This window comes from Pseudoalteromonas sp. Z1A8 (assembly GCF_011378855.1).
Lineage (GTDB): Bacteria > Pseudomonadota > Gammaproteobacteria > Enterobacterales > Alteromonadaceae > Pseudoalteromonas.
In genome coordinates this window covers 1-57671 of record NZ_WTLB01000006.1, presented here as the reverse complement: position 1 = coordinate 57671, position 57671 = coordinate 1, and the positions used below count along the sequence as shown (strand labels likewise).

The following is a 57671-nucleotide window of genomic DNA, read 5'->3' as shown; positions in this document are numbered from 1 at the left end:
TTTGGTTACGTCAACAAAGTCATTAAATGTATTCTTTTTAGTGAGTAGCTTGCCGTCTTCGTACCAAGGACGACCTAGCATTTGCGAGCCACGTACATGGGCAATTGCAAATACAAAACCACGGTCTAATAAGCTCAAGCGTGAGCTTGAGAACGTTGGATCCATGGTTGCACCGTACGACCCATAACCATATTGCAGTAGCGGGTTAGTGCCATCTTTTTTAAACGCATCTTTACGGTAAACTAAGCTTACCGGTACTTTTATGCCATCGCGTGCTGTTACAAAAATACGCTCTGAAGCGTAATTGTCAGCATCAAAATCACCTAACACAACCTGTTGCTTAAGAAGCGCTTTATCGCCAGTCGCTAAATCTACATCGTACGACGAGCTTGGTGTAGTCATGCTTGTGTAGTAAACACGTAACGTGCTGCTATCTATATCGTTATTGCCATAAGTACCAATTGTATAAGCGCTATCGTTAAAGCTCAGTGGTAACTCTTTACCTGTTTTTAAATCACGCGCAATCAACTTTGATTGGCCCATTTCACGTTCTTGATAAACTAAGTAGTCATTAAATAAATCAATGCCTTCGAGTTTAATATCATCGCGCGCTGGGATCACACTTTGCCAATTAGCTTTGTCGCCTGCTTTATCAATATCAACTTTCATCAGCTGAAAATTTACAGCATCTAAGTTAGTGACAATGTAGTAAGTATTCCCTAGTTTAGAAATTTCATATTCAAGCCCTGCTTCGCGCTCAATTAAACGCTTAGGCATTGCTTTAGCATCATCAGCACTTAATACCGATACGCCTGATGCGGCCGTGCTGCTGTGCCAAATATAAATCTCTGACTCGTCTTTGCTTTTACTCATACCCATGTAGTAACTGGTATCAGTTTCTTCGTAAATTAGCTCATCATCAGCTTGCGGTGTACCTAGCGTATGACGATACACTTGGTAGCCTAACAAGGTTTGTAAATCTTTTTTAATGTAGTAAACCGTTTTATTATCGTTTGCCCACACAATGCCACCGTTGGTGCCTTCAAGTGTGTCTTCGAGTAATTTACCGGTAGTTAAATCTTTTATTTTTACGCTATAAATACGACGACTAACGGTGTCTTCACCATAAGCCATTAAATTGCCATTCGGGCTTACATCTAAACCGCTTACTGCATAATAATCGTGATCTTTAGCAAGCTCATTTACATCTAAAATAACTTGCTGATCGGTACCTGCAAAATCGCTACTGCGTAAGTAAGTAGTGTATTCGTTATCGCCACGTGTTTGCGTTGAGTAAAAATAATCACCGCTTTTAACTGGGACTGAATCATCGTCTTTTTGAATGCGCCCTTTTAGCTCTTCAAACAACTCACTTTGCAGCGTTTTAGTGTGTGCAAGCATGGCATCAGTGTATGTATTTTCAGCTTCTAAATAGTTAATTACCGCTGGCGCTTTACGTTCGTCATCACGTAGCCAATAGTAATCATCTATACGTGTATCACCATGAATAGTCATTTCGTGCGGCACTTTTTTAGCAACCGGTGCAATAGCTTGTGCAACTTGAGTTGTTTTAACTTGCGTATTATTTTTTTGAGTTTCTTCAGGGGCTTGATTACAGCCACTTAAAATAGCGAGCGATAGTGCAGCAAGTGAAAATGGGGTACGTTTCATCAGTCAAAGTCCTTGTTGTATTTTTATTTTTTATTAAGTAGTTAAATATACCTATAAATGGCCTTTATTGTGATTTAGTTTGTGAAGCTATGTAAAATAAATCAACGTAATTCCTCTTTTCTTAACAAGCCTACATCAGGTACTCTGTAAATATATAAATCACTTTTAAGCTCAACTGATTAAGGGTAGTAATGAATAGCGAAGTAATTAACATTTTAACTATGGCAAAAGTAATTCAAACGGCCGTTGCCCCCGTATTTTTAATCACAGGTATAGCAGCAACTTTAGGTGTTTTATCTAATCGCTTAGCACGAATTACCGACAGAGCGCGCTTATTGGAGCGAAGATTAAAAGTAAATACAGATGACGATTTTAATAAGTCGCTAGCAACAGAACTCCGCGCTTTATTAAAACGATCTCGATGTATACATATTGCTTTTAGTTTAAGTGTATTAAGTGCCTTACTTGTATGTGCTGTGGTTATGTTTTTATTCTTGTCGCACATTCAATCAATTAACTTAAGCGTGACCATTGCTTGTTGTTTTGTAGCTGCAATGGCACTGCTCATTTGTGCATTTATTTCGTTATTAGGTGAAGTGTTTTTAGCAACCCGCAGCATGCGACGAGGCATGATATTTGCCGATATAGGCATTAATGATTAACTTTTCATTAAATCCATCGTATTCGCTTGAATAAAAATGACGTTACATACAAGATATTAAATTAGGAATAATATTCAACAGGGGCAAACTATGAAATTTAAAAAAATATTAGCAGGTATAGCATTAGCTACATGTGCACTTAGCGTATCGGCAAATTCTGCATTTAAAGAACCAAGTGATGCAATTGAATACCGCCAAGCAGCGTTTTCAATGATCTCAGTGCAAATTGGTGACATGGGCGCAATGCTAAAAGGTAAAGTACCTTTTGATGCAGAACAATTTAAAATGCGTGCTAACAACGCTGCTGCACTTTCAAAAATGCCATGGGAAGCGTTTTACGAAGGAACAGATAAAGGCGACACAGCTGCACTTGCTGCTGTTTGGGCCGAAAATGCAACCTTCGTTGAAAAAGCAAATGCTTTTGCAGCAAATGCAGATAAGCTAGCGTTAGCTGCTCAATCGGGCGATAAAGCCGTAATTGGTAAAGCTTTTGGCGCATGGGCTAAAGGCTGTAAAGATTGCCATAAGCAATTTAAAGATTAATTATTGCTGTAGCTAACCTAGCAACAATAAATAGATAATAAAAAGCACTGAGCGTTAATAACGGTCAGTGCTTTTTTTATACTTTATATTTTTATATTTTTATCTACGAGACTTTAGCAGCTCGACCTTTAAATGGGCGCTTAAACACCGCACCAATATCACCTAAAATAATATATAAACACGGTACTAATATAAGCGTTATTAACGTTGCAAACATAACTGCAAAGCCAAGCGCTACTGCCATTGGTATTACAAACTTAGCCTGCAGGCTTGTTTCAAACATAATAGGTAATACACCAGCAAAGGTTGTTATCGACGTTAATAGTATTGCTCTAAAACGGGCACAACCAGCTTCTATTACTGCATTTTTAACGCTAACACCTTCGCGGCGAACTTGGTTAACGTAATCGGTCATTACAAGTGAGTCATTTATAACAACACCTGCTGCGGCAATTAAGCCAAATCCCGACATTAAGCTCATATCTAAATCAAACCAGTAATGACCCCAAATAGCCCCGGTTAAACTAAACGGAATAACCGACATTACAATAAGCGGTTGCGAATAACTTTTAAGCGGTACAGCTAGCAGTATGTATACTAAAATCATCCCGCCAATAAAAAACATTATTTGCTCATTAGCTTGAGCTTGCTGCTCTTCTATTGCACCACCAAGTTCTGATTTAACACTTGGGAATTCTTCTATTAACTGTGGCAGTAAGTTTTCTTTTACTTGCTTAACTACTTCACCTGGCTCAATTTGCTCTTCATCAATATTGCCATAAACATACACGGTACGATAACCGCCTTCGCGACGTATATAGCTAATTCCTGGCGTTTCTGTTAATTCTACTACATCGCCAAGTAATACTTCTCGACCTTGCGGTGTAGTAACAACGGTGTGTTTAAGCGATGAAAATGCTTCTCGAGTCAGTTTAGGGTAACGTACCATTACACGTACTTCTTCACCGTTTCGGATGACGCGCTGTGCTTCGCCACCATAAAAACTAGCACCCACTTGGTTTGCAATATCTGCCAAATCTAAGCCTAAATCGTATGCAACTGGTTTAAGACTCATTTGTACTTCTTTGCTTGCAGGGTCGATAGTTGAACTAATATCAAACAACCCCGTTTGCTGCTGAAGTAATTGAATAAAACGACGACCTGCTTGATTTAAAGTATCGATGTCTGAGCCATACAGTAAATAGCCAAACTCGCCGCCGCCATTACCGCCGCCGCCACCAACATCGTCTTGAATAGTTAACGACTTAATACCAGCAATAGTCGGCATAGCTTCACGCCAGCGACGCGAAAGTTCAAATGCATTGTATGGACGTGAATCTTCGTCAACCAATGGCGCAAGTAATTGCGACTCAGTTCTGCCTTGGTTAAATACCAATACATCACGAATAATTTTTTGACCAAACTCACGCTCAGTTTCTTCATCCACTCTAAGTACCATGGCTTCTATTTCACGAATAGCCGCAATAGTTTGTAAATCAGAAACGTTATCGTTCATTTCAACTTGTATTTGCGGAAAGTCGTGCGGTACTTTAGGAGTAGGTACGGTGCGCACTTTATTTGAGGTAATAAGCGAAATGCTTATTATAAACATAGCAATAAAGGCAAACAAAACGGTCCAGCGCCAATCTACACATTTCGCAATAAAACGTTTATACGGGCCATTTACGAAACCAAAAAAGCGCGTATTGAAGCGATCGCGCCAGCCACCTTTTTTAATTGGCGAAAAGTTTGTATGCGCAATATGTGCAGGTAAAATTAGTTTTGACTCAACGAGACTAAACGCCAAGCACAGCATAACCACAACGGCTATACCATAAAAGAAGGCGCTTTCTGGTCCACTCGACATTGTGAATGGGGCAAACACAGCAATTGTTGTTAATACACCAAAGGTTGCAGGGGTTGCGACGCGGTTTGCTCCGCGCACCACGTTTTCAACGCCACCACCGCTTTTTTCAACTTCGGTATAGGCGGCTTCCCCTATCACTATGGCATCATCCACCACTATGCCGAGCACCATAATAAACGCAAATAACGAAATAATATTAATACTAATGCCAAATAACGGCATCATCATCATGGCCCCTAAAAAACAAACCGGTAAGCCAATCATTACCCAAAGCGCGAGTTTAAAGCGCAAGAACAACGACAACATAATTGCTACTAAAATTGCACCTTGAAACAAGTTAGCCTTCATCATATCAAGGCGAGCATTTAGGTAGTAGGTCATGTCCATTAATGGCTCTAACCTAATACCTGGCGGTAGCTGCTTATTTTTTTGATCAATAAATGCTTTCACCGAATCCGCAACTGGGATCATGTTTTGCTCTTGCGTTGCTTTAACCGATAAGTACACCGCGTTTTCGCCATTAAACTTAAAGTAGCGCTCACCTTCAGTAAACTGATCTTTAATTACGGCAATATCTTGCAGTAATACTTTAGCGCCATACTCACCAATTTTTACCGGAATTTGTCTAAATTCATCACCTGAGTAAAACTGATTTTCTATTCGAACAGAAATAACGCCTGCGTCTGTTTTTAGCTGCCCCGCCGAAAAGTTAGCTGAGTAACGGCGTACCGCATCCATAACATCACTAAGGGTTAAATTATATTGGCGAAGCGTATCGGGCTCTATTTCAATAGCAATTTCATCTAGCGGTACATCGTTTACAACCAAAGATACATTCGATAGCTGCAGCAACTCATCCTCTATTTGGTTTGCTATCGGCTTAAGCTCCGTAAGCGGCAAATCAGCAACCAGTGTCATGCCTATTACATCTTGTCTAAACTCAACCTGACTTATGGTGACCGGCTCCATACCCGCTGGAAAAGTCGCAATGCCATCTATACGTAACTTTACTTTATCAAGTACGTCGGTAAGTTCTGCATCGGTATTTATTTCGAGGCTTGCCGTACCGCCATTTCTAAATGCGCGATACACGCCTTTTTTAATTTCTGTTATATCTTTAAGTGACTCTTCAACTTTTATAAGAATACTTTCTTCTATTTCCTGAGGAGAGGCTCCTGGGTAATTAGCCTCAATATTAATGTAGTTAATCTCTATATTAGGAAACATTTGGCGCTGAATCGTAAAGTAGCTTATAGCCCCCATAATCATGATAAAAAACATCATTAAATTAGCGGCTACTGAATTATTAGCAAAATAGGCAATTAACCCTGTTTGTTTTTGTTGTATTGATTCGCTCATAACTATTACACCCTACAGCTGTTGCGTGTTTGAAGTGCTCGTTTCTGAGCTTTCTGGTTTTGCAGCTACACCTGCAATTTTAACCTGCATTCCTTTTTGCGGGTATTCAGGTAGAGTAATAACGAGTTTGTCATCGGCATTTAAACCGCTGCTAATGTAAAAATACTCACCTTCTTCGCGAATAACAGTTACTTTGCGAGGCTCTAGTTCTTGATTTTCGTTTACTACCCACACAGTTTGGTTATTTACTAAAGCTTGCGGTAAACGGTAAATATTATTAAGCATTGCACCTGCAAAATTTACCTGTACATAACTGCCAAACTTAATAGCAGGCTGTTTTGCTTTTAAGCCGTATGGGTCTTCAATACGTACCACTAAACTACTCATACGCGTAGCGTTATCAACAATCCCTAGGTCGCGGTCAATTACGCCTTCACGGGTAAAGCTGTTTAGCCCTTTTTGAATAATTGTTGCCGTAATGCCTTTAATACGCTCTGGTAAAAAGACGCTGTCGAATCCTGCGATAGGAATAATCACTTCAGCAGTTTCAATATTATTTAGTTCAGCCACTTGCGAACCCATAGTGACAAATTGGCCAACACCTACGTTACGGCTAATCACTAATGCATCGTAAGGGGCGGTTACTTCACAATTATCTAAGTCACGCTGTGCACGTTTTAATGCTGCTTGCGCCGATTTAACAGATGCCTGCGCGCTTAGCACTTGAGGTTTACGTAAAAATAAGTCTGTACGCGCTTTATCAGGAAAACGCTTTGCTTCATCTTCTGCTACTTGGGCTTGGGCTTGTTCTTCAATTAAGCCAGCTTGTGCGCGAGCTATTTCGGCCTCAGCAACAAGTACTGCAGCTTCATAGTTATCTTTTTCGATAGTAAATAACGTCTCACCGCGAGCAACGATGCCACCGGCTACAAAATTAGGATGCCAACTTAATACTTCACCCGACACCTGCGCCGAAAGCTGTGTATTTTCAAGTGGCTTTACTTCACCGTAGCTATTAATAATAACTTGATGATCGTTCGCAGCCACAGGCTCAACTTGCACTGTTGGACGAGTATCAATAACTTCTTTTTTTTCTGGTTCTTGTGCAATGGCATTTATTCCCATAAAGCCAATAATACCAACAGCTAGCGCTACAAATGGAAAAACCCATCTAAGTGAATTTGTTTGCATATTCTATTATCCCCAAAACTCTATTAGCATCATAATACCAGAGCCTTATGAAACATTAAGGTGACATTTGTAAGCAACTGTTGCAAAAACTTATAAGCCAATACCTTTTGGGGGTTATAAAAAGTAAGTTTCCTGTAATTCATCTCATTCGTTATATTTTGTTACAAACTTTTACTTATAAATATCAACTAGGTAGGATTAAACCATCATATTTCATCGCGAAGATGTGCGAAATAAAATTAATTTACGTACAGTCCAATTAAATTAACAAATATTAAAAGTCTCAAAATGAAATTAACGACCATCACCCTTGCACTAAGCTTAGCGTTTGGCGGCCATGCATTTGCAGCCGATAAAAAAGACGAAAAGAGCCAAAAACACTTAGCGAGATGATTAAAGGACAAACCGAATTTGCCGGTATATTTAGCCTTTATCAAGATGAAAAAACCGGTGACCATTTAATGGTGATTAACGAGTCCCAACTTAATACGCCGTTTGTATATTTTGCGCACACTGTCGATGGCGTTACAGATGCAGGCCATTATCGTGGTTCGTACCGTGAAACTAAGTTAATTGAATTTAGAAAATACTTTGATCGTATTGATATCATCAGCAAAACACCTCGCTACAAATTTGACGAAAACAGTGCAATTTCAAAAGCGAGTGATGCCAATATTAGTGAAGCGGTACTTGCGAGTATTAAAATAGAAAAAGAAGAAGACGGTAAAATAGCATTCAATGTAAATAAGCTATTTTTAAGCGAAGCGCTTCATAAAGTATCGCCTACACCAAACCCTGCAGATAAAAATGCTAAAAAACGCTTTAAAGTCGGTAAGTTAGACGATAAAAAATCACGCATTATTAAACAGCGTCCATATCCTAATAACTTAGATGTGGTTGTTGATTATGTATTTACTAACCCAAGCCCAACTGTACGCGGCTCAAATGCAGTAAGCGACCCGCGTAGTGTATCGGTAAAAGTACAGCACTCGTTTGTTGCACTCCCAGACAATAACTACGTGCCACGCATGGATGATGCGCGCATTGGTTATTTTACAAATCAATTTGATCAAATGACATCTGCCGATTGGGCACCTTATGAAGACATTATAAAGCGCTGGGATCTGCAAAAGAAGGACCCGAGTGCAGCACTTTCAGAGCCAGTAAAACCAATTACTTGGTGGATAGAAAACACCACACCAATTGAGTGGCGCGATACTATTCGTGATGCTGTTTTAACGTGGAATGCTTCTTTTGAAAAAGCCGGTTTTAAAAATTCGTTAGAAGTTAAAGTACAACCAGACGATGCAGATTGGGATGCAGGCGATATTAATTACAACGTGCTACGTTGGACTTCGTCGCCTAAACCTCCATTTGGCGGATACGGACCTGCACTTGCTAACCCATTAACTGGCGAAATACTGGGCTCAGACATTATGCTTGAGTTTGTATTTATGAAAAATCGTTGGATTTACGACACACTTTTCACGCAAGGAACAATGAGCCACGGTGAAACAACAAATACCGGCGAGTTAAATTGCTCACTAGGGCATGAAATTCAACAAAACCTAATGCTTGCCAAAGGCCTCGCTAGCGGCGACAAAATTGAAGATAAAGAAATGCTTCGCCAAGGCTTAACCCAATTAGTACTACACGAAGTTGGCCATACTTTAGGTCTTAACCACAATATGAAATCATCAATTTTGTGGGATGAAAAAGAAGTACACGATAAAAACAAAACCCAAGGCATAGTAACGGGTTCGGTTATGGATTATGCACCGGCTAATATTGCCCCAATTGGTATGCAGCAAGGTGATATTTTTCAAACAAAACCAGGTCCTTACGATGATTGGGCAATTAACTATGGCTACAGCGTAGCACTTACCGATGAAGCCGCTGAGCAAATGCGACTTGAAAAAATACTTGCTCGTTCAAGTGAACATGCCCTTGCCTTTGGTAACGATGCAGACGATATGCGTGCACCCGGTCGCCATATTGATCCACGTGTCATGATTGGTGATTTGTCGTCAAATCCTGCGGCCTATGGCGCAGATCGTATGGCGCTAATTAATAAACTATTTACTGAACTAAAAGATAAAGCAACGGTTAAAGGTGAGTCTTACCAACAGCTTGTTACCTCTGCTAATAGCTTATTTGGTCAATACCGAGCGCAAGCAGGTATTGTTTCTCGTCAAATTGGTGGTGTGTACGTTGAGCGCGCTGTAGTGGGTGATACAAACGCAGATAAACCATTTACACCGGTATCGCTTGAGCGTCAAACACAAGCAATGGATATACTCGCAAAATTTGTATTTGCACCAGACGTACTACAAAACATGCAGCCTCTATACAGCTACTTACAACTGCAGCGCCGAGGCTTTAATCACTTTGGTAAAAATGAAGACCCTAAAGCACACCAAATGATTTTAGGTATGCAAAAGTCTGTACTTGCACAGCTATTACACCCTGCTGTGTTACTGCGTATTTCTGACACCGCTTTGTACGGCAATGAATATAGCCTAACTCAGTTTATGGAAGATTTAACCGCCAACATTTTTGTAAAAAGCAAAGATGCCAACTCTATTAGTCACAACTTACAAATTGAGTATGTTAATCAGCTAATCGCGATTGCAGGCCTTCGCAAAGCAAGTAAATACGATAACTTAGCTAAAACAGCGGCGTTATATCAGCTAACTCAAATAGCCGATAGCAGTGTTGCATGGGGATCTGATACAGCAACTAAAGCGCATAAAAAATACATTGATCGCCTAATCACAAAAGCACTAGAAGCGTAAAAAATTAAGCCGTACTTTTAATATTTAACCTAATTAATAAAAGTACGGCCTTTTTCATAACACTACGTTACTGGTATTTACTGTAAATAAAACTAAGGGCAGTTTACTCTTTGTTTTCTACATGGATGCAGTTAGGAGTCATAAGCTTTGCTCAGCGTTTGCTTTACCTATCTCAGGAAAAGCGTACAGGCGATAACTTTATCGCAAAATATGCTATCAGTTTTAACTCTATTTCACCGAAACACTGACCTCAAATCAATTTAACCTGAGTCTTGGTTATTTATTGAACTTAGATCCACAACCGTTATTCAAAACCGAACACCGACTTGTTCGATATCGAACATCTATTTATTTTAAAGCACTATAAAAACAAGCAAAACTTTGAAATATAAGAAAATTTAAATTTGGCATTAAACTTTCATTAACAACTACATCAATCAAAATGATGAGTAGATAATGAATATTAATATTGACCAAAAAACAAAACCGAACAAATTAAAAATGATGCTGACTATTGCAACTCTTTTAGTTGTCATATGTATCGGTTATTTCACAATAAAACCCACCATACCCAAGCTCAGTGCTAGCACGCTCAATACAGTTACTGTGCAACAAGGTGATATTGATATTATGACACCAGTGTATGGTCAATATGCATCACGCTATGAACGCCTGATCAGCGCGCCAGCAGCAGGCCAAGTGGGTGAAATTTATTTACGGGCAGGTGCTGATGTAAAAGCAAGTACTGTTATCGCAAAGTTAGTTAATCCTGATTTGCATCAGCAACTGTTTGAATCACAAGCAAAACTTGAACGGATGAACTCTGAATTTGCAGCATTTAAGTTTCAAAAACAAAATGAACAACTCACTTTTCAAGCCGAACTCGCTGATATTGATAGTCAGATACAAGGCGCTAAATTAGATGTAGATGTTAACCAGCGCCTATCAGACCAGGGCATTGCTGCAAAAATCGATTTAGAGCGCGCTATTCTTAAATACAACCAGCTCAAAAAGCGCCTAGAGTTTGCAAAATATCGTTTTGAAAAGCAAAAAGAAATGCACAAGCTAGAACTTGAGCAACAGAAAATTTTATTAACTCAACAACAAAAACAAGTCGCTTTAGTCAACAATAAAGTGGCAGCATTAACTATCACAGCAGGAATAACAGGCACGCTACAGCGTTTAGATATTGAGCTTGGCCAACGAGTAAACCAAGGGCAACCAATGGCGCGCATTGGTTCAAAAACACAGTTGATGGCAAAACTAAATATCCCACAACGTATTGCTGAGCGTATACAACTTGGCTCGGCAGTTGAGTTAAAACACCCAACAGGCAAGCTAAAAGGGCATGTTAAACAATTAGCGTCGGTGGTTGAAAACGGCTTTATCGTCGCAGAAGTGCACCTAAGCGAGCCTCTACCTGCAAACTTACGTCCAGCACAACCTGTCAATGCATTCGTATTTGTCGAACGCAAGAAAAATGTACTTTATGTGAACCAACAGCCCGGATTAAAACCACTTGGCGCGCAACAACTCTATAAACACATTCCTAACCAAGCACAATTACAACAACAGCAAATAACCTTTGGTGAACTATCAGGCACGAACTTACTCATCACCAACGGCGCCATTGCAGGTGAAAAAATTATCACAAATGATTTAAGCCAATGGCATACTTACAGCCACTTGGCCCTAGATACAACTAACCTTTAAGGAAAACCCCCATGACCACACTAGTAACAATTAATAATATCAATAAAGTGTACAGCAAAGGCCAAGTGAAAACGCATGCCCTACAAGATGTATCTTTAACTATAAATAAAGGTGAATTCATCGCTATTTCAGGCGCATCGGGTTGCGGTAAATCGACCTTACTCAGTATTTTAGGCCTATTAGACACCCCAACGGATGGTCATTATCAATTAGCTAATATTGATACCCATAGCCTTAAAGTTGATCAACGTTCTAGCGTACGCAACAAGCACATTGGCTATGTATTTCAGTCCTTTAACTTAATTGATAACCTCACTGTATTTGAAAACGTCGCATTACCCCTTGAGCACCGCGGCGTCTCGAGTAGTGAAATAAAAATCGCTGTTGAAAAACAGCTAGCTGCAGTAAACATGAGCGCACGATTAGACCATAAACCAAGCCAACTCTCTGGTGGACAACAGCAACGCGTTGCGATTGCTCGCGCATTAGTTGGCAACCCTGATTTACTGCTCGTAGATGAACCAACAGGTAACTTAGATAGCCAAAATGGCGATGCCGTTATGCAACTATTGCTTGATTTAAACAAACAAGGCGCCACCGTTATTATGGTGACGCATGACGAACGCTACAGTCAGATGGCGCAGCGTCAAATTCGCTTATTTGATGGCAGAATATTAGTTGAACATCAGGAGGCTATAGTATGAGTTTTTATCTACGCGCATTACGCCACGGTGTTTTACGACTCTTTACATTGCCACGTTTATCACTGCCAATTTTACTTACATTAAGCTTAACATTGGCTGCGGTGCTTGCTGTTGTCGCCATGAGTAGCCATCTTATTTTTAAACCTTTACCTGATATAAAAGACGAAGATAGCCTGTATACAATTAATCGCACTATGTCGGTTTCAAAAGACATGCGTGTTTCAATGTTTACCACCAAGCGTCTTGCTCTATTAGCTGAGCAATACAAAGGCTATGGTCAGTTTGCTGCATATCAAGCGGGTAAAAGTACAGTCAAGGTGCATGAAACGAGTTATCCCGTGTCGCATTTTGATGCCAGTAATAATTTTATGTCTATGGCCGGAGGAAGTCTGCTATTAGGAGAGCAACCAAGCAAAGTAAATACTCAAAATGCGGCGTGGATCTCTGAAAGTTTATGGCAAAGCGCATTTCAAAAAAGTGTAAACGCAATTGGCCAAACATTAAAAATAGACGACCAAGCTTTGCAAATTCGCGGAGTGGTCAGCGACTTCTCGTCGTTTAATTCCGATAACGATGAAAAATATGCCCAACAGGTTTGGCGCTATTATGATTTAGCCGAAAAAGCTGCAATGCCAACACAAATGACCATTGATGGCAGTCTACAACCCCTATTTCGCCAAACAGAACGTGCATTTACGACCGATGACATGGAGAGCTTTTGGCAACAGTATTACCTTAACCAAAGCGAACAACTTGGCCCTATGAAGCAAATGTTTGAGAGCATGAACCCTGAAAGTTCAGCAACCTTATATCGCGATAATTTGATGGAAGATCAGCAAACCATGCTGTTGTTTTTATTAGCCACGGTGGTCATCTTGCTCGTTATGGCAAGCCTCAACTTACTAAATCTATTTATTGCCCATTACCAACAACGCGAACAAGAATTTGCCACACAGTTATGTATGGGCGCATCACGTAACAAATTATTAGTAATGAGCTTTTTAGAAAACCTGAGCACTTTTTTACTTGCCGCAGTATTAGGGTTGTTAGGTGCTGCTTGGCTTATTAGGCTATTACCTATCATTAGTGGTGGTAATATCGCGATGCTTGAACTCGTGCAAATTGATGCGATAACCATTGCTGTTGCGGTTGCAATTGTGCTGATGATCAATTTGTTTTTTGCGTTTTTATCAACCCGTCAGTTTGATCAAACACAATTAATTAGTAATCTTAATAACGGTAATAAAGGTGTCAATGCAAGTAAAGTGACCCGCCTTAGCCACGTATTATTTATTGCACAATTAAGTTCTGCTGCGGTCATTTTAACCGGTACCGCTATGCTGGCAAATACCGCCTACGATAAGCTAAATATTAACTTAGGTTTTGAGCCAGGCAACACACTTATTGCCAGTGTACGTCTTCAAAGTAATGAAAAAGCAATTTTAAACAACGCAGAAATGCAGGAAAAATTAGCGCAAGCAGCACAAGATCCTGAAGCCGCAGAACAAAAAACCAAGCAACATTTTCAAGGTGCATTGGAAATAAAAAATCAACTTGAGCAAGCAATAATTCAAGTCCAACCTAATATTACCCCGCTACAAAGCGAAGGAGAACCCTTTAGTTTTAGTACCGTCATAAATATGACTGAGGATGAGCAAACACAAGAGCGCTTTACCTATATGACGATTAATATTGCACCTGATTATTTACAAACCTATAAACTCAATTTGCTAGCAGGACAAAATATGAGTCAAACGCAATATCAAAATTTAGAGCCTGTTGCATTGATCAACGAAACCTTTGCAAAGCAATTGTCCACAGATGGCACGATTGAATCAGTAATAGGTAAAGAAGTATCTAATAAACAAGTTATTGGCGTAATCGCAGACAATTATACCATGATGGCTAAAGATCAGGGCTATCCGATTCTGCTTTACAGTTATTCGCACGATGATACTGATTTTGTGATTAAGATTGCTATGCAGCTACCACCTGGGCAAAGCTTTGATAAAAATGCCATTATGCAAGCGATTCAATATGCTCACCCACAAGTAATTGAAGTAAATGCGCGTACATTAGACGAACGCTGGACAGAGCAAACAATGCCACAACGCGTACAGTTTTATTTTATTAGTGCGTTATCGCTATTAACTTTGCTACTTGCAGCGGTTGGTAGTAATGGTATGGCAATGAGCTTTACAGAATTAAAACGCTTTGAACTTGCGATACGCATGGCAACTGGCGCAAGCCGTATAAATCTAATGAAACACACATTAAAGAGCTTTAATGGCTTACTTCTCAGTGCGCTGGAGATTGCAATCACACTAGCTTGCAGTATTTATTTAGCGCTACAAAATGCAATTCCTATGCTGCCTGCATTTTCATGGCCAGCATTAACAATTTTCACTAGTTTATTGATTGCTATCGTCTTTATTGCCATTGTTTTGGTAGTATGGCGTATTATTAATGCAGACCCTATGCGCGCGCTTAGAGAGCAGTAAACTTTTAAGGAGGTGGCAGTTAATACTGCCATTACAACCAGTATGAGCCAACCTACTATTTTAGTTGTTGATGACGACGATGATATTCGCTTTGCCCTATCGCTACTTTTAGAACAAGCAGGTTATCGTGTGATTGAAGCTGATGGAGCAGCGCAATGTATGCAATTACTCTCACGGGTAACGCCTGCGTTGGTGTTACTGGACATGAACTTCACCCGCGATACCACCTCTGGTAAGGAAGGACTTGCACTGTTAGAGCAAATCACCCCATTGGGTATTCCTGTAATTTTAATGACTGCATGGGCAAATATTGAACTGGCGGTTACTGGGTTACAACGTGGTGCTAAAAACTTTATTGAAAAACCATGGCGAAAAGAAAAACTACTTACCCAAATAGCAAATCATATTGAGCCTATTTTACCTCAGATTGAGCAAAGTGATTGGATAGCATGCTCAAGCGCGATGAAATCCCTCGATAAGCTCATTACACAACTTGCACCAACCGATGCAAATTTATTAATTTTAGGTGAAAACGGCACCGGTAAATCACAACTAGCGAAACGTATCCACCAATTAAGTGCGCGTAATGAAGCACCGCTTGTGAGCCTAAATATGGGGGCTATTGCAGAATCTTTATTTGAAAGTGAACTATTCGGTCATCATAAAGGTGCGTTTACCGATGCAAAGCAAGACCGAACAGGCGCGTTCAGTCGTGCTAAAAATGGCACTTTATTTATGGATGAAATAGGCACATTACCCTTTCATTTACAGCCTAAATTATTACAAGTACTCGAAATGGGTGAGTTTACACCGCTTGGTGCAAATGCAAGTGAACTCGTTAATGTACGCTTAATTGCAGCCACTAATCAAAACTTGAGCGCTGCCATCTCTGACGGGCAGTTTCGTCAAGATTTATATTATCGCTTAAATACCTTTGTAATTAGGCTCCCCGCTCTGCATGAGCGCACAGAAGATATATTGCCACTTGCCGCACACTTTATTAACCTGTTTGCTGGCAAATATAACAAACCGATTTGCACATTATCTAAAAGCGCTGAAGAATTGCTATGCAATCATAACTGGCCGGGTAATATTCGCGAGCTAAGTCATGTGATAGAACGCGCAATGCTAATTAGCACCGGCAGCGTCATCGAGCTACCTAATATCATGCTCGATAGTCAAGTAAACCAAGGTCAATCAATTCCAAAACTCACACTAGAAGAGCTTGAAAAACAAAGAATCACTGATGTACTACAACAACACAATCAACAAATAACAGCGGCGGCAAAAAGCTTAGGTATTTCACGTAATGCGCTGTACCGACGGATGGAAAAGTACCAACTAGAGGGATTTGATGAGTAATATCAAAGTGCGCTATAAAACCAAAATAATTAGCATATTAGTTGCTGTATTTTGCGCAATTATTGGCCCGAGTACAGGGTGGGTTTATCAATTAAGCCAAGATATATTACTAACGACAACAGTCGCTATTTTTTTAAGTTACCTACTTATTATTTCTCTTTATAAGCTATTTAATAGTTACTTCTTACCTATTACTCAATTACAAGCCTATATTGATGCCAAACAACAGGGACAAAGTAATCTCAGTTTAGGTTACAACGATCCCAACTCACCATGGACAGCGCTAGGTATACAAATTGAAACGTTATTTACAAAATCAACACCTGCATCAACGCAGTTAATCGATGGATTATTTCAACATTGGCCTCACCCTATCGCTTTATTTAACGCTCAAGAGAAGCTTACTTTCTTTAATCACCCTATGTATAAGCAACTGAAAACACCACTTCTGCGTGGCATGACCATAGCTGAATGCGGTTTTACAGTGAATAATAAACAATGTAGTCATGCTAAGTTAAACCAAGATTGGCAAGTGCAACGCATTGTACTTAGTGATGCAAAGCAAATACTTATTAGCGCCAGCTATATTGGTCATCAATTACAAGATGCAAAGCGTCAGTCTCAAGCTGATTTAATTCGTATCTTATCTCATGAGTTAAATAACTCACTCACGCCTATGGCTTCCATGACAGATACATTACTAACCACAGAAACACTAAATGAAAAACAAACAAGGCAAGTATTAACAAGAATCAAATCGCGTAGTGAGTCTTTACTACGATTTATAAAGTCCTACTCAGAATTGAGCCGATTACCAGCAGCACAACCGCAATATTTTGATTTAAAAAACTTAGCAGATCTTAATGCCGCAGAGCAAAATATTCAGTTTAGTTTTGCTGGCGAATCACAATGCTTTGCTGATAAGTTACTTATTGAACAGCTGTTAATTAACCTATTTAAAAATACATTCGAAGCCAATAAAGACCAACCACACGTAACACTTAACAGCTTTGCACAAGCTAATATGCATATATTGCAGCTAACCGACAATGGTCCGGGATTTGCTAATCTGGAGTATGCAATACAGCCTTTGTATACAACTAAAAAAACCGGTTTCGGGCTTGGTTTAGCACTATGTAATGATATTGCCCAAAAACACAACGGTCAGCTTCTTTTAGCAAATACTGACAATGGCGCACAAATAACCATTAAACTACCGCAAGGCGGCACTTTAAAATAACGCATTTACAAATAAATTATACCTTGCAAATAGCGCACAGCATGACCTGTTAAAGTGACTGTTGTATCACCCACTTCACATAGCAAATGCCCGCCTCTGCTTGAAGCCTGATAAGCACTTAGCGTAGTTTTACCCAATTGCTGCGCCCAGTAAGGTGCCAAGCCTGTATGAATAGAACCCGTTACATAATCTTCGTCGCCACCGCTTGCAGGCCAAAAATAACGAGATATAAAATCATATTCATCGCTAGGAGCTGTAACCACTACATCAAGTGGATAAAGCGTTTTTAAAAGTTCAGAGTTAGTCGTTAATTCAAGTATTTGATCAGCGCTTTCATAAATAGCAAAGTAGGCTTGTCGATTTTTAAGCACCTTACTTGGTTGTAAAGACAAGCCATCAAGCAGCTGCGGCGGCGTATTTTGTACTTCAACCGGTGCTTGTTTAGGAAAGGTCATTGCAAAGCTGCCATCGTCGTTTTTATTAACGATTAGCTCACCCACCGCATCAGCAATAAAGCGAATTTGCGATACGTTATGCTCTTCACATAAAACATACGCTGCAGCAAGTGTGGCATGACCACAAAAATCGATTTCCATTAGTGGCGAGAACCAGCGAATAACAAAACTTCCATCGTCTTGCAGGCAGGTAAAAGCAGTTTCAGATACGTTATTCTCAGCGCCAATTTTTAGCATTAAATCGTCACTTAACCACGCTTTAAGTGGGATCACTGCAGCATAGTTACCTTTAAATAACTCACTCGTAAACGCATCAATTTGATGAATAGTTAATTGCACTTTAATCCCCTACTTACTTTTATATACATGCTGAAGGTAGAATTTCTTTTGGTATTGTTGTTCTGTTATCGCCAACCGCTTGCATACCCGTTACCGGCTCGTCAAACCCACATAACCAGGCAATTGGGCTTGTAGGACTTCCCGTTACAACTGCCGGCCTGAAAGTTAAAACTGTATTTTGCAAAGGCTGTGAAGCTTTATTACCTAAGCTAATATGAATAGCGCCGTTATCTACTGTGATGCCCGTTACTCTATTACCAATTAGAAATTTACTTGCTGGTACACCCGCTTGTTCGTTACTTGTTGGAAAACGCCTGTTTTCAAGATAATAAACCGTAACGTCTTCTCTAATGGCAGCTGCCATTGCAAGTGGGTCAACAAGTTCTGCTCGTTGTATATACTTACTGTATTGAGGTAGCGCAACCGCAGCTAAAATACCAATAATGGACACCACCACCATCAACTCTATTAACGTAAATCCTTTTGTTCTCATAGCACTTCTCCTAGCATAAATAGTGGTTGATAAGCCGCTTTCACAAATAAGCAAATAGACACAACAATGACCAAACCATAAACAATAACGAGCTTATTTATAAAGCTTTTAATATGTGTATTAAGTAACTTTAGCTGCTGCTTTAATAACGCTTTAAATTCTTCTTGGGTTTCTAAACCTAGCAGCTCGCATTGAGCTAAGTGCTGGGTTTGAGGTGTAGAGGCTTTAACACCCTTTTTATGATTACTTGGAAATAATAGCGTGGTAATTAAAGAGTTATGCTCATTAATTAATTGACGAGGAATAAGAAATTTAAATAAACCCGAAAAAGGCTTTAGCTCTGTGAGAGCACTTACATTTTTTAGCTTTAAAATAACGGTAAAAATAACACTCAGCAATAAAACGAGTAAAATAATTGGCACATACCAGTACGTAAAATAATCATCAAATACATGATTTAAAGAAACAGTATGCTTGCTATATATCTCAACAAAAGTAGGCACAACAAAAGACTGATATAACAAAGAGGATAAAACATAAATAACAAATACAATGGTTAAGTAACTAAGCCAGCCCTTGTGCTCAAACTTAAATTCGTTAACTAATTCCGGTAAACATTGATAATACGTAGCTTGCTTTTGCGATGTTGCCTCATCTTGAGATGCAATTTGCGTCACCAGATTATGCGCTAATTTACTATGCGACCCGCTATTGGCATACATATTTAAATGGGGCTGTGTACTCAGCTCATCTTTTTGCTCTGTACTTAGTGTTTTAGAGCTATTAACACGGCAAATATAGCCAAACTGATTCCAATTCATACTTTATCCTTTTATTAGATAAAGTAATTTGCCATAAATTAGGCTAAATAGGAACTTAAGTAGCTTGTTTTTAAGCCATTACAGGCCGCATTCTATAATATTGCATACAACCAAATTGCACAGCATTGGTAAGCAACAGCATAATAAACATAAGTAAGTGCGCTGTGCTTGGAGCCGCTGTTGTAAGCTCAACAACTAAGCCGCAAATACCAGCAATAAACTGCAAGCTAAAGTAGCGCGCGCTTAAATTACTTACATTACCCGTACGCAATGTTTTATAAGTTTGCGGCATAACACGTACCGAACTCATCACAAGGCCAACATACGTTAAAGCGCTTAATACCGTTGCAGTATCGAGGCTTGAATTCAAAAGTAGTGAAAAAGGCAGTAACGAAAAACCTAGCATAGTAAACAACTGTACCCGTTCTCGTTTAGCTGCGTTATAACGTGCAAAAAAATACAAAATAAGTCCGCTTAACGCACCGGTTACAATAAATGGTAACGCAATATAAAAACGCTCAAAATAAATATTGTAGGTTATAAAATATAGGCTTTGTGCTAACCCAAACGTCATCATCAATAGTGATAAACCTGAGACACTACGATTTTTTCGAATTTTGTTTAGTAATGGTAAAAAACTAAAAACCAAAATAAATGAAGACAATATAGGCAAATAATGCGCCAAAGCAACCTCGCTCGTTACATAAATGTTAATTAAACACGGAAATAAAAACATTTAATAAACATTTGTTTTAAAAGGCTTTTACTATGAGCGCGGCATTGTAGAGCCGCGTAAATTTAACTCAACTAAATAAGACATTCTTGTTTTAGGTACTGGCAAGCTAGGTATACAAAAACCGTAGAATTAAGTTCACGGTTTACCGGTTTAATAGAAAGCCTCACCGCCAAACTATTAAATAAAAATGATAGTTGTTATCATGCGCAGGTCATTAGTTGCTGTATATAAAACTACCTATGAGAAAAACTCTTTTTAAAATTCACAGTTGGATCGCTCTAATAGCTATCATTCCATTGATTGTTATTAGTATTACAGGGAGCGTATTAGTTTTTAAAAGTGAAATAGATGGCTTGCTTATGCCAAGCAGCCACTTTGTTGTAAATGCACTGCCAGAGCGCATGCCAATCGACACGTTAATTGCCAAAACAGAGCATGCTTACCCTGAATATGTAGTAGGTAGTTGGGAAATATTTAACGATGATACAGCTGATCGGGTTTACTTAGTCAAACGCGGCACAGAGCAATGGTATAAGTTTCATTTAAACCAGTATACGGGTGACATTTTGTCTGAACCTGTTGGTACCAGCCATTATTTTACCGATTGGTTTTTAGAACTACATTACACTTTTTTACTGAACGACTTTAAAAACCTGCCAGGGCAAACAGGCACTGTACTAGGCTTCTTTTTTGCTCTGTTTTTATTGGTATTAGGTATTACTGGGCTTATTATTTATCGTAAATTTTGGCAGCGTCTATTTAGTGTGCGCTGGCGTGCAACACTGCAAATTGTACTTAGCGACATTCATAAAATGACGGGGGTTATAGGATCTCCCATCATTATTATTTTAGCTATCACAGGTGGCTACTTTAACTGGGCGGTGTGGTATCACGAAGTTATTGAACACGCAGATGAAGAGCACTTTGTACTAACCAAAAACCTACACAGTAGCGATATTTCGTTTCAACGCATACTTGATGACAGTAAAAAGCAAATCTCCACTTTTAACGGTACGTTTTTAGTTATGCCACTCGAGCCTGACGAAAACATTACCTTATTCGGCGAAGTCGATACCGCCAACCCACTTGCTAGTGAGTATGCCAATACGGTTAGCTATAACAAGCTAACAGGCGAGCACATAGCTAACTGGGATATTCGCGAAGTAGGCGTTGGCTGGCAGGTAATTGATAGCTTTAGAAAGCTTCACTTTGGCTACTTTGCAGGGCTAATAAGTAAAATACTGTGGTGCGTAATTGGTTTGAGTCCGGTGTGGCTAGCAGGTACTGGTTTTTACTTATGGTTTACTCGCCGTAGACGTAAAAAACAATCACAAAAAAACCGTTTTAATAAACGCAGCACAGCAAGTGCTTGTTTATAAAAAGTTAAGAATTTCAGGTTAAGTTACAGCCCTTACAGAATAGCAAGTAACTTAGCCTGAATCCCCATACATTTAATAGCTTTATAACGAATAATAAAAGCTCAGCCAAGCACGCATTTCATCTTCAAAACTGTCGCCTTCTACTCGCGATAGCCCCATATTAAATGTTAAATCGTTTACACCCGCAGGACCCATTCCAAAACTAAAATCACCTTGGTATTTTAAGCCGTAGCTTTGTGCATATACGGTGTCGTCGAGTTGATGTTGCTTATAATAAAGCCACGGCATGCCTTCTTTAAAGCTAAAGCCGCCACCGTAACCTTGATAGCGCTTTGCAGTTGCGCTGTAAAAAGGTAACTCCGATGAAAGTACATATTCACTATTTTGCTGCTGATTAATAAGATTTGAGCTAAAGCCCCCTAATGCAAGGCTGCTGTCGTCACGTTGTTTTTGATCAAAGTTTGCATAAAGAGGAATACCAAACGCTTTACCAAAAATTTTGGCGGCTAAATCGTAACCTTGCCAACTATTGTTCTTACTACTGCCATCGTACCAACTGGCATAAATACTTTGGCCTATTGCAAAGTCTTGACGATCATATTGCCAATTCTGAGCAACGCCTAAACGCGTCCAATTTTTATGGCTTTGCTTGTAATCAGTGTAATTGTAGGCAAGCTCTGGCGTTAAATTTAACTGCCCAAATTTAACGGGGTAACTTATTGCGGCAAAACCACCACGGGCATTCATGCCTGCACTTAGACTTTGCTGATACTGGCGCGATGTATCTAAATCATAGTCAAACAGTGCAAGTTTTAGTTTTATATCAAGCGCATTATATTTTGCCTGCACATAACCACCATGCAGTGCCCCATCGTGTAAATCAGTGCTATATCCCGCCTGCAAGTCGAGCTGCTTTAATAAGTCGCTACTTTTAATGCTTAAATCTAACAAACTGGTTGAAGCCGAATAATACTGAGAGCCAAGCGCAAAGGTAGCGTGCTGGTCGAGCACGTTGTAATTTGTTTGCTGCGTTGTTTGGTGCGTATATATTTCAGCTTTTGGAAGCGTATGTTCGTTTACTATTAGCAGCGGTGCTTTTTTGTTGGCCGCAAACTCAGTAACTACAGTGCTTTTTATAGCTTTTGGCAGTGTTTTTACATTTGGCCCATCTGCGGTTATCGAAAAATAGAGTAACGAGCCATCAGCCATTTCAATTGGGTGGGCAACGGCCTCTTGCCCTTGGGTTAACTTGGTGAGTGTTTTACTCTCTATGTTGTAGTTATAAATATCGGTGGCGCTATTTAAACCTGCAACAAAGTAAAGTGACTCGCCATTAAGACTAAAGCTCGGCTGACTTAAATATTGATACCCGTTTGGCATAGGTATTAATTGCTGCTGATTGCCACCTACATTTTGTATATACAATTGCCAATTTTCATTTAATGACGTTGATAAATAAGCTAATTTAGTTTCGTCAGGACTGAGTATTGGGTAATCGTAGGTTGTCTCAAGGCTTTTTGTAAATAATGGTGTGATGGTTTGCGTATTTAGATCAACCTTTACTAATTCAGAGTAACCATCTCTTATTTGCTCGCCATACAAAGTTTCGCCGTTACTGGTTACGTTAAAACGACGTATACCAGCAAGTTCGGTAAGTTGTTCGATATTGCCTGTCTCAATGTTATAGCTAAATATGTCAGACACTTTGTTATAAATACCCGACTCTTCATTGCTGTACGCATTGAAATATAACGTTGTGCTATTTACCCATTGAGGATTTGCAATACCGGCTCGGTTAATTTGATTAAGCACTTGTTTTTGTTCGCGCTGAAACACACTGGGCGTTGTATCGGGAATATCTTGTGCATCGTTTTCGAGTAGCTCTTTTTGCGCTTTAGTAAACTCTTCTTGCGCTTTAATGTTGTCATCCGTGCTATAAATTATAAGCTTGGTATTACTCTCTTTATCTCGCTCAACAATCGCAATTTTACTACCATCTTTTGAAAGTACTGGGTTACTTGCATATAAGTTAAGCTCAAGCCAAAGTTCACTATTAAGTAACGGCTCCCCTTGCTCTATTTGAATTGCTTTATAGGTATATTCAGCTATAAATCGGCGATATAGCTTGGCTGCACTTTGCCCAAACACACCGCTAAATGCCTCATCAAAATTACGCGTTTTTACACCTTGCATTCGCGTCCATACGCTATCGAGCGTTTGTTCTGAATAGTTTTTCTCTAACCAATTTAAAAAGCGGCTACCCATTAAATAAGCCATTGAGCCGCCCATAAAGCCCTGCTCGCCATTTAATTGCCCATACGTTGGCAGTGCGCCCTGTTGAGCAAATTCAATCAACATCGACTCAGAATAGTTATCAAATAACCGCCCTCGCCCTGTCATTTTAGACTCAATCAATGTGGCATAACCTTCGGCTACCCAGCGCGGCGTATCACTGTAGGTTAAGTCGTATAAATCCCATATACCACGCATTTTTTGCTGCCAGTCATTGCGTGTAGGCTGTGCTAAGTGCACTAAGTGAATATATTCATGCAACACAAGTAACTGCTGCCAGCCAGTACTGTTTGATATAACCGTATCCGATTGCGGTGGGGTTGTAAAAAGTGCCATTACAGGGTTATTTGAGGTAGGTAAAGCAAAGCCATTAGCTGCATTTAGGGGATCAAACACCACTACATCAACTGTTTTATCAAGTGCTCGGTTTTGCTGCTCAAGCACTTTGGTGCGTACTATTTCAAGCTCTGTTGCAGTTGATTTAGCAAAATCAGCATGCTCAACACTGTAGTGAATATTAAAATGTTCGGTATGAATAGTTTGCCAATCGGCTGCAAAGCTCGGTGCTGCTAGTAATAAAGCCGATGCGATAAGTGTTTTTTTCATGAGTGTCCCTAAAAGAATTCCTTAATACCATCTAGGGTATTATTAAATGTCTTTCAGGGGCAGTAAGAAAGTGTAATAAAGCATGTGCAAATGTGTATTTACACATGATTTATTAGGGGAGTTTACATCCAGCTGCGAGTATCTGACTCAATCTGCTTAATTGTAAAATCGATAATAAAGTCAGCGTCTTGCTGCTTTATGTAGGGCATAAATGCAAAGCCTGAAGCAAGTTGTATATACAGGCTTTTCAAGCCTGATTTGCGCATTAAGTACGTACTTATACTGCGTGCACTTTGCGCTTTATAAAGCTCAAAAACACGGTAATGAACGCCAATCATGCCTTTGCGTACAACCATGTAAAATCGACCATTATCCTCATGCATGTAATAACCATAACGCTGATACGATAAGGTTACCAAGCCAGAAAACACCACCAAAACGCCAAGGCCAATCAAAGTGTTAATATCGGCAATAAAACAAAAACCAAGCACTAATGCACTGGGTAATAACGCATAAAAGCCTAAGTTTTTATACAAAAGCGCTCGCTCTGCGCGCTTAAAAGCGAGTTTTTTACTATTAAACCACGGATAAATCCATTGGCATACGCTATCAACTTGTTCGCTATTTAATACAGGTAACACTAAGGTTTGTTTATTTTGTTTAGCCGCAACACCTGCAACTAAACCACCGCTACTTGCTTGCAAACACTCCACAGTAAATCGCTTTAGTAATCGGCCCATTAAGTTTTGCTTTATAACAATAGATTGCACTTTATCCATGCTCATCGAAAGCTGATGGCGCTCTAACAAGCCTGCAATACGTTTAAATTTTTGACCTTTAAAGTAAAGCTCAAAATTATAAAAACGAATAAGCGACATAATCACCGATAGCATCACAGCTGCCAAAACTAGCAAAACAATTAAGGTGATCATCGCAAAGGTAGCAGCACTTGCCAACATGCCAAGCTCTTGCTCATAAAAGCCTTCTACTTTAGCAATAATTTGCTTCTCTAAAAAATCAACAATCAGGTTTATAAATGGTGCAAAAGCAGCGATTGCTAAAATAGCCATATTCGACATTAAACCAAATTTGGCGATTTCTTTATTGCTAATGCTTAGCCTATTTTCAGTGGTCTCTGCTTCGCTTTGTTCAGTGCTTTGTATTTCTTCTTGTTGCTGCGCTTTAAAAGCAAAGATCTGTTTACGCATTTGCTGCGCGTAGTCTTTAGTGACACCAGGTAAAACAACTTCTTGCGACACACTGCCTGCAGCATCAAAAATACAATTAACTAAGTTTACGGGAGTAAAATAAAATGGCTCGGCAATATTAACGTTTTGTACGCGGCCAAATTTAAGCGTAAGTCGCTCTTTTTTAAATACGCCTTTGTTAAGCAATATTTCGTTATCGCTACTAATACAAAACTTAAAATTTAAATAATATAAAAATGAGTAAACAAGCAACGAAATCAGCGCAATACCACCTGCAACTTGCGCCCAAAATAATTTATTTTCTACTTGAGTAACAAACACTACAAACATAGGCAGCAAGTTTAAAAGGCCATCTTTTACAAAGCGCACACTAAAATGCACAACAAAATATAAAAGCGCCCAAGATGATACTTTTTGCCAATCATTTGAGCTAGTTTGCTCCTCAATAATACTATTACTCATCGACTAAAACCGCCTGAGGAGCCGTATCGTCTTGACGGTAGTTTTGTACAAATTGACGCATATTTTTACAATCATCATGGGTTAACCCACTAATTTGTAAATCGGCACTTACGCCGCCTGCGCTAAATAATTTGATGCTCGCAAGGCTAAGCTTTCGCTCTATTGGCCCCTGGTGTATTTCCATATGCTGCACTCGCGCTAAAGGCAATACCGTTACTTGTTGCCAAATAACGCCTTTTTTAAAAGCAATATCGTGGTTTCGTACCGCAAAACCTTGCAGCCTTATGCTAACCATGTTGTACAACATGGAAACAGCTACTAAAACGGGCATACCAATTAGCAAGTAAGTTTGCGCACTCTCAGCAAAAGCTTCGTTAAAATAACAAACCGCAATAAGCACTCCAATTAACGGAATATAAAATGTAAGCCAGTTAAGCTGAGTATGTAATAAGGCCTTGTCAGATAAAGACTTAAAACTAATGGCGCTATGCGCTGGTAAATCCATTATTTGTTGATTGTTAAACACAATTGCATCCTATCGGGATTATTAATTAGCCCAGCTAATCGTGGTTACTAATGTATGATTTTGCTTTGGCTCAAGCGTTACTTTATCTGTCAGTACATTAGCAGCCTCTAGGCAGAGCATTGTTTTATATTCATCATCAGCAAAATTAGATAAGCGTTTTGATTTTTCTATCCATGGGTTCCACAGTACACACGAGTTTGAATTTTCACGGCTCACATTAATAACACCTTCTGGCGTATTAATAATTTGTACTGCACTTGCTTGTGTATAAACCATGTCGGTTTCGCGCTCAAAACTTACAACGTCATTTTGCACAAATGGCCCTTCACTAAACTCAATATATTGCGCGCCTTGCAAACCATCAACATGGGTATTTGTAATGTCTGATGTAGGAAAATAGGTATGCAGCGCTTGAGTAAAGCTAAATGGCGTATTTCCTAAGTTAGTCGTAGTTAAGCGAACCTGTAACTTATCACTTAATATAAACTCCACTTTTAATGCTGACTGATGCGGCCAATACGTTGTATTAACTAGCTTCATAGGTAACTTTAAACTAACCGTAATTTGCTCATCAGATTCGTGTACTTCATCGGCTTGCCACACGCTTGTGCGCGCAAAACCATGAGCAGGCCACCCATCGTTAGCGTGTGTACCAAACCACGGCCAACAAACAGGAATACCACCTCGAATACTTGCCCCTTCTTGATAGGTTTCGTCTTGCGATACCCAAATAAGCGGCTCATTATTTTTAGGGGTAAATTGGGTAATTTGCCCACCTTGCAAGAATATTTTTGCATCGCACTTTGCACTAGCTACTTTAATAAACTCAAGACCGGTTTCGCTTTGTTCAATGCTAACTGATGGCGATAATTTCATACCCTTCCCTATAATACTGATACTAAAGATTTTTAATGTTTACATATAAACAATAATGCATGCTTAAAGTATACGCTATTGATATTAAGTATTGATTGCTGAATTTGTTCATTGCCGATTAATATATATACAGTAAACTCACAAACAATTACTTTGTACTAACAGCTGTAAATGAATAATACTAAAGTCTATACAATAAGACTTGCCAATTATTCACAACATACGTACTGTGCGCAACTTAATGCACACAAGATGCTAAGAAAATTTACTAAAATTTAAACAATATAATTTTACATTAGTTACTGCTCTAACTATTAAAAACCAATAAAAGCGGCCTAAAGTGCAATATATTGTTTGAATTCAATTTATTTGATGTGTAACATTTCGCGATTACGGCAAACTACCGCCCCATCGATGAGATAAGCAAATGCAAAAATATGACGAGTTATTGGTTTCTTTACGTAAAGTAATCCGCGCGATTGACTTACATTCTAAGCAGCTAAATAAAACTTCAGGTTTAACTGGGCCACAACTGCTTATAATGCAAGAAGTTAGAAAAACTGATGGAATAACGGCGAGCCGTATTGCTCAAAATGTAAATTTAAGCCCGGCAACAGTCACCAATATTCTCGACAGAATAGAAAGCAGAAACTTAGTAACACGCGTACGCAGTCAAATGGATAAACGCAGAGTGAGCTTATACCTCACCGAGAAAGGAAAAGAGTTACTTGATAAAGCACCTCAGCCATTGCAAGAACACTTTATTGAAAAGTTTTCTGCGCTTGCTGAGTGGGAACAGAGCCTTTTACTCTCATCAATGCAGCGTGTAGCAGCAATGATGGATGCAGATAAATTAGATGCATCGCCCCTTCTAGAAGTTGGTGCACTTACTCAAGCTCCTAAAGAATAAACAATAAAAAAAATACATAGTTTTTGTACTTACTCTAAACGTAAGGCGTTTTTCGACGTCTTGAATTTTTTATTTTTTAATCAAAATCTGAGCGGCAATTATGACTAAACTCTCAAAATTAACACTAGCACTAGTATTAGGTGGTGTTACAAGTACTTCTTATGCGTCTGATGATCTAGACACATTACAAAGCCAACTTAAACAGCTTAAACAACAAATGCAGTTGCTTGAGAATAAGTTAGCTGATGAAAAAACAAAACAGCAAAAAATAAACAAGCAACACGAACAACAAGTTGCAAACATCAGTAAAAAATCTGATCAAAAAGTGGTTGAAGTTGCCGCAGCTACACCAGAGAAAAAAGATGAAGGCATTAAAGTAGGTGGAGCAATACGCTTTAACTACAGCACCAATACATACGATGAAGATACCCAAGATCGCGGTGGCGATTTTGATTTTGATATTTTCCGTATAAATGTGTCTGGCGAAATTAATGATATTTCACTAAACGGTGAAGTACGTTTTTACGATTATATGACCGTTGTTAAGTACGCTTACTTAGGTTACGAGTTTGCAGATGGCTGGGAAGGACAAGCAGGTATAGCGCCAGTTCCTTTTGGTAATGGCCCATACAACTCACACAGCTACTTTTTCAGTACTAACTATTACGTAGGCCTAGAAGACGACTTTGATTTAGGTGTAGTAGTAAAACGTAAACTTAAAGATAACTGGAAACTAGACCTAGGCTTTTTCAAAAATGATGAACTAGGCGGCATAGACGGCAGCTCTTCAGATATTAACCACCGTTACTCTTACGATATTATTGGTAGCCGCTCAGCAGATGAAGGTACATACGATGCACCCGGTTCTCGCATAGGTGAATACAATACCTTTGCTGGACGTGCAACGTATCAAATTGAACACAGCAAAAACGTAACTACCGATGTGGGCGTATCGCTATTAAGTGGTGGCTTACATGATGGTAACGATCGTGCAGGTAACTACGGCGCATGGGCATTTCATGTTGATAGCACAATTAACAACTGGAATATCCAATTTCAACACGGTGAATACGACTACGACCTAGACGACAGCAGCGACCGCTTTGTTGTTGGTGCGTATGCGTATTACGACACTGTTTCTAGCGAAGCAACTATGACTAACTTTAACGTTGCTTATAATTACTCGCTTGATTGGGGCCCAGTTACCGACATTCAATTTTACAACGATTACGGCATTATTTATGACAAGTCTGACGATAGCGCAGATACATGGATGAACGTAACGGGTATGAGTGTTGCTGCTGGTGGCTTCTTTAGTTACTTCGACTTTATTCAGGCACGTAACCAGCCGTTTATTGGCGGAACAGTTATTGGTGATGGCGATACAGAACGTCGCTTCAACATAAACATCGGTTACTACTTCTAAACTGCTAACCACATTTATCTTTTGAAAGGGCAAACTTAGTTTGCCCTTTTTTATTGATTTTAAGCTTCGAATTAATAGTTATTTAGCCTACAATTACAGATACCTGAGCACGCTAAAAAGAGCCTAAGTGAATATAAAAACAGCCTTTATTTGTTATAAAAACTTATGGTTTAAAGCGCTTGGTTTGTTACTTGTTGCGCTTGGTATCATAGGTATTGTGCTGCCCGTTATGCCTACCACTATATTTTTTATTTTGGCGCTTACCTGCTTTACTCGCTCATCCCCCGAGCTTGAAAAGTGGCTGTTAAACCACCCGCGTTACGGTGCAACTCTGCAGCAATGGCAAGCCCACAAAGTAGTTCCCGTTAAAGCCAAATGCTACGCCGCTATTGGCATGCTAATAGGGTTTATATTTTTACTTTATTCAGCCGCCCCTATTTGGGTTATTTACCTTGTTGCAGCAATAGAAATATCGGTAATGATTTACCTTATATTAAGACCTTCCAGCCCTCCTAAGCATTAAATATTCATTTTTTACCTGCATACCACCTTATATTTCAAAGTTTTTATGTAAAGATAAGTAAGTAAATTTGTAATAGCTAATGCAAATCATTATCATGTTGTAAATTTAATTTATTAACTGTTTTTATGTCGTTTATTAATAAGCGGGCTTTGTATAGTACAAGCCGTGCTCTACATATTTATATTTCTACAGCTTTGTTTTTTTTGCTTATTTTATTTTGCGTTAGCGGCATTGTGCTTAATCACGTCGATTGGCTTAAAAACGATAAAAATAACGGTCAAGTAACCGCAACGATTCCTGCAGAGCTAGTTACTAAAGCAAATGCACAGCTAAATACGCTGCCAACGCTTTACCCAGAAATAGAAGCTTACTTAGCTAAGCAGTATTCACTTACAAAAGTAAAAAGTATTGAGTGGGAAAAAGAAGACGCACTTGTCATGCTCGACTACCCACTACCAGCGGGATTTGCCTACGCAGAGCTTGATTTTACAACTGGCGAGCTAAGCCTTGATTACCAAACAGGGGGCTTTTTAAGCCTTATTGGCGACTTACATAAAGGTCGCTACACCGGTGAAGTATGGAGCTGGGTAATTGATATATCGGCCGTATTAATGATTTTATTTGCCATTACCGGCATGATTATTTTATTTCAAAATAGAAAAAAACGCTTAGCAGGAATATGGATAACCTTACTAGGAGTCGCCACTCCACTGGTTATTTATTTATGTTGGGTTCCACAAATAAAAGGAGTGTCTTAATGGTTAAATTTAAATTATTTATAAGCGCCACGTTACTACTTGTAGCTGCGTTTTTTCAAACATCAGCGTATGCGCAAACACCACAGCTAGAAGTTGAATTAACGCTTCCCGACTTAGATGTACAACCGTATCACCGCCCATACGTTGCAGTTTGGCTTGAAACACCCGAGCGCAAACACGTTACAACGCTGGCACTTTGGGTGCAAAAAGCAGAGTGGTTTAAAGATTTACGCCAATGGTGGCGTAAAGCCGGTAAAAGCGATGCCAACTTTGACGGCATTAGCGGCGCAACCAAACGCGCCGGTACTTACACTATAAATTGGCAAGGTAATGATTTAGACGGTAACCCCGTAAAACCAGGCAAATACTTACTAAATATTGAAGTTGTACGCGAAGAAGGCGGCAGAGATTACACCCGTGTTGAGCTTGATTTAACTAAATCAGGCAAGCTAACAATTGATGGTAAAAACGAGTTTTCTAAAAGCTTCGTCACTGTAAGCACTAAGTAGCTGCTACTTAATCATTTAAATTTAAGGAAATACAATGAAAATTAATTTATTAAAAACTGCATTAATCGGCGCATTGAGTTTATCTGCTTTAGTGTCAACTTCAGCAAATGCACACGGACGCTGGTTACTACCTTCGCACACGTCGCTTTCTGGCGATAAAGCTCACTACGTAATGATTGACGCAAGTATTTCAAACGAAATGTTTGCACCTGATAAAGCCTTTAAGCCAAAAGAAAAAGGCGCAGAGTACGACGACACATTATTAATGGCACTTGCGCCAAACGGTGAGAAAGTATCTGAGACTATCCGTGCTTATTACCTAAAGCGTAAAAGCTCAGCAGCGGTAAGCTTAACAGAGCAAGGTACTTACCATATTGCCATGACGCAAAAGCCAATGTATATGACCTTCTACAAAAACGAAGAAGGTAAGCGCAAGCGCGTATTTGGTAAAAAAACAGAAGCCGAGTTACCTAGCAATGCAAAAGATGTAACTACAACGAAGGTTGTTTCAACAGTAGATACATTTGTAAGCCGAAATGGCACCTCAAAGCCTGCACAGTTAGGTTTAGGCTTAGAGCTTAGCGGTCCAACGCATCCAAATGATTTATTTGTAGGTGAGCAAGCACGTTTTCAATTACTACAAGATGGTAAATCTGCCGGTGAAGGCATTGAAGTAAGTATTTTAAAAGGCGACACACGCTACCGTAACGAGCGTGGCGAAGTAAAAGTAACAACCGATAAAGATGGTATGTTTACAATTACATGGAAAGAACCAGGCCTATACCTAATCGAAACCTCTAATAAAGTTAAAGTAAACGAAGAAGGCGTAGATGCAGGACGTTATGCATTATTTACAACGCTTGAAGTTGCCCCTGAATAATTTAAATCACTAAATTTAAAAAATTGAAAGGCCAAGCATTTGCTTGGCCTTTTTACGTCTTACTAACTTTTATCTAAAATTCCCTTGAATTCGCAACCATTCGACACAAGATTGCAACTACAACGATCCAAACGTCTCTATCGTGCGTAAACAGTGGCTTCACTTGTTAACAACTTAGAATATCTTAGATAGTTTTTATCTTTGCACTAGGGTAGCCGCTTCTATATGATGCGCTCCTTTTCGACTAGCAGCTCTTGGGGAACAATTAATGACTTTTAAGCGTTTATCTGCAAATAAACTCGCACTTAGCTTGGCCGTTACCACTGCACTTAGCACACCTTACTCTATGGCCGTTGCCGCAGAGCAAGATAATCAAGCAGAAAAAAATATCGAAGTAATTTCGGTTACCGGTACTCGCAGAAGCCTACGCAGTATTGCCGAAAGTACGGTACCTGTAGATATTATTACCAGCGGTGATATGCAAAGTACCGGTCAGCTAGAAATAAGCCAAATACTAGCAAACCAAGTACCTAGCTTTAACTACCCAAGCGCGACTATGGGTGATGGTACTGACCATGCAAAACCTGCTGTTTTACGTGGTTTAGCGCCCGATCACACATTAGTGCTTATTAATGGTAAGCGCCGCCATGCCGGTGCGTTATTAAACTTAGCGGGTGTTGTTGGCCGAGGCTCTACAGCTGTTGATTTAAACATGATTCCAACTTCAGCCATTAAACGTGTTGAAGTACTACGCGATGGTGCGGCCGCACAGTACGGCTCTGACGCAATTGCTGGCGTAATTAACATTGTACTTAAAGATGCCTCAGAAGGCAGTAGCGTAAGCGTAACGTACGGTAAATACGACACTCAAATGGCTGGCGTATCTCAGCTAGAAAGCACCTACGCAGATGCAAACGGTAACCTTGCGTTTAATACCGGCGGCGACAGAGAAGTAAACGACGGCGCAACGCGCACTGTTAGTGCAAACTCTGGCTTTTCGTTATCTGATAACGGCTTTGTAAATGTATCTATTGAGTACCGCGATAACGACTCAACTCAACGCTCTGGCTTTGACCCACGCGAACAATACAGCCGCCTTGATGATGGCAGCCTAGACCCACGCGAGTTTACTATTGATCGTTACAATCACCGTTTTGGTAAAGCAGACCTTGAAGACTACGCTTTGTTTTACAACATGGGTTACGATTTAGATAACGGCTATAACCTTTACTCGTTTGGTAGCTACTCAAAACGCGAAGGTAATTCAGGTGGTTTTTACCGCCGTGCAAAAGACGACCGCAACGTTTTAGAAGTGTACCCAGATGGCTTTTTACCGCAAATTGAAACCGATGTACAAGACTACTCGTTTGCACTGGGCTTACAAGGCGAAACTAACGACTGGACATGGGATGTAAGTACCAACTACGGCCGTAACGACTTTGGTTTTGGCGTTGTAAACAGTATTAATACATCATTAGGTGCAGACAGCCCAACCGAATTTGACAACGGTGCATTGGTTTACGATCAGTTTTTAGTAAACGCAACGGCCAATACCACGCTTGATTTTGGCTTGCCAGATGACGTATTTTTTACCGTAGGTACTGAATACCGCCACGAAAGCTATAAAATAGAAGAAGGCGAAGAAGCGTCTTACATCACTGCTCTTGATAGCGACGGCAATCCAATTGCAGCCGGTGGCGCGCAAGTACTTGCTGGTTTTGGACCAGAAAGTGCGACTGACGAAAGCCGCCATAACGTAGCAGTATTTGTTGAGTTTGATACCTACTTAACAGAAAACTGGAACGTCGTTTTAGCGGGTCGTTATGAAGATTACAGCGACTTTGGTGACACGTTTACCTCTAAGCTTGCTTCGCGTTACAGCATTACTGAAAACCTATCGCTGCGCGGTGCAATTAGCACAGGTTTCCGTGCGCCATCTTTAGCGCAAAGCTCGTACCGCCAAATATCAACCGTACTTGAAAACAACCAACCATTTGAAGTTGGTTTATTCCCTACCGATTCAGCAGCAGCGCAAGCACTAGGTGCTCAGCCGTTAGATGCTGAAGAGTCAGTAAACGTTACAGCAGGCTTTATTTACACTCAAGGCAGCTTTAGCTTAACGGTTGATGCATACCGTATTGATATTGATGACCGTATTGTTTTGTCTGAAAACTTAGAAGGCGATGCAGTAGTAGAAATACTACAAAATGCCGGTGAGCTAAATACAGAAAGCGTACGTTACTTTACCAACGCTATCGACTCGCGCACGCAAGGTGTAGATATAGTTGCTACTTACAACTTAGATTTAGACAACTTAGGTGATTTACGTTTAAACGTAGCCGCTAACTTTAACGACACCGAAGTAACGCACGTAAACGACAACCCAAGCGAGCTTAATTCACTAGGTGAAGACTACGTTGTTTTTGCGCGTCGTGAAGTAGGTCGTTTTGAAGAAGGCACACCAGATAGCAAATGGAACCTATCGGCAGTGTGGAACTTTAACGAATGGCAAACTACGCTTCGTGCAACGCGCTACGGTGAAGTCGCTGATATTTCAACAACAGCCGATCGCGATGAATACCTAGACCCTAAATGGATCACCGACCTAGAAGTGGCATACCGCCCAGACGAATATTGGAAATTTGCCGTTGGTGCAAACAACTTATTCGATCAGTACCCACAAGCAACCGTGGATAACATTGGTTACTCTGACTTTGGCCAAATATTCCCGTACACACCGTATGCGCCTTACGGATTAGACGGGCGCTTTTTATACGGTAATATTACTTATAGCTTTTAATTAGTTCCCTAATAAAAGCTGAGCAATTATAAAAGGATGCATCGCGCATCCTTTTCATTAATAGTTGGTTATTTTAACCACTTATTAGTATTTCAACTTTCATAAAAAACCATCACCCCATATAAAACAACAACTTACATTCCGGCCTCATTTTTGCTCTATATTGTTTATATAAATACAAACAATAAATACCAAAGGACTAAACATGAGCTCATCAACTGTATCTAGCATTACAAAACCACTTTCACTTATTGGCGGTATTTTATTATTAAGTGGCTGTGTATTTCATATATCGCCAAGCGTTGCGTCAGTTAAGCAAACCAAACAGCTTTCACTGCCAAACAATAATCTAGAATACTTAAATGTATTAAGCGGTGCAGGTAGCCTTGAAATAAAAGGCTCAAAAACGGCCACCAGCATTAGTGTTAATGCCACTATTTACACAGCCGACATTGAAGACGAATACGAGCTAACGCTCGAGCAAGACGGTAAACAGGCAAAGCTTGTTGCCCAAAATAAAAGCCGTAATGGTATTAGTTTTTACAATGGCCAATCTCCACATATTGATTTAGTGGTTACTGTGCCAAGTAATCTCAATTTAGATATTGATGATGGCTCTGGCGATATGGTTATAAGTGCTATGCAGAGCAATATTGATGTAAAAGACGGCTCGGGTGATTTAACAATTAACGGTGCTAAAAACCTAACAATCGATGATGGCTCAGGTGAAGTAAACCTTGAAAACATCGCGGGTAATTTAGAGCTTACCGACGGCTCTGGCAGCATTCATATAAACAACGTAAGTGGTAATGCCATTATTGAAGATGGGTCGGGCGAAATGCACGTAAGTAACGTGAGCGGCACACTAAACGTTGAAGATGGCTCGGGTGAAATAGTAATTAAAAATATAAGCGGCGCTGTTAATGTAGATGATAATTCTGGCGACATGCTTATTGAGCATATTGGCTCAAGCGTTACTATTGAAGACGGTTCGGGCGACATTCGTGTTAATCATGCCAAAGGACTCACTATTACCGAATCAGGCTCGGGAGATGTAAGTATCGATAATATTAGCGGCTCTGTAAGAGTAGCTGATTAGGGCGTGTTGATCTTTGTGGATTGAAATTTGTTCAATCTAGGGGCGATTAAATCGCGGCGCGAGGTTTGTAACCTAGTGGGCTAAGTAAAAACCGAGCAACAAAGAGTTAATCGTCCCTAGAAAGAACCCAAAGGGCAGCGCATGTTTGGTATTTATGCTGCGTTATCGCCTATTCATGGGGAATAACCAAACTACATAGGCTCCGCCTTGCCTAAAAACCAAACATACTGCTGCAAATTCACCCACCAAAGATCAACACGCCCTAACAGTATGAGCTAAAAATAACGTATTTTCAGCCACATGAATTATTGTATTTTATAAGAACCTAAGTCATTCTATTTATGCTCAAATACCTTGAGCATAAATAGAATGACTTAGGATAAACGCGTGTTAGAAATAGCTTTAATTTACTTAGCAGCAGCCATTGTCGCTGTCCCTATTGCAAAAAGAGTCGGCCTTGGCTCAGTGTTAGGCTATTTAATTGCCGGCATACTTATTGGCCCTTATGCCTTAGGTGTGGTGGGCGATCAAACCGATGTAATGCACTTCGCTGAATTTGGCGTAGTAATGATGCTGTTTTTAGTGGGCCTTGAGCTACAACCTTCGCGTTTATGGAAGCTTCGCCACTCTATTTTAGGGCTCGGTGGCTTACAGGTTGTGCTTACTGCCGCCGCTATTTTTGCATTTTGTTATTGGTTTTTTGCCATGCACTGGCAAACTGCACTCGCCATTGGTTTAATGCTCGCGCTCTCCTCTACCGCTATTGTGCTGCAAAGCCTTGAAGAAAAAGGCTGGCTAAAGCAAGAAGCCGGACAAAACGCGTTTTCTGTATTGCTGTTTCAAGACATCGCCATTATTCCTATTTTAGCGCTATTGCCACTGCTTGCATTTGCCCCGCAAACTAGCTCAAAAGACATTAGCGATTCGATTATTGCAAGCTGGCCTGTATGGCAACAAGTATGTGTATCAGTCGCGGTTATTGCCGCTATTATTGCCGGCGGTAAATATGTATCGGCACCGTTATTTAGATATATAGCGCAAACCCACATGCGTGAAATATTTACTATTTTTGCACTGTTTTTAGTGGTCGCTATTGCACTGGTTATGCAAAGTATTGGTTTATCGCCTGCGCTGGGGACTTTTTTAGCCGGCGTTGTACTTGCCGAGAGCGAATTTAGACACGAATTAGAAGCCGATATAGAACCCTTTAAAGGCTTACTTTTAGGATTGTTTTTTATAACTGTTGGCGCATCAATTAACTTTGAACTGCTATTTAACGAGTTTAGTACCGTTATAGGCTTAGTGGTTTTACTCATTGTAGTTAAAGCCTGCATTTTATTTGCCCTTGCCGTTACCTTTAAAATTAACAGTAAACAGCAGTTATTATTTGCCTTAGCGCTTGCCCAAGGGGGTGAGTTTGCCTTTGTACTTTTAAGCGTAACCACCACCTTAAGCATTTTAACGCCCGAGCAAACCAGTCTTGTTACCTTAGTTGTTGCAGTATCAATGCTGATTGCCCCACTGTTATTAATGCTTTACGAACAACTGCAAAAACGCAGCAGCAGTGCTTTACCTGAGTTTGATAAGCCAGAGCAAATTAGCACCGCTAAGCACGTAATTATTGCGGGCTACGGACGTTTTGGGCAAATTATGGGTCGCTTACTGCACGCGCAAGGCTACGAAATTACCGTGCTTGATCACAGCCCTAGTCAAATAGAATTACTGCGCCGTTTTGGCAATACCGTATTTTATGGCGATGCCGCACGCCAAGAACTCCTTGAAGCCGCAGGCGCGCACACAGCACAAATGCTAGTGGTGGCAATAGACGACCCCGATAAAACCATTGAGATAATTAAGCTCGCCCATAAAAACTACCCGCAGCTTAAAATTGTTGCTCGCGCAATCGACCGCCGCCATGCGTATCAATTACTTAATTTAAAAGTAGATGCGTTTAACCGCGAAACAGTCGACTCAGCAATTAACTTAGCGGTAGAGGCACTCGAGTTACTAGGTAACACTAAGCAAGATGCAGAGCGTGCAGGTAAACTGTTTAGAGACCACGACCGCGCTGCAGTAGTACAACTTGCTGCGTTATGGGGCGACGACGCCACCTACGGCGTAGCAGTGCGCCAACGCATGGAAGATTTAAAACACGTACTACAACAAGATAAACAAGCGCAAAGCGATTTAAACACCTGCGACAGCGGCGATTGCGAAGACGGCTTAACAGAAGTAGCGAGTAAACCTAAAAAGCCTGATGATGCTCATCTTGAGTAGTGTTAGGCGGTTGAGTTTGAGTTCTTAGTAGTAAGATCCAAATAATAGGCGGCTACGAGGTAGCCGTCTGTGATTTGTTAGACTTAGTTTTCTTGAATGACTTTACCCTACTCGGAATAAAACCGTTATACGCATGTACTCTTAATTAATGAATTTTGTTTATGAATTTCTTTAGAGTCTTCATTAGTTTTTGCGATAGCCAGATCAATTTTAGCTTTTTTGCATTTATCAGATAATTCTTTACTCATAAGGTGACTTTGGTCTTTTTGATACTGAGCCATACCTTCCACACCGCTATATTGATCTCTACTTTCAGGTGCTCTGTCTTTTTGGTATGAGGGTGGGTGAGTTGCACCACATGCTGATAATAAAACGATTAGTGAAATTGGAATTAATTTATTAAACAATGCTAATACTCCTTGTGCATATAACAGCTCTACCAAAGGACATTTCCTTATTTTCACTAAAACGTCCCTATAGTGTGAACTTCTATTAATAACAAATAGTGTAAGTTATTACCAACTATAAATATGTTGAAAATATTGAGTTACTTTGGAAATAAGAGGAAGGCAGCCTAATAGCATTACTTGATGCTTGTGACTTAAATTAACTCCTTCTTTAAACGTTTATTTATAGGGCATAGCCGCCTCAGCAGCTTTTAGCTAAATGGGATTAAAGAATTGCTTGAAATTGCTTCAGTTTAGAAACAAAGCTTGGTAACTTTTGTTTTTGTAAACAAGCTAAAAACTCTTCTGCGCTCATTTGGGGATTCTTTAAACTATTTCTTTGTTGCTGGGCAGCAGTTATACATGCACTAGCATTCAATTCGAACATATCACATAGAAATTCATCTGGATGAATAGCTGACAACTCTAATGGATCCAACTCTTCTTTAGGGAAATCCTTTAAATTGAAAGTAATAATTGATTCCGCTTGACCTTTAATTGCAGCAGCAACGACATGCCTATCATCAATATCAGGTAAAGTAAGACCATTAATTAATGGCTCATAGCCTTCAATCAGACAACCCGGAACACTTTTGTCCATAAGTTCTCTAGTACGCTTAAGTTTTTCAGGGTCTAGCTCTGGGTTATTTTTTATTAAATTTCTAATCCATTCATCATGAATTTGATTAGTCCACCTTGCTCTGTAAAGCCCAGTACAAGCTAAATACATCAGGTAGCTACGAAGCGGTGCCGGATACATAACACATGCATCAAGAATTACAGTATATGAAGACATTAATATCCCATACCCATTTCCTGATCCAATGCAGATAAATCAGCAAGAGTAGCGAGACTTTCCTCTTCAAGGTGTTTTTTATGCGCCATAACGTCCGCAAAAGCCACCTTTCTGCGATTCCCAGAACGAGTAAAAGGAATAATTCCAGAATCAAGAAGTTTAATAAAAGTTGGGCGAGATACGTTTAGAAGATCTGCTCCTTCTTGCGTGGTTAGCTCTGCATGAATTGGTGTGATGCTAACAGAGTTTCCTTGCCCCAGCTGAGTTAATACTTCAATCATTAAGTTTAACGCATTTGCAGGGATAGTTACTTCATGCGACTTGCCACTTTTTTTATCAATAACATTAATAGTTTGGGCTTCACCGTTTGTTTCCATTACAGCGGATAGCTCTTGACTACCAAGTCTAGCCAATGCAATTTCTTCAGCACTTGGCAATTTTGTAGCTATGCTCATTTTGTTTCTCTCTATTTATAAATACGTAGCTCAAATTTCACTACCTCTTTATTATCCGAAACATTCGAAAAAATGTCAATATTCGCAGCATTCGAAAAAACATCAATGCTCGAAAAAGAAAGTTTCCTCATCTATTATTTTCGTGGTGGTAACTTTATTAACTCGTTCATTAAATATTTGCTCGTAGCTCATATTCTTCTACCTGCTGAAGTATAAACTTAACCTCAAAACAGCAAACAAACGATGAGCTACAACATTTAAAAACTAGTGGTGATGCCCGCCTTGAATAGCTTCGCCTTGCTGGTTATAAAAGCCTGTTGCACTGTGTTCTATAAACCCAAGGTTTATCATTTTAGCTAAAAACGGGTCGTTTTCGTTATCGCCAATATCGGCGTAATCGGTGGTTTGAAAGCGATCCCATTTGGCAAACTGCTCAGTTATTTCTGCTTTATTGCTGTTTACATTATTAAGGCTAAGCACAGTGTTTGTTTGGGCTTTTTTATTAGTTACGCTAAAGGTTTTAACTAAGTTTGATTGCGTAAATAAAGCGAGTTTAAATTGGTTATCGTCCTCGGTAAGTGCGTAGTTTTTTACTTCATCGCAGCCTGTGCCTTGGGTGTTTAAAAGCGCCATTTTTTCAATTAAATGTGCATCCACCAGCTGGTTTTAGCACTCCAATTTTGCACACCGCGCACCTCAGATGGCTGATATTCAATACCGCGTTGTTGGGCATTAAAATAACGAATAGGGCGAATTTGCTTATTAGCTAAGTGCTGCCAAAGCTCGGTAATTACTTGGCGTTGATGCGCTACTTGCTGATCGTTTCGCCAAAGGGTAAGTGACTCATTACTTTGCTGCGCTTTATGGCTGTTGGTAATTTTATAATCGGCTTTTAAATATTCGGCATTAATATCGCACTGCGCTGCTAATGTGCTGGTGCTTGCTAAGGTTGCCATTAAAAACAATGCTACTTTCATCGGTTAATCTCTTATTTAAACGTCACTGTAATAGCCATACAATAACGACTTACAATGGCATTTTTATGACATAAAAAAACAACTCGCACAGGGTACGAGTTGTTTTTAAACATACAAGTTAGCGGCTTACTGCGTTACTTTTTCGTCGGCTGTTTTAACTAAATCAGCCGCAAAGTCCATTACATGGAATAAAAAGCTTTGCTCGTTTGTGCCTGTTACTAAGTGAGCGCCAGGGCCCATTGCGTATACACCTACATCTTCACCGGCATGAGTTTCTGAGCCTAGCGGAACGAGCGCTTCTTGATGAAAGCCCGGTGTGGTTGTATCAACATCGCTTAAATCAACACGCCCTGTAACCGGTGCGGCTAAGTAAGATGCATCGGCATTGGTTTCATCGCCTAAATCTCTGTAGCCTAAACCATTGGTGTAGCCAACAGTTGTGTATGGCATATCGTCGGCAGCAAGGCTTGGCTCAGTTGCACCAACCGCGACTACTTTACCTAGTATTGGGTTGCCACGTTTAGGGTAACCGGCAATGGTAAATACATGGCTATGATCGGCTGTTACAACTATTAATGTTTCTTCTGGGTTGGTGTTTTCCATTGCCACTTTTACGGCTTTAGCCAGCTCTACGGTATCGTTTAGTGCGTTGTATGCGTTACCCGCATGGTGCGCGTGGTCAATACGCCCTGCTTCTACCGATAAGAAAAACCCGTTTGCGTTGTTATCAAGCACGTTAATTGCTTTTGCGGTCATTTGCGAAAGCGAAGGCTCGCCCGCTACGTCGTTTGCGCGGTCGGCTTCGTATTGCATGTGAGATTCGTTAAACAAGCCAAATACTTTAGTAGCATCGTCGCTTATTGCATCAAAACCGGTTTGATCCATTACGTATGTGCCGCTTGGGTAAGTTGTTTGCCACTCAGTCACTAGGTTACGGCCATCAGTACGATCGCCTTCTACTGCGCTTACTGCATCGCTTGAATTTGCCGCTGCATCTTTTGGTAAAAAGTGACGACGACCGCCCCCCATTACTACGTCAATGCCATCTACATCAATGCCTGCAAAACGCGCTTCTAGGTTGGCTTCAAAGTTAACTAGTTGCGATGCGATGTCTTCACATGCCTCAGAACCTGCTGGCATATCTGAAATATCTTCCCAGTTACGATCAGCCGATTTAGCATAGGTTGCAGCTGGTGTTGCATGAGTAATTCGCGCGGTTGAAATAAGGCCCGTTGATTTACCGGCTATTTCAGCAAGTTCTAGCGAGGTAACCAGCTCATTACCTTGGGCGGTTGAACACACGCCGCGTTCAATGTCTTCATCTACCCCAATTACGCCAACGTCGGTTTTAACACCCGATACCATTGCCGTCATAGTGCCTGCCGAGTCTGGCGTTTGTGCATCTACGTTGTAGGTTTTAACAAAGCCTGAATAAGGCATGGTTTCAAAGCTAAGCTGGTAGTCTTCACCTAAGCCGCCTTCAAGCTGGCCCGCTAAAATACGTGCAGCCGTTACGGTTGAAATACCCATACCGTCGCCTACAAATAAAATAACGTTTTTAGCTTTGCCTGATTCGGTAACAACACTTGCGTTAGCTTGTTGTGTTTTTGCAAGCTGAGCCTGCGCGCCGCTATACCATTCGTTGCTTGTTAAGGATGCTAGCTGCTCGCTAGTAAGTGATGTAGCGGGTGCGTTACACACTAAATTAGTAGACGTTACTTCACTGCTATCAAGCTCGTCATTTTCGTTTGTATCTGCGCCTGTTTGGGTTTCTACGCCGCCATTTATACATTGCTCAGAGCCTATTGCTATGGCGTTGTCTACTGCAATAATATTGTTTTCGCTTTTATCGTTATCACTTGAGCAACCCGCTAGCGCGACCATTACTGCCAAAGAAAGTACTTTTAATTTGTTCATGTTAGCCGCCATTATTGCTGAGTTAGTTCAAGAGCTTGATTAATTAAATGAAACACTACATTTTGCTCAATTACGCCTTGGGCAAGTTGTGCACCGGGGCCTTTTGCGTGTAGTGAAATGTCTTCACCGGCATGTGTTTCTGAACCGAGTGGCACGGTTGTTTCTTGGTGAAAACCGGGTGTTGTTGTATCAACTCCATTAAGCTCAACACGTCCGGCTACTGGGCCAGTTGCATAAGCAGCATCGGCATCTGTTTCATCAACTAAATTTCTAAAACCTAAACCATTTGCATAGCCTACTGTGGTGTATGGCATATCGTCGGCGGCTAGGCTTGGTGTAGTTGCACCCACTGCAACTACTTGACCTAAAATTGGGTTACCGCGTTTAGGGTAGCCTGCAATAGTAAATACGTGGCTGTGATCGGCGGTTACTAAAATAAGGGTTTCTTCTGGGTTGGTGTTATCTACCGCTGCTTGCACGGCTTTAGCAAACTCAATGGTATCGTTAAGCGCATTGTATGCATTACCCGCGTGGTGCGCGTGGTCAATACGACCCGACTCAACGGTTAAGAAAAAGCCTTTTTCGTTTTTACCCAATACATCAATAGCTTTAGTGGTCATATCGGTAAGCGAAGGCTCGCCCGCTACATCGTTTGCGCGGTCAGCTTCGTATTGCATGTGGGATTCGTTAAATAAACCAAATACTTTAGTGGCGTCGTCGCTTATTGCATCAAAGCCTGTTTGATCCATTACGTACGTAGCATCTGGGTATTGTGTTTGCCACTCAGTCACTAAGTTACGCTCGTCAGTACGATCGCCCTCTACCGCGCTTACTGCGTCAGTTGAGTTAGCGGCTGCATCTTTTGGTAAAAAGTGACGACGACCGCCCCCCATCACAAAATCAAGGCCGTCTACATCGGTACCTAAATAACGGGCTTCTAAGTTTTTTTCAAAGTTTACAAGTTGCGATGCAATATCTTCACATGCTTCTGAACCGGCTGGCATATCTGAAATATCTTCCCAGTTACGGTCGGCCGATTTAGCATACGTTGCCGCTGGCGTTGCATGAGTAATACGCGCTGTTGAAATAATACCCGTTGCTAGGCCTTTAATTTCAGCAAGTTCTGTGGCTGTTAAAAGCTCGTTACCTGCAGCGCTTGAACATACGCCACGTTCTATATCTTCATCTACGCCAATAACACCTACATCGGTTTTAACGCCTGAGATCATCGCGGTCATTGTGCCTGCAGAATCAGGCGTTTGTGCATCTACGTTATATGTTTTTACTTGCGCTGAGTATGGGAACTCTTCAAAGCTTAAATAACCTTCTTCACCTAGCTCACCCGCGCGCTGGCCTTGTAAAATACGTGCAGCGGTTAGAGTAGAAATACCCATACCGTCACCTACAAATAAAATAACGTTTTTAGCTTTTGTTGTTTGCTCACTTTTCGCTTGAGTTGTTTTTGCAGCTAACGTGGTTTGGGCATTTGTATACCAGCTACTTTGTGCTTGGCTTTGTGGTAATACATTGGCATAGCTTGGTGCACTTAACATAAACGTTAAGCCAACTGCCGCAGCAACTTTTTTTATTTTCATCCTTTATTATTCCCATTGTGTAGTGGTTATTTTTTGTTGAAGCGTAAACCTCAAATAAGTAACCGCTGCACTATAAAAAATAGATATGACTACCAAAGGACTTTTTGATGAAGAAACAATGACTAAATTATTACAAAGATAAGTCACAAAAATAAAACACAAAAAAGCGCAACGTGTAAAACGTTGCGCTTATTTTAAGGGAAATTATTAAATGTAATTATTTAAATATTAAAAACGTGCTTTAAACGATACGCCAAAGTAGCGCTCTGCATCACGCGGTATTTGGTAACGGAAGTTATCGCCGCTGTAGGTAGTTACGTAACTTTCGTCGGTTAAGTTTTTAGCAATAAGCGATACTCTAAACGCATCATCTTTAAACGACAAACCCACACTTGCATTTAAAATACCGTAATCTGGTAATAAAGCAGCTGGATTAAACTCGCCTACGTTATCTGGCAGGTCTGAGTATTGCTCGTCGGTGTAAATGTATGAGCTGTTTATGTGTACGTTAAAGCCATGGTCGGTTTCAATAAAGTAATCAGCTGTTAGTGAGTATTTTAAATCTGGCGAAAATGGAACATCTAAACCAGAGCGGTCAGTACACGAACCTGCAGCTACTTCTGCCGGACAATTAAACTCGTCAATTTCAGCTTTAATATAAGCGACACCACCGGTAAGCGTTAGTGACTCTGTTGCAGCCCACATAAAGTCGACTTCAACACCTTGCGTGCTTACGTCGCCTGCATTTGTTAAGCGGGTAATACAGGTGCCGTCTGAACAATCAAAGTTGTTAGCTTGAAAACCTTCAATTTCTGTTCTAAAAAGCGCCATGTTAAACACAAATTCGCGGCTTGCGTATTTGTAGCCAATTTCGTAAGCGTCTGACTCTTCTGGCGATATTTCGCGGCTATCGTTGTCTGGGTTAAAGTTATAATAAATATTAAAACCAGGCCCTTTGTAACCTTGCGAGTAGGTACCGTATACCATTTGGCCATCGCCTAAATCGTATTGCATACCTAAACGACCCGATACGTTGGTTTCTTCTGCTTTACCTTCATCATCTGTATTAAGTGTTGCTGGGCGCACGCCTACACCGGTGCGGCCATATACATCGTTACTTACACGGCGATGCGTGTACGACACTTCGTCGTCGGTGTAACGAATACCAAATAAAACGCGTAAATCTTCAGATAAATCGTAAGTACCATCGGCAAAGGCTGCCCAGTTATTAAATTCGGTGCTCATAAAAGCAGTGGCCGATACAATATCGTTTGCGTTACAGCTAACGCCTAGACCTTGCGTGTAACCATCTAAGTCGTTAAGTGCAGCATCAAGCTCTGCGCCCGATAAGTTATTTTGCGCGTAAAAAGCCATTGCGCTATCAAGCTGGCCACCATTGTTTTGACAACTTGCATCACGAGTAAAGTTACGTTGTGAATCCATGTTCCAATAAAATAAACCGGCAACATAATTAAATGGCCCAGCTAGGTTTGATGTAACTCTAAACTCTTGCGAAAACTGATCCCATTGCTGTGCACCAATATCATGTAACTGAAACGGCGCGCCAAATACCGGCTCACTGCTGTCGCCAGCAATAGAGGTAAAGTCGCCTTCGCGGTATTCTGTGTTATCCCATGAACGCTGCGCTGTAATTGACGTGTACGTATAGTCGCCAATTGTTTTATCTACTTGCACCGAAAACGCGCTATGTTCGTCAATTGTGCGCGACTCGTAATCATGGTCTACTTTGCGTTGGTCTAGGTCAATATCGGCTACGCCATCAACAATGCCGTTACTGTTTGGCGCTGCTTTTGAATCTGGATTACGACCACTTGGTAGTGCTTCTAAGTCGGCACAACAATCGTCATCTGCGTTATAAAATTCAGCTATAAATTTTACGCTTAAGTCGTCCTCTGGCTCGTATTTAAATACGGCGCGTGCACCTTCGCGGTCATAACCGTTTACTTTTTCGTTGTTGTAAACGTTATCAATGTAACCGTCAAACTTGCCTTTAAATACCGTTAAGCTTGCTGCTAGGTCGTCGGTTAAACCGCCGCTTATAACGCCTTTAAAACGGTATTCGTTATCTTGATAAAACGAGGTTTCTACGCTGCCTGTTGTGTCGTACGAGGGATCTTTTGTTGTTATGTTTACCACACCTGCTGAGGCGTTTTTACCAAATAACGTACCTTGTGGGCCGCGCAGTACTTCTATGCGGTCTACGTCGTATAAATCGGCAAAAGCTTGACCAGAGCGGCCAAGTACCACGCCATCAACCACGGTTGCCACACTTGGCTCGGCAGCAATACTAAATGAAATAGTACCAATACCACGTACTGTTAGCGCTGAGTTACGTGTTGTTGTGCCTTTTCTAAAGCTCACCGAAGGGACAAGTGACTGTAAGCCTTCCATGTTATTAGCAAAAGCTGAATTAATTTGATCGCTATTAAGTACCGATACCGCAACAGGTACTTCGTTTAAGCTTTGCGTTCGCTTTTGCGAGGTAACGACTATTTTTTCAAACGTATCGTTTTTAGCTTCTTCTACTTTTTGTTGTTCTTGCTCGGCTTGCTCTTGCTGCGCATGTACTTGCGTGCTTAATGCTAAACCGGTTGTCATTGCTAACGTGACTGCCAAGCTTAAGACGGACTTTTTAGCTCTCATGTCATTCTCCATATTGTGCGTGTGTGCTGTGTGGTACCGCGCTAGCAATTGTGTGGGTTGCTAATAAAGCGGTGCAGTGTGTTGTTATACTTTCCTTAAAGCTCTTATATCTTATATAAGAGCTTTAAATTTAAACAAACTATCTTCTTAATGCAATCATTATGTGAATAAAATGTAATTTTAAATTAAGTAATGAGGAGTCAGCCGCATGTTATGCGGCCTTTGGAATCCCAATATGCGCCAAGCTATTTTCGTAGCGTGTATGCCAACGACGAACGCTCCACCAGCTAAGCACAAAGGCTGTAGCCCAAACGGCAACTAAGCTTGGTACAAAGTACACACTGGTTCCACCAACAAGTCCAAGCGGAGAAAACAATATATATAAACTAACAATTAGGCCTACTAATACGATGGCGCAAGGCAGTGCATATTTCCAAGGATTAAGGTCTACCTCGGCTTTGCGTGTAAATTGCCATGGTGTTTTAAGTGGTTTGTAGTAACCAATACCCAGCATAATTGCCAATTCAATAAAGAATAAAATGGCGTAAATATGGATAAAGTTTATGTCTACATCCCATACAAATTTAAGCAAAGTGTAAGCAATAATATGGAATATAATTGCGACTTTAGCACCCAGTGCGGGCACTTTTCGGGTAAACAAACCTACCAATACAATTGTGATGACCGGAATGTTGTAAAAACCTGTAAACACACGAATTATGTGCCATAAGCCTTCGGGTGCAAACATCAATAATGGCGCGGTTATAAACGATAATACGGCAATAATAATACTGGTAATTTTAGCCACTTTTATAAGTTGGCTGTCTGTTACTTTGTCTTTTTTCATTGGCTTGTAAACGTCTAAGCAAAATAAGGTTGCTGCGCTGTTGAGCAGTGAATTAAACGAGCTAAATACAGCACCTAGCAATACGGCCAAAAAGAAGCCTGATAAATACTGTGGAAGTACTTCTTTTACTAAATGTGGATAAGCTAAATCGATAGTGGGCAGGCTTTCGTGTTTATAAAGATGGTAAGCAATAACGCCTGGGATCATCATCATAAACGGCACTAGCACTTTAAAGTACCCTGAAAACAACACCCCTTTTTGGCCTTCAACTAAGTTTTTAGCGCCCAGTGTACGCTGGATCACATACTGATTGGTGCCCCAATAAAACAAATTAGCTAAGATCATCCCTGTAAAAATAGTCCCAAATGGCACGGGATCGTCGCTGCTACCAATAGCGTTAAGCTTTTCTGTATCGGTGTTTACAAGGGTGCTTAATCCTTCTGAAAAACTCCCGTCGCCCAATGCAATTAAACCCAGTGTTGGCACTAAAATACCAATAATAAGTAGCCCAACTCCGTTTATAGTATCCGACACTGCAACGGCCTTTAAGCCGCCAAAAACAGCATAGATAGCACCAACAGAACCCACTGTAATAATAGTGACAATCAAGCTTGCTTCGTAACTCATATTTAATAGGGTGGGTACATCAAACAGTCTAAGTACGGCTATTGATCCTGAGTATAAAACCGAAGGGATCGTTATAAAACAATACCCTACCATAAATAAGATCACCGTCATGCGGCGTACGGTATCGTCAAAACGATCCCGTAAAAATTCAGGCAAGGTAGAAAACGCACCCGCTAAATAACGCGGCAAAAAGATCAACGCCATAATGATGGTTGAGATCCCCGCGGTTACTTCCCACGCCATTGAGCTTAGGTTGTAACCATAGGCTGAGCCATTAAGACCAATAAGTTGCTCTGCCGATAAGTTAGTGAGGATCATCGACCCTGCTATAAACGTACCCGTTAACCCACGACCCGCTAAAAAGTAGCCGTCTTGGGTATTAACTTCCCCTTTGGTTTTTTGGTACGAGATATATCCCACCAGCGCCATAAACGCCAAGCACGATAGCAGTGTCATGGTAATGTTCATACCTTCCATCTTGCGCCCCTTTTAGCTTACTTTACTCGGTAAAAAGTAAGCTAATATCTTTATTATTGTGTGTGTTGTATGTGTGTTGTGTTTTTTTTATTAAGCCGAGTTTTATTTAGGCCATGGCGTTAATTGGCTCATGTCTTGTTCTGTGTGTTGAACGTCTGGGCCAAGCATTAGGCTGTCGCCTTCGCGCATAAATACTGCCATTTCTTCAAGTGCGAGTGTGTGCTCGTAGTACTTACCACCTTCGTAAGCTTGTTTATCAGGAAAACGAATCCAGCTGCCTTGTGGTAAATAAAATTTCACTTTACCGTTTGGTACTACACATGGCACAACCAGTAATTTTTCACCGCACATAAATTGCTGATCAAAACTATGTGCTAGCACATCATCAGGAAATGCCAGTGCCATTGCACGCTGAATCGGCAAACCGGTTTGCTGCGCTTGCTCTGCACTTAGTTCTAAATAAGGAATAAGTTGGTAGCGTAGTTTAAGTGCTGCAAATACCGCGTCACTTGCTTGTTCAGTATAAGACCACGGTTCGCGAGGGCCAATACCATGCAAGCGCATGTGTGCGCTAAATACTGAGGCTTGCGCCCAGCGCACGTAAAGCTCTGCGTCGCGAGTGTCTTTATAAAAACCGCCAATGTCGGTTGCAAAAAACGGCCCGCCCGACATGCCCCATGCTAAGCTGCCGCGAATGCTCGCCGCTAAACCTTGCCAATCGGCTTGTGGGTCGCCGCCCCATTGAGCAGGGAATCGTTGGCTGCCAGTCCATGCTGAGCGGCTAAACAAAAATGGCCCTGTTTTACAGTATTTTTCGGCGGCTTCATAAACACAGCGGTTGTACAACATGCTATAAACGTTGTGCAATCTAATACCGCTGTCGCCACTGTGCGATACCATATTTTCGTCTTCTAACTGTTCGCCAAAATCTGCTTTTATCATATCTACGCCAAGCTCAAACAAAGGCTTATGCGACTCAAGCCAGTATTCGTAAGCGTCGGGATGAGTAAAATCTAAAATACCCGATTCTGGCAGCGGCGTAAGTACTTCGCCAAATGGACTTAAATCCCACTCGTATTGATACGCTTTGCCTGTGCGTTTGTCTTTTATAAGCCAGCCGTTTTCGGCCGCTTTAGCGAACAATGGGTTATTTACCGAGATCATCGGGTATTCCCACACACAAATTTTAAAGTCCATCGCTTTTAGTTTATCAAGTACTGGTTTTGGGTCGGCGTAGCGTGTTGGGTCCCATTCAAAGGCAAAGCGAGTGTCGGTGTCTTGCCATGCTCGGCCATCAAGGGTAATTACGTCGCACGGCATTTTTTTAGCGCGTACTTCGCGGGCAACACTAAGTAGTTCGTCGGCATCTTTGTAATACGCTTTTGATAAAATAACACCAAAGCTCCACTGCGGTGGCACCGGTGCAAAACCTGTTAGTTCACAATAGCGGTTAATACTTTGAGCAGGTGTTTGTTCTTGATATAAAAAGATATCTAGCGCGTCATCTTCAACTAAACATATATAAGCGCGTTGCGACCACAATGCATAACCGACGCCATGGGTAACAGGCGCGGGTGTATGTACAAATAAATTCCAGCCTTCTGGGCTCCATGCATACGGGGTGTTTTTATAAGACTTTTCGGCGTTAACACCCAGCGCATCGTGGTTGTATGAACGAATAAGTTGGCCGCGTTTATCAAGCTTGCCCCACTTTTCGCCAAGGCCATACACGGCCTCATCGTAGTTAAGCTCAAGGCTTAAAATCCAGCCGTTATCGGTTTTTGCTAGTGGCGGTAAACGGTGCTGGCGTACAAAGTGGCCATCAGTTGCTGATTGCTGTACTAGCTCATCGTTTTTATAAAGTTTGAAATGAAAAGGGTCGCTGTAAAATTCTAGGCGGTATTCGCCACCGCTTACACTGTAATCATTATTGTTTTTGCTAAGTGTAAGGGGATATTCTGATGGGGTTGTGGTTAATATTTTAAACTGCTCGTCATGTGTGGTGCCTGCATTTAAACGTAAACCAAACTGGCTTATCGTTACGCTAATATCACCAAACTGAGTGGGCAAAACCAGCACATTACCTTGTAACTTTGGCGGTGCGGTTAAGCGTGCTGGCTCTATTGCGTTCCAGTCTGGCTCACGTAATTCAAATGCATTCATGGGAGTTCCTTAACCAATTATTAGTCTTGTATAAGACACAAGTTAAATAATTGTAACCCCCATGTCAATGTAAATAACCCTAAGATGAATTATTTACATCGTGATTTTTAAAATATACCCGGCGCCGATGTAGTCACCAGCGATACGCCGCTCAGCCCTAGCAACGTAATAGCTATAATGCGTATCCATTTAGCGTCTACGTAGGGCGTTAATTTACGAGCAAAATGCGTAACTAGCAACACCAAAGGAATAGCCGCTGCAATTAAAAACATAATATCGAGCTCTGGCAAAGTACCAAATAAAGCGATACCTACACGTACTAGCCCGCCAATAGTAAATACCGCTAATAACGTACTGCGAATAGCTTCAATAGACCAACTTTGCTTATAACACTGAAACACAAGCGGTGGCCCAGAGGTTGAAAACAACCCTCCAAGTAACCCACTCACCCCACCGGCTATTAAAAACGAACGAGGACGGCTTTGTTTATTGGCACGATCTCGGCCAATCAGCATTAAAGCGCAGCACAATAGAATGCTTACGCCTAAAATAAAGTTTAAATAGTGCGTTAAATGCGACGACATAAACTCAAGTAGCACAAAACCTATCAGCATTAACGGTATACCGGTATACAACATAAGTTTTAGCTCGGGTACTTTTACCGAACTGCGGTTTTTAACGACCACGGTTGTTGAATTAACTAACCCTAGCAAACTCACTAAAAATGTAGTTGCCGTAAGTGGCAATACATCAAGCAACGTAAAGCTTGCAACCACCAGCAACCCAAAGCCAAACCCGCTAAGAGTTTGCATTACAGTGGCAAGGCTTAGGCACAGCGCCATAAGCAAAATGAGTTCAAAAGAAATACTGAGCACTTTTAATTTCCTAAGGGTGAGCTATTGTAGTGTAACGATTTGTTTTTAGGCATAATGTATATTTTGCGCCTATAAAAACATTACAGCAGTAGTTCACGTTTAATTGAGCTAGCGCAAATATGCGTAAAAGGTTTCACCTATGATATAACTACAGGTGGATTAAATTTAATGGTAAATAATAATGAGTAACTCTATGTTTGATCACAAATTAAGTGGCCCAAGCTTGGCTTTTCAACCGCTTTACTTACAAGTGGCTGATTATATTAAACAGCTCATTGTTGAAAGACGCTGGGTACCTGGCGAAGCACTACCAAGCGAATTTCGCCTTGCTGAAGGATTTAACGTAAGCCAAGGTACGGTTCGTAAAGCACTAAACTTATTAACCGACAATAAAATAGTGACTCGTCGCCAAGGCGTTGGTACGTTTGTATCGCAACATACTGCGCAAGATGCATTATTTAGATTTTTTCCGTTACAAGCAGACGGTAAAGGCGCCGATTTGCCAAAGGCTGAACTGCTATCGGTTGAGCTTTGTGCAGCGCCAGTTGAAGTAATAGAAGCGTTACAGCTCAATAAAAAAGACAAAGTTACCAAGCTTGTTCGTAGGCGTATTCTTGATAACGAATTTTGCATGAGCGAAACTATATACCTACCGCAAAGCTACTTTCCTGATATACATCAAAGTAGTGATATTCCGCATACATTGTACCATTACTATCAGACCAAATTTAACCAAACTGTACACAAAACCCAAGACAGTATTAAAGCCGTACTTGCTACAATGGATGATGCCAAAATGCTAGCTATTAAAGCTGGCGACCCACTGCTGCTGGTATCACGTATTACCGAATCAATCGAAGGTAAGCGTATCGAATACCGCCAAAGCAAATGCCGTAGCGATCATTACCACTATCAAATTGAGCTCGACTGATTAAGAGCCTCTTTAGTGCTAACCACCCACTTTAGCGCATAATAATTAAATATTTTTAAAGGCAGCAAACGCTGCCTTTTTGCTGCCTGCAGGTTTTTTAACCCTCTCATTTACTGCTTTGCTGTTAACACAGTATTGACACTGTTTGATTCGTATAATAACTTATGTCTTATACAAGACCTAAGTCATTATGTATTTTTAACAGGAATTCCCAATGAGTTCATTAAATAATATCCCTCCAGTAGGGTTCGGTTTATGGAAAGTCGCACAAGAAGATTGTGCACAAACGGTATACCAAGCCATTAAGGCAGGTTACCGCCATCTTGATTGCGCATCAGACTACGGTAACGAAGAGCAAGTAGGCGATGGCATAGCCCAAGCAATAAGCGATGGCTTATGTACCCGCGAAGAATTATGGATAACATCAAAACTGTGGAATACCTTTCATGCACCAGAGCATGTTGGCCTCGCGATAGATAAAACACTAAGTGACTTAAAGTTAGATTACTTAGATTTATACCTAATTCATTTTCCGATTGCGCAAACATTTGTGCCAATAGAAACCCGCTATCCACCAGAATGGTTTGTTGATCCAGACGCACAAAACCCACAAATGGAGTTGGCAAAAGTGCCGCTATATTTAACGTGGCAAGCAATGGAAGAACAAGTACATAACAACAAAGCTAAACGCATTGGGGTATGTAATTACTCAAGCGCACTGCTTCACGATTTAATGACCTACGCAAATATCAAACCCGCTATGTTGCAAATTGAGTCGCACCCTTATTTAACGCAAGAGCGATTAGTAAGATTAGCTAAGCAGTACGATATTCCGGTTACTGCGTTTTCACCACTGGGTGCGCTTTCGTACCTTGAGCTTGAAATGGCAGATAAAACCGAATCGGTTCTTGAGCAAAGCGTTGTTAAAGCGGCTGCACAAAATCATGGCAAAACGCCAGCACAAGTCGTACTTCGCTGGGGCGTGCAACGTGGTACTGCCATTATTCCAAAAACTTCAAAACTTGAACGCATGAAAGAAAACCTTGCACTGTTTGATTTTGAATTAACAGAGCAAGAAATGGCGCAAATTTCTGCGCTTAATAGTAATCGCCGATTTAACGACCCTGGGCACTTTTGTGAAGCTGCCTTTAACCGTTTTCACCCAATTTACGATTAGGAACATACAATGTCAGCTACCGAAATTAACTACGCCTCAGTGCCAACTCAATTAACATTCGATGATTCGGTTTTTCCGTGCATTGTGGTTAATAACAATAACGCCAGCACCGTTGAAGAAGCGGTAGCTTTCATTCGCGCCAATAAAAGCGAACTGGCCAAAAAACTTCGCAGCTCAGGAGCTGTGTTGTTTCGTGGTTTTCCTGTAAATAGCGCCGAAACCTTTGATACGTTTTCAGCAGGTTTTGATTACGACAATTTTACTTATAAAGAGTCGCTTTCAAACGCGGTGCGTATTAATTTTACCGAGCGTGTATTTACAGCTAACGAAGCGCCAAAAGATGTAGAAATATACTTACACCACGAAATGGCTCAAACGCCTATTTCGCCAAGTAAGTTATTCTTTTTTTGTAAATCGGCCGCAGAAGAAGGTGGTGCAACACCTCTTTGCCGATCAGATAAGTTATTTAGCGCATTAAAAGAATACGACAGTAAACTTGCCCATGACTTTGAACACAAAGGCCTAAAGTACACCACCTATATGCCAGCCGCTGACGACGCAACATCAGGCCAAGGCCGAAGCTGGAAAAGTACACTAAGCGTTGAAACCAAAGACGAAGCACATAACAAATTAACCGAACTGGGTTACGAATGGGAATGGCTTGAAGACGGCTCACTAAAAGCCGTTACACCGGTACTTCCTGCTGTAGTAACTCTTGAAAACAACGTACAGGTTTTTTATAACCAACTGATTGCCGCTTACATGGGCTGGAAAGGCGTACGCGAAAACCCATCGGTTGCTATTACCTTTGGCGATGGCAGTGCCATTCCTAAAGCTGGACTTGATAAAATTGTTGAGCTTTCAAAAGTATTTACCTTTGATCTTGCATGGCAAGATGGCGATGTAGCCTTAGTTGATAACGAAATGGCTATGCATGGTCGCCGCCCTTTTACAGGCGAACGTAAACGCCAAGTGTTAGTAGCACTTACCGCAGCTAAAGCGTAATGCAGCGCTTAAGTAGTAAATTAAGCTGTAAAATATCACCTTTATGGCAAGGTGCCAGCATTGCTGCAATGACTGGCCTTGCCGCTTTATTTTTAAGTGAGCATTACGGCGCACCAGCCATGCTGTTTGCTTTGTTACTGGGTATGGCAGTCTCATTTTTATATCAAAGCGATAGCCCTTGCGCCAAAGGTATCGACTTTACCGGCACCACGGTTTTGCGCGTAGGTATAGTGCTGCTAGGCACACGCATAGCACTGGGAGATTTAGTAACACTAGGTTGGCAAACCGCACTTATGTTAGCGGGCGCTATATTTACTACTATTATTTTAGGCGTAGTACTTGCGCGCGCATTTGGCTTACAAAAACGCTTTGGTGCACTTACAGGCGGCTCAGTTGCTATTTGTGGAGCGTCTGCTGCGCTAGCTATCTCCTCTATTATGCCAAACAGCGAACATAAAGAGCGCGATACTTTACTTACGGTTATTGGCGTAACAGCCATGTCGACCCTTGCTATGATCCTCTACCCTATTGTGGTTAATTACCTTGAGTTTGACGCCCATAATGCAGGCGTATTTTTAGGCGGCACAATACACGACGTAGCGCAGGTAGTAGGTGCTGGTTATTCGGTATCACCTGAGACTGGCGATATAGCAACCCTAACTAAACTTGTACGTGTTGCTATGCTGCTACCCGTTGTACTTATTATGATGGTTATTATTAATCGCTCAAATAAAGAAAAACACGGAGAATTACCTAAAGTCCCTGGGTTTTTAATTGGCTTTGTCATACTCATGATAATAAATAGCTGCTTTTCTCTTCCTATAATAGTGCTTGAAACCGCTAACGAACTTTCGCAGTTCTTTTTAATTGCGGCTATTTCAGCCATTGGTATGAAAACTAATTTAGGAAAACTTACCGAAGTAGGTATAAAACCTATTATTTTAATTGTTGCTGAAACACTTTGGATTGCATTATTAATACTTGGATTTGTAATTTGGGGCTAATGAATCACGTTATTTAAGATATATATCAAAAAATTTAGTAGGTAATTAGGTCATGTTTTAACCAGTTAAAACCTGTATTTTACCCACTCTAAAACTGTGTACAAAAATAAGCGTAAAGCTTTGATTAAAATAAACTTAACTTTAATTTATAAGTTAAAAAGATCATCTCAATCATAACTAGTTAGTTAAAAAACAAACAAACAAATAAAGCACTTACTCTAAAATAAATTTACAATAGGGCTTGGTATATGACTTAATTTACTGTTATCCTGCTTGCCATCGGGTTGACAGAAAACCCTATTTATTTGTAAGTACCACGTTGTTTTAGTAATAATCCTTCGCGTTATCCTCAGTTAAATGTATGTTTTCTTCCTGTTAAATTGCCTAATTTAAGGCGCACTTTTATTAATTCTTAGGATACTATTATGTCTAATACTACAACTGGTACAGTTAAATTTTTCAACGAAGCAAAAGGTTTTGGTTTTATCGAGCAAGAATCTGGTCCTGATGTTTTCGCACATTTCAGCGCAATCTCTGGCGACGGTTTCAAAACTCTAGCTGAAGGCCAACGTGTACAGTTTACTGTTACTCAAGGTCAAAAAGGTCCACAAGCTGAAAACATCGTTAGCATCTAATTGCTTTCGTTAAAATGGGTTAGCAATAACCCATTTTGAATACTAGTTTGAAAGAAGTTTTGTTTTATTTGTTAGTACCGAGTTGTTTTAGTAATAA

General features: G+C 40.6%; 42 protein-coding genes and 2 pseudogenes (1 of these 44 running past the window's edge). 23 read left to right on the top strand and 21 right to left on the bottom strand.

Going from position 1 to position 57671, the window contains the following annotated elements; translation table 11 throughout:
• Positions 1-1671, bottom strand: partial view of a S9 family peptidase gene (locus GQR55_RS04055; RefSeq protein ID WP_166419537.1) — the 5' portion only. 504 nt of this gene lie to the left of the window's left edge; only the first 1671 of its 2175 coding nucleotides appear in the window; the start codon lies at positions 1669-1671; its stop codon lies beyond the left edge, outside the window.
• A 191-nt stretch (positions 1672-1862) separates the two neighbouring features.
• Between GQR55_RS04055 and GQR55_RS04050 the strand changes: the two genes are divergently transcribed.
• Both GQR55_RS04050 and GQR55_RS04045 read left to right on the top strand, forming a co-directional pair.
• Positions 1863-2333, top strand: coding sequence for a DUF2721 domain-containing protein (locus tag GQR55_RS04050; RefSeq protein ID WP_121953461.1), 471 nt, complete (start codon positions 1863-1865; stop codon positions 2331-2333).
• Positions 2334-2423: 90 nt separating this feature from the next.
• On the top strand, positions 2424-2876 hold the full coding sequence (locus GQR55_RS04045; RefSeq protein WP_165736026.1) for a cytochrome c: 453 nt from the start codon (positions 2424-2426) through the stop codon (positions 2874-2876).
• A 103-nt stretch (positions 2877-2979) separates the two neighbouring features.
• On the opposite strand, the gene GQR55_RS04040 is transcribed toward GQR55_RS04045, so the two are convergent.
• A complete protein-coding gene (locus tag GQR55_RS04040; protein WP_166419536.1) occupies positions 2980-6102 on the bottom strand; it encodes an efflux RND transporter permease subunit in 3123 nt (1040 codons plus the stop codon).
• A 12-nt stretch (positions 6103-6114) separates the two neighbouring features.
• Positions 6115-7293, bottom strand: coding sequence for an efflux RND transporter periplasmic adaptor subunit (locus GQR55_RS04035; protein ID WP_166419535.1), 1179 nt, complete (start codon positions 7291-7293; stop codon positions 6115-6117).
• 288 nt (positions 7294-7581) lie between these two features.
• Here GQR55_RS04035 and GQR55_RS04030 point away from each other — a divergent pair.
• From GQR55_RS04030 to GQR55_RS04005, 6 genes and pseudogenes are all read left to right on the top strand, one after another.
• Positions 7582-10088: pseudogene (locus GQR55_RS04030) on the top strand (zinc-dependent metalloprotease).
• 456 nt (positions 10089-10544) lie between these two features.
• Positions 10545-11801 carry an HlyD family efflux transporter periplasmic adaptor subunit gene (locus tag GQR55_RS04025; protein ID WP_166419534.1) on the top strand — a complete coding sequence of 419 codons (1257 nt, stop codon included), beginning with the start codon at positions 10545-10547 and terminating at the stop codon, positions 11799-11801.
• 11 nt (positions 11802-11812) lie between these two features.
• Positions 11813-12505 carry an ABC transporter ATP-binding protein gene (locus GQR55_RS04020; protein ID WP_166419533.1) on the top strand — a complete coding sequence of 231 codons (693 nt, stop codon included), beginning with the start codon at positions 11813-11815 and terminating at the stop codon, positions 12503-12505.
• Positions 12502-15006 carry an ABC transporter permease gene (locus GQR55_RS04015; RefSeq protein WP_166419532.1) on the top strand — a complete coding sequence of 835 codons (2505 nt, stop codon included), beginning with the start codon at positions 12502-12504 and terminating at the stop codon, positions 15004-15006. Before GQR55_RS04020 ends, GQR55_RS04015 begins: the two co-directional genes overlap by 4 nt.
• A 12-nt stretch (positions 15007-15018) precedes the next feature.
• A complete protein-coding gene (locus GQR55_RS04010; protein ID WP_331460771.1) occupies positions 15019-16368 on the top strand; it encodes a sigma-54 dependent transcriptional regulator in 1350 nt (449 codons plus the stop codon).
• Positions 16361-17608, top strand: coding sequence for a HAMP domain-containing sensor histidine kinase (locus tag GQR55_RS04005; RefSeq protein ID WP_166419531.1), 1248 nt, complete (start codon positions 16361-16363; stop codon positions 17606-17608). Before GQR55_RS04010 ends, GQR55_RS04005 begins: the two co-directional genes overlap by 8 nt.
• Positions 17609-17613: 5 nt before the next feature.
• Here the strand turns inward: GQR55_RS04005 and GQR55_RS04000 are convergent, their stop codons facing one another.
• The 4 genes from GQR55_RS04000 to GQR55_RS03985 form a co-directional block, all read right to left on the bottom strand.
• Complete coding sequence (locus GQR55_RS04000) at positions 17614-18402, bottom strand: PhzF family phenazine biosynthesis protein (RefSeq protein ID WP_166419530.1); 789 nt, start codon at positions 18400-18402, stop codon at positions 17614-17616.
• 19 nt (positions 18403-18421) lie between these two features.
• A complete protein-coding gene (locus tag GQR55_RS03995; protein ID WP_166419529.1) occupies positions 18422-18895 on the bottom strand; it encodes a pilin in 474 nt (157 codons plus the stop codon).
• The gene (locus GQR55_RS03990) at positions 18892-19716 is read right to left on the bottom strand and encodes a hypothetical protein (RefSeq protein WP_166419528.1); all 825 of its coding nucleotides are present in this window, start codon (positions 19714-19716) and stop codon (positions 18892-18894) included. Before GQR55_RS03990 ends, GQR55_RS03995 begins: the two co-directional genes overlap by 4 nt.
• Before the next feature lie 70 nt (positions 19717-19786).
• Positions 19787-20401: a PQ-loop repeat-containing protein gene (locus GQR55_RS03985; protein WP_033012533.1), complete on the bottom strand. Its 615-nt coding sequence runs from the start codon at positions 20399-20401 to the stop codon at positions 19787-19789.
• A 290-nt stretch (positions 20402-20691) separates the two neighbouring features.
• On the opposite strand from GQR55_RS03985, the gene GQR55_RS03980 reads away from it, so the two are divergent.
• Complete coding sequence (locus GQR55_RS03980) at positions 20692-21831, top strand: PepSY-associated TM helix domain-containing protein (RefSeq protein ID WP_166419527.1); 1140 nt, start codon at positions 20692-20694, stop codon at positions 21829-21831.
• Between the two features lie 81 nt (positions 21832-21912).
• Here GQR55_RS03980 and GQR55_RS03975 read toward each other — a convergent pair whose 3' ends face one another.
• From GQR55_RS03975 to GQR55_RS03960, 4 genes are all read right to left on the bottom strand, one after another.
• Complete coding sequence (locus GQR55_RS03975; protein WP_166419526.1) at positions 21913-24729, bottom strand: hypothetical protein; 2817 nt, start codon at positions 24727-24729, stop codon at positions 21913-21915.
• A gap of 122 nt (positions 24730-24851) precedes the next feature.
• Positions 24852-26399: a PH domain-containing protein gene (locus GQR55_RS03970; protein ID WP_166419525.1), complete on the bottom strand. Its 1548-nt coding sequence runs from the start codon at positions 26397-26399 to the stop codon at positions 24852-24854.
• Positions 26392-26925, bottom strand: coding sequence for a PH domain-containing protein (locus tag GQR55_RS03965; protein WP_166419524.1), 534 nt, complete (start codon positions 26923-26925; stop codon positions 26392-26394). Before GQR55_RS03965 ends, GQR55_RS03970 begins: the two co-directional genes overlap by 8 nt.
• Before the next feature lie 21 nt (positions 26926-26946).
• Entirely contained in the window at positions 26947-27801 is an 855-nt protein-coding gene (locus GQR55_RS03960; protein ID WP_166419523.1) for a D-hexose-6-phosphate mutarotase, read from the bottom strand.
• 427 nt (positions 27802-28228) lie between these two features.
• On the opposite strand from GQR55_RS03960, the gene GQR55_RS03955 reads away from it, so the two are divergent.
• The 9 genes from GQR55_RS03955 (at position 28229) to GQR55_RS03915 (ending at position 38983) form a co-directional block, all read left to right on the top strand.
• Entirely contained in the window at positions 28229-28711 is a 483-nt protein-coding gene (locus GQR55_RS03955) for a MarR family transcriptional regulator (protein WP_024598783.1), read from the top strand.
• Between the two features lie 100 nt (positions 28712-28811).
• Positions 28812-30137 carry a carbohydrate porin gene (locus tag GQR55_RS03950; RefSeq protein WP_166419522.1) on the top strand — a complete coding sequence of 442 codons (1326 nt, stop codon included), beginning with the start codon at positions 28812-28814 and terminating at the stop codon, positions 30135-30137.
• 127 nt (positions 30138-30264) lie between these two features.
• On the top strand, positions 30265-30660 hold the full coding sequence (locus tag GQR55_RS03945) for a YbaN family protein (protein WP_166419521.1): 396 nt from the start codon (positions 30265-30267) through the stop codon (positions 30658-30660).
• Positions 30661-30785: 125 nt separating this feature from the next.
• Positions 30786-31418, top strand: a complete 633-nt coding sequence (locus GQR55_RS03940; RefSeq protein WP_166419520.1) for a PepSY-associated TM helix domain-containing protein — start codon at positions 30786-30788, stop codon at positions 31416-31418.
• Positions 31418-31927: a DUF2271 domain-containing protein gene (locus GQR55_RS03935; RefSeq protein WP_166419519.1), complete on the top strand. Its 510-nt coding sequence runs from the start codon at positions 31418-31420 to the stop codon at positions 31925-31927. The genes GQR55_RS03940 and GQR55_RS03935 overlap by 1 nt, the downstream gene beginning before the upstream one ends.
• 34 nt (positions 31928-31961) lie before the next feature.
• The gene (locus tag GQR55_RS03930; RefSeq protein ID WP_166419518.1) at positions 31962-32807 is read left to right on the top strand and encodes a DUF4198 domain-containing protein; all 846 of its coding nucleotides are present in this window, start codon (positions 31962-31964) and stop codon (positions 32805-32807) included.
• A 268-nt stretch (positions 32808-33075) separates the two neighbouring features.
• Positions 33076-35607 (top strand): TonB-dependent receptor, encoded by a 2532-nt coding sequence (locus tag GQR55_RS03925; protein ID WP_166419517.1) that lies wholly within the window; start codon positions 33076-33078, stop codon positions 35605-35607.
• A 205-nt stretch (positions 35608-35812) separates the two neighbouring features.
• Positions 35813-36706 carry a DUF4097 domain-containing protein gene (locus GQR55_RS03920; protein ID WP_166419516.1) on the top strand — a complete coding sequence of 298 codons (894 nt, stop codon included), beginning with the start codon at positions 35813-35815 and terminating at the stop codon, positions 36704-36706.
• A 387-nt stretch (positions 36707-37093) separates the two neighbouring features.
• On the top strand, positions 37094-38983 hold the full coding sequence (locus GQR55_RS03915) for a monovalent cation:proton antiporter-2 (CPA2) family protein (protein WP_166419515.1): 1890 nt from the start codon (positions 37094-37096) through the stop codon (positions 38981-38983).
• Between the two features lie 125 nt (positions 38984-39108).
• On the opposite strand, the gene GQR55_RS03910 is transcribed toward GQR55_RS03915, so the two are convergent.
• The 10 genes and pseudogenes from GQR55_RS03910 to GQR55_RS03865 form a co-directional block, all read right to left on the bottom strand.
• Positions 39109-39390: a hypothetical protein gene (locus tag GQR55_RS03910; RefSeq protein WP_166419582.1), complete on the bottom strand. Its 282-nt coding sequence runs from the start codon at positions 39388-39390 to the stop codon at positions 39109-39111.
• Between the two features lie 265 nt (positions 39391-39655).
• A complete protein-coding gene (locus GQR55_RS03905; protein WP_166419514.1) occupies positions 39656-40225 on the bottom strand; it encodes a PIN domain-containing protein in 570 nt (189 codons plus the stop codon).
• On the bottom strand, positions 40225-40680 hold the full coding sequence (locus tag GQR55_RS03900; RefSeq protein WP_166419513.1) for a helix-turn-helix domain-containing protein: 456 nt from the start codon (positions 40678-40680) through the stop codon (positions 40225-40227). The genes GQR55_RS03905 and GQR55_RS03900 overlap by 1 nt, the downstream gene beginning before the upstream one ends.
• A 264-nt stretch (positions 40681-40944) precedes the next feature.
• Positions 40945-41657: pseudogene (locus GQR55_RS03895) on the bottom strand (hypothetical protein).
• 126 nt (positions 41658-41783) lie between these two features.
• Positions 41784-43574 (bottom strand): alkaline phosphatase, encoded by a 1791-nt coding sequence (locus GQR55_RS03890; RefSeq protein ID WP_166419512.1) that lies wholly within the window; start codon positions 43572-43574, stop codon positions 41784-41786.
• 11 nt (positions 43575-43585) lie between these two features.
• Complete coding sequence (locus tag GQR55_RS03885) at positions 43586-45169, bottom strand: alkaline phosphatase (RefSeq protein WP_166419511.1); 1584 nt, start codon at positions 45167-45169, stop codon at positions 43586-43588.
• Between the two features lie 228 nt (positions 45170-45397).
• Positions 45398-47833, bottom strand: a complete 2436-nt coding sequence (locus GQR55_RS03880) for a TonB-dependent receptor (RefSeq protein WP_166419510.1) — start codon at positions 47831-47833, stop codon at positions 45398-45400.
• Positions 47834-48044: 211 nt separating this feature from the next.
• Positions 48045-49784, bottom strand: coding sequence for a solute:sodium symporter family transporter (locus GQR55_RS03875; protein ID WP_206012023.1), 1740 nt, complete (start codon positions 49782-49784; stop codon positions 48045-48047).
• A gap of 102 nt (positions 49785-49886) precedes the next feature.
• Positions 49887-51947, bottom strand: coding sequence for an alpha-xylosidase (locus GQR55_RS03870; protein ID WP_166419509.1), 2061 nt, complete (start codon positions 51945-51947; stop codon positions 49887-49889).
• Between the two features lie 107 nt (positions 51948-52054).
• Positions 52055-52822 (bottom strand): sulfite exporter TauE/SafE family protein, encoded by a 768-nt coding sequence (locus GQR55_RS03865; RefSeq protein ID WP_346774251.1) that lies wholly within the window; start codon positions 52820-52822, stop codon positions 52055-52057.
• Between the two features lie 181 nt (positions 52823-53003).
• Between GQR55_RS03865 and GQR55_RS03860 the strand changes: the two genes are divergently transcribed.
• The 5 genes from GQR55_RS03860 to GQR55_RS03840 all read left to right on the top strand — a co-directional run bounded on the left by GQR55_RS03860 (position 53004) and on the right by GQR55_RS03840 (position 57574).
• Positions 53004-53753 (top strand): GntR family transcriptional regulator, encoded by a 750-nt coding sequence (locus GQR55_RS03860; RefSeq protein WP_166419508.1) that lies wholly within the window; start codon positions 53004-53006, stop codon positions 53751-53753.
• A 214-nt stretch (positions 53754-53967) separates the two neighbouring features.
• Complete coding sequence (locus GQR55_RS03855; RefSeq protein ID WP_166419507.1) at positions 53968-54930, top strand: aldo/keto reductase; 963 nt, start codon at positions 53968-53970, stop codon at positions 54928-54930.
• Positions 54931-54939: 9 nt separating this feature from the next.
• A complete protein-coding gene (locus GQR55_RS03850) occupies positions 54940-55935 on the top strand; it encodes a TauD/TfdA family dioxygenase (RefSeq protein ID WP_166419506.1) in 996 nt (331 codons plus the stop codon).
• Positions 55935-56939: a YeiH family protein gene (locus GQR55_RS03845; protein WP_166419505.1), complete on the top strand. Its 1005-nt coding sequence runs from the start codon at positions 55935-55937 to the stop codon at positions 56937-56939. The genes GQR55_RS03850 and GQR55_RS03845 overlap by 1 nt, the downstream gene beginning before the upstream one ends.
• Before the next feature lie 425 nt (positions 56940-57364).
• Positions 57365-57574, top strand: coding sequence for a cold-shock protein (locus GQR55_RS03840; RefSeq protein ID WP_006792548.1), 210 nt, complete (start codon positions 57365-57367; stop codon positions 57572-57574).
• Positions 57575-57671: the final 97 nt, after the last annotated feature.

What these genes read in the sequence shown, in the direction of transcription:
- GQR55_RS04050 (WP_121953461.1), top strand. Translation starts at nt 1,863, where the DNA reads ATGAATAGCGAAGTAATTAACATTTTAACTATGGCAAAAGTAATTCAA.
- GQR55_RS04045 (WP_165736026.1), top strand. Translation starts at nt 2,424, where the DNA reads ATGAAATTTAAAAAAATATTAGCAGGTATAGCATTAGCTACATGTGCA.
- GQR55_RS04040 (WP_166419536.1), bottom strand. Translation starts at nt 6,102, where the DNA reads ATGAGCGAATCAATACAACAAAAACAAACAGGGTTAATTGCCTATTTT.
- GQR55_RS04035 (WP_166419535.1), bottom strand. Translation starts at nt 7,293, where the DNA reads ATGCAAACAAATTCACTTAGATGGGTTTTTCCATTTGTAGCGCTAGCT.
- GQR55_RS04025 (WP_166419534.1), top strand. Translation starts at nt 10,545, where the DNA reads ATGAATATTAATATTGACCAAAAAACAAAACCGAACAAATTAAAAATG.
- GQR55_RS04020 (WP_166419533.1), top strand. Translation starts at nt 11,813, where the DNA reads ATGACCACACTAGTAACAATTAATAATATCAATAAAGTGTACAGCAAA.
- GQR55_RS04015 (WP_166419532.1), top strand. Translation starts at nt 12,502, where the DNA reads ATGAGTTTTTATCTACGCGCATTACGCCACGGTGTTTTACGACTCTTT.
- GQR55_RS04005 (WP_166419531.1), top strand. Translation starts at nt 16,361, where the DNA reads ATGAGTAATATCAAAGTGCGCTATAAAACCAAAATAATTAGCATATTA.
- GQR55_RS03995 (WP_166419529.1), bottom strand. Translation starts at nt 18,895, where the DNA reads ATGAGAACAAAAGGATTTACGTTAATAGAGTTGATGGTGGTGGTGTCC.
- GQR55_RS03990 (WP_166419528.1), bottom strand. Translation starts at nt 19,716, where the DNA reads ATGAATTGGAATCAGTTTGGCTATATTTGCCGTGTTAATAGCTCTAAA.
- GQR55_RS03980 (WP_166419527.1), top strand. Translation starts at nt 20,692, where the DNA reads ATGAGAAAAACTCTTTTTAAAATTCACAGTTGGATCGCTCTAATAGCT.
- GQR55_RS03975 (WP_166419526.1), bottom strand. Translation starts at nt 24,729, where the DNA reads ATGAAAAAAACACTTATCGCATCGGCTTTATTACTAGCAGCACCGAGC.
- GQR55_RS03970 (WP_166419525.1), bottom strand. Translation starts at nt 26,399, where the DNA reads ATGAGTAATAGTATTATTGAGGAGCAAACTAGCTCAAATGATTGGCAA.
- GQR55_RS03960 (WP_166419523.1), bottom strand. Translation starts at nt 27,801, where the DNA reads ATGAAATTATCGCCATCAGTTAGCATTGAACAAAGCGAAACCGGTCTT.
- GQR55_RS03955 (WP_024598783.1), top strand. Translation starts at nt 28,229, where the DNA reads ATGCAAAAATATGACGAGTTATTGGTTTCTTTACGTAAAGTAATCCGC.
- GQR55_RS03950 (WP_166419522.1), top strand. Translation starts at nt 28,812, where the DNA reads ATGACTAAACTCTCAAAATTAACACTAGCACTAGTATTAGGTGGTGTT.
- GQR55_RS03940 (WP_166419520.1), top strand. Translation starts at nt 30,786, where the DNA reads ATGTCGTTTATTAATAAGCGGGCTTTGTATAGTACAAGCCGTGCTCTA.
- GQR55_RS03935 (WP_166419519.1), top strand. Translation starts at nt 31,418, where the DNA reads ATGGTTAAATTTAAATTATTTATAAGCGCCACGTTACTACTTGTAGCT.
- GQR55_RS03930 (WP_166419518.1), top strand. Translation starts at nt 31,962, where the DNA reads ATGAAAATTAATTTATTAAAAACTGCATTAATCGGCGCATTGAGTTTA.
- GQR55_RS03925 (WP_166419517.1), top strand. Translation starts at nt 33,076, where the DNA reads ATGACTTTTAAGCGTTTATCTGCAAATAAACTCGCACTTAGCTTGGCC.
- GQR55_RS03920 (WP_166419516.1), top strand. Translation starts at nt 35,813, where the DNA reads ATGAGCTCATCAACTGTATCTAGCATTACAAAACCACTTTCACTTATT.
- GQR55_RS03905 (WP_166419514.1), bottom strand. Translation starts at nt 40,225, where the DNA reads ATGTCTTCATATACTGTAATTCTTGATGCATGTGTTATGTATCCGGCA.
- GQR55_RS03900 (WP_166419513.1), bottom strand. Translation starts at nt 40,680, where the DNA reads ATGAGCATAGCTACAAAATTGCCAAGTGCTGAAGAAATTGCATTGGCT.
- GQR55_RS03890 (WP_166419512.1), bottom strand. Translation starts at nt 43,574, where the DNA reads ATGAACAAATTAAAAGTACTTTCTTTGGCAGTAATGGTCGCGCTAGCG.
- GQR55_RS03885 (WP_166419511.1), bottom strand. Translation starts at nt 45,169, where the DNA reads ATGAAAATAAAAAAAGTTGCTGCGGCAGTTGGCTTAACGTTTATGTTA.
- GQR55_RS03880 (WP_166419510.1), bottom strand. Translation starts at nt 47,833, where the DNA reads ATGAGAGCTAAAAAGTCCGTCTTAAGCTTGGCAGTCACGTTAGCAATG.
- GQR55_RS03875 (WP_206012023.1), bottom strand. Translation starts at nt 49,784, where the DNA reads ATGGAAGGTATGAACATTACCATGACACTGCTATCGTGCTTGGCGTTT.
- GQR55_RS03870 (WP_166419509.1), bottom strand. Translation starts at nt 51,947, where the DNA reads ATGAATGCATTTGAATTACGTGAGCCAGACTGGAACGCAATAGAGCCA.
- GQR55_RS03860 (WP_166419508.1), top strand. Translation starts at nt 53,004, where the DNA reads ATGAGTAACTCTATGTTTGATCACAAATTAAGTGGCCCAAGCTTGGCT.
- GQR55_RS03855 (WP_166419507.1), top strand. Translation starts at nt 53,968, where the DNA reads ATGAGTTCATTAAATAATATCCCTCCAGTAGGGTTCGGTTTATGGAAA.
- GQR55_RS03850 (WP_166419506.1), top strand. Translation starts at nt 54,940, where the DNA reads ATGTCAGCTACCGAAATTAACTACGCCTCAGTGCCAACTCAATTAACA.
- GQR55_RS03845 (WP_166419505.1), top strand. Translation starts at nt 55,935, where the DNA reads ATGCAGCGCTTAAGTAGTAAATTAAGCTGTAAAATATCACCTTTATGG.
- GQR55_RS03840 (WP_006792548.1), top strand. Translation starts at nt 57,365, where the DNA reads ATGTCTAATACTACAACTGGTACAGTTAAATTTTTCAACGAAGCAAAA.